The sequence below is a fragment of the Ensifer sp. ENS06 genome, assembly GCF_014852205.1.
Lineage (GTDB): Bacteria > Pseudomonadota > Alphaproteobacteria > Rhizobiales > Rhizobiaceae > Ensifer > Ensifer adhaerens.
Map to the genome: position 1 here is coordinate 228361 of NZ_JACVBC010000005.1, position 57671 is coordinate 286031.

51 protein-coding genes (1 of these 51 running past the window's edge) are annotated in these 57671 nt (G+C 57.1%); 15 read left to right on the forward strand and 36 right to left on the reverse strand.

What is annotated here, in order from left to right; genetic code table 11:
• Window positions 1-93: 93 nt before the first annotated feature.
• Window positions 94-876: a class I SAM-dependent methyltransferase gene (locus IB279_RS20175; RefSeq protein WP_192339640.1), complete on the forward strand. Its 783-nt coding sequence runs from the start codon at window positions 94-96 to the stop codon at window positions 874-876.
• A 199-nt stretch (window positions 877-1075) separates the two neighbouring features.
• The gene (locus tag IB279_RS20180) at window positions 1076-3010 is read left to right on the forward strand and encodes a M10 family metallopeptidase (protein ID WP_192339642.1); all 1935 of its coding nucleotides are present in this window, start codon (window positions 1076-1078) and stop codon (window positions 3008-3010) included.
• A 272-nt stretch (window positions 3011-3282) separates the two neighbouring features.
• Here the strand turns inward: IB279_RS20180 and IB279_RS20185 are convergent.
• The 17 genes from IB279_RS20185 to IB279_RS20265 all read right to left on the reverse strand — a co-directional run bounded on the left by IB279_RS20185 (window position 3283) and on the right by IB279_RS20265 (window position 26411).
• A protein-coding gene (locus tag IB279_RS20185; protein WP_156624148.1) for an IS3 family transposase occupies window positions 3283-4472 on the reverse strand; the annotation gives its coding sequence in 2 pieces (ribosomal slippage) (window positions 3283-4220 and window positions 4220-4472; 1191 coding nt in all).
• 576 nt (window positions 4473-5048) lie between these two features.
• On the reverse strand, window positions 5049-5921 hold the full coding sequence (rfbA, locus tag IB279_RS20190) for a glucose-1-phosphate thymidylyltransferase RfbA (RefSeq protein WP_192339644.1): 873 nt from the start codon (window positions 5919-5921) through the stop codon (window positions 5049-5051).
• 11 nt (window positions 5922-5932) lie between these two features.
• A complete protein-coding gene (rfbD, locus tag IB279_RS20195; RefSeq protein WP_192339646.1) occupies window positions 5933-6835 on the reverse strand; it encodes a dTDP-4-dehydrorhamnose reductase in 903 nt (300 codons plus the stop codon).
• Window positions 6832-7899 carry a dTDP-glucose 4,6-dehydratase gene (rfbB, locus tag IB279_RS20200; protein ID WP_192339648.1) on the reverse strand — a complete coding sequence of 356 codons (1068 nt, stop codon included), beginning with the start codon at window positions 7897-7899 and terminating at the stop codon, window positions 6832-6834. Before rfbB ends, rfbD begins: the two co-directional genes overlap by 4 nt.
• A gap of 104 nt (window positions 7900-8003) precedes the next feature.
• On the reverse strand, window positions 8004-8561 hold the full coding sequence (rfbC, locus tag IB279_RS20205) for a dTDP-4-dehydrorhamnose 3,5-epimerase (RefSeq protein ID WP_192339650.1): 558 nt from the start codon (window positions 8559-8561) through the stop codon (window positions 8004-8006).
• A gap of 159 nt (window positions 8562-8720) precedes the next feature.
• Window positions 8721-11744, reverse strand: coding sequence for a glycosyltransferase (locus tag IB279_RS20210; protein ID WP_192339652.1), 3024 nt, complete (start codon window positions 11742-11744; stop codon window positions 8721-8723).
• Between the two features lie 123 nt (window positions 11745-11867).
• Window positions 11868-13697: an HAD family hydrolase gene (locus tag IB279_RS20215; RefSeq protein WP_192339654.1), complete on the reverse strand. Its 1830-nt coding sequence runs from the start codon at window positions 13695-13697 to the stop codon at window positions 11868-11870.
• 47 nt (window positions 13698-13744) lie between these two features.
• Window positions 13745-14722: a GHMP kinase gene (locus tag IB279_RS20220; RefSeq protein WP_192339656.1), complete on the reverse strand. Its 978-nt coding sequence runs from the start codon at window positions 14720-14722 to the stop codon at window positions 13745-13747.
• Window positions 14719-16020 (reverse strand): HAD-IIIA family hydrolase, encoded by a 1302-nt coding sequence (locus tag IB279_RS20225; RefSeq protein WP_192339658.1) that lies wholly within the window; start codon window positions 16018-16020, stop codon window positions 14719-14721. Before IB279_RS20225 ends, IB279_RS20220 begins: the two co-directional genes overlap by 4 nt.
• Window positions 16017-16955 (reverse strand): NAD-dependent epimerase/dehydratase family protein, encoded by a 939-nt coding sequence (locus IB279_RS20230; protein WP_192339660.1) that lies wholly within the window; start codon window positions 16953-16955, stop codon window positions 16017-16019. Before IB279_RS20230 ends, IB279_RS20225 begins: the two co-directional genes overlap by 4 nt.
• A 49-nt stretch (window positions 16956-17004) precedes the next feature.
• A complete protein-coding gene (locus tag IB279_RS20235; protein ID WP_192339662.1) occupies window positions 17005-17622 on the reverse strand; it encodes an SIS domain-containing protein in 618 nt (205 codons plus the stop codon).
• Window positions 17623-17652: 30 nt separating this feature from the next.
• Complete coding sequence (locus IB279_RS20240) at window positions 17653-20775, reverse strand: glycosyltransferase (protein ID WP_192339664.1); 3123 nt, start codon at window positions 20773-20775, stop codon at window positions 17653-17655.
• 401 nt (window positions 20776-21176) lie between these two features.
• Window positions 21177-22505 (reverse strand): hypothetical protein, encoded by a 1329-nt coding sequence (locus IB279_RS20245; RefSeq protein ID WP_192339666.1) that lies wholly within the window; start codon window positions 22503-22505, stop codon window positions 21177-21179.
• Complete coding sequence (locus tag IB279_RS20250; protein WP_192339668.1) at window positions 22505-23593, reverse strand: hypothetical protein; 1089 nt, start codon at window positions 23591-23593, stop codon at window positions 22505-22507. Before IB279_RS20250 ends, IB279_RS20245 begins: the two co-directional genes overlap by 1 nt.
• 80 nt (window positions 23594-23673) lie before the next feature.
• Window positions 23674-24945, reverse strand: coding sequence for a hypothetical protein (locus IB279_RS20255; RefSeq protein ID WP_192339670.1), 1272 nt, complete (start codon window positions 24943-24945; stop codon window positions 23674-23676).
• Between the two features lie 12 nt (window positions 24946-24957).
• Window positions 24958-25611, reverse strand: a complete 654-nt coding sequence (locus tag IB279_RS20260) for an ABC transporter ATP-binding protein (protein WP_192339672.1) — start codon at window positions 25609-25611, stop codon at window positions 24958-24960.
• The gene (locus IB279_RS20265; protein WP_192339674.1) at window positions 25608-26411 is read right to left on the reverse strand and encodes an ABC transporter permease; all 804 of its coding nucleotides are present in this window, start codon (window positions 26409-26411) and stop codon (window positions 25608-25610) included. The genes IB279_RS20260 and IB279_RS20265 overlap by 4 nt, the downstream gene beginning before the upstream one ends.
• 712 nt (window positions 26412-27123) lie before the next feature.
• Here IB279_RS20265 and IB279_RS20270 point away from each other — a divergent pair.
• Window positions 27124-28464, forward strand: a complete 1341-nt coding sequence (locus IB279_RS20270; protein WP_192339676.1) for a trans-aconitate 2-methyltransferase — start codon at window positions 27124-27126, stop codon at window positions 28462-28464.
• 403 nt (window positions 28465-28867) lie between these two features.
• Here IB279_RS20270 and IB279_RS20275 read toward each other — a convergent pair whose 3' ends face one another.
• The 7 genes from IB279_RS20275 to IB279_RS20305 all read right to left on the reverse strand — a co-directional run bounded on the left by IB279_RS20275 (window position 28868) and on the right by IB279_RS20305 (window position 36498).
• The gene (locus IB279_RS20275; RefSeq protein ID WP_192339678.1) at window positions 28868-29869 is read right to left on the reverse strand and encodes a hypothetical protein; all 1002 of its coding nucleotides are present in this window, start codon (window positions 29867-29869) and stop codon (window positions 28868-28870) included.
• A 92-nt stretch (window positions 29870-29961) separates the two neighbouring features.
• Entirely contained in the window at window positions 29962-31893 is a 1932-nt protein-coding gene (locus IB279_RS20280; protein ID WP_192339680.1) for a glycosyltransferase, read from the reverse strand.
• Between the two features lie 149 nt (window positions 31894-32042).
• On the reverse strand, window positions 32043-32855 hold the full coding sequence (locus tag IB279_RS20285; RefSeq protein ID WP_246802051.1) for a sterol desaturase family protein: 813 nt from the start codon (window positions 32853-32855) through the stop codon (window positions 32043-32045).
• Between the two features lie 81 nt (window positions 32856-32936).
• Window positions 32937-33734: a 3-methyl-2-oxobutanoate hydroxymethyltransferase gene (locus IB279_RS20290; RefSeq protein WP_192339684.1), complete on the reverse strand. Its 798-nt coding sequence runs from the start codon at window positions 33732-33734 to the stop codon at window positions 32937-32939.
• Between the two features lie 48 nt (window positions 33735-33782).
• Window positions 33783-35009 (reverse strand): NAD(P)/FAD-dependent oxidoreductase, encoded by a 1227-nt coding sequence (locus IB279_RS20295; protein WP_192339686.1) that lies wholly within the window; start codon window positions 35007-35009, stop codon window positions 33783-33785.
• Between the two features lie 49 nt (window positions 35010-35058).
• Window positions 35059-35376: a MocE family 2Fe-2S type ferredoxin gene (locus tag IB279_RS20300; RefSeq protein ID WP_192339688.1), complete on the reverse strand. Its 318-nt coding sequence runs from the start codon at window positions 35374-35376 to the stop codon at window positions 35059-35061.
• A 30-nt stretch (window positions 35377-35406) separates the two neighbouring features.
• Window positions 35407-36498, reverse strand: a complete 1092-nt coding sequence (locus tag IB279_RS20305) for a fatty acid desaturase family protein (protein WP_192339690.1) — start codon at window positions 36496-36498, stop codon at window positions 35407-35409.
• A 164-nt stretch (window positions 36499-36662) separates the two neighbouring features.
• Between IB279_RS20305 and IB279_RS20310 the strand changes: the two genes are divergently transcribed.
• The gene (locus IB279_RS20310) at window positions 36663-37694 is read left to right on the forward strand and encodes a LacI family DNA-binding transcriptional regulator (protein WP_192339692.1); all 1032 of its coding nucleotides are present in this window, start codon (window positions 36663-36665) and stop codon (window positions 37692-37694) included.
• A gap of 29 nt (window positions 37695-37723) precedes the next feature.
• Here IB279_RS20310 and IB279_RS20315 read toward each other — a convergent pair whose 3' ends face one another.
• The gene (locus IB279_RS20315) at window positions 37724-38767 is read right to left on the reverse strand and encodes a capsular biosynthesis protein (protein ID WP_192339694.1); all 1044 of its coding nucleotides are present in this window, start codon (window positions 38765-38767) and stop codon (window positions 37724-37726) included.
• A gap of 324 nt (window positions 38768-39091) precedes the next feature.
• Here IB279_RS20315 and IB279_RS20320 point away from each other — a divergent pair, with 324 nt between their 5' ends.
• The 5 genes from IB279_RS20320 to IB279_RS37715 all read left to right on the forward strand — a co-directional run bounded on the left by IB279_RS20320 (window position 39092) and on the right by IB279_RS37715 (window position 44163).
• Window positions 39092-39904: a TIM barrel protein gene (locus tag IB279_RS20320; protein ID WP_192339696.1), complete on the forward strand. Its 813-nt coding sequence runs from the start codon at window positions 39092-39094 to the stop codon at window positions 39902-39904.
• 229 nt (window positions 39905-40133) lie between these two features.
• Complete coding sequence (locus IB279_RS20325) at window positions 40134-41063, forward strand: sugar ABC transporter substrate-binding protein (RefSeq protein WP_060521028.1); 930 nt, start codon at window positions 40134-40136, stop codon at window positions 41061-41063.
• A 165-nt stretch (window positions 41064-41228) separates the two neighbouring features.
• A complete protein-coding gene (locus tag IB279_RS20330) occupies window positions 41229-42770 on the forward strand; it encodes a sugar ABC transporter ATP-binding protein (protein ID WP_060610340.1) in 1542 nt (513 codons plus the stop codon).
• A gap of 31 nt (window positions 42771-42801) precedes the next feature.
• A complete protein-coding gene (locus IB279_RS20335) occupies window positions 42802-43827 on the forward strand; it encodes an ABC transporter permease (protein WP_034800589.1) in 1026 nt (341 codons plus the stop codon).
• A gap of 213 nt (window positions 43828-44040) precedes the next feature.
• Complete coding sequence (locus IB279_RS37715; RefSeq protein ID WP_255381084.1) at window positions 44041-44163, forward strand: hypothetical protein; 123 nt, start codon at window positions 44041-44043, stop codon at window positions 44161-44163.
• A gap of 118 nt (window positions 44164-44281) precedes the next feature.
• On the opposite strand, the gene IB279_RS20340 is transcribed toward IB279_RS37715, so the two are convergent.
• On the reverse strand, window positions 44282-45661 hold the full coding sequence (locus tag IB279_RS20340) for a sensor histidine kinase (protein WP_060610334.1): 1380 nt from the start codon (window positions 45659-45661) through the stop codon (window positions 44282-44284).
• Window positions 45658-46335 carry a response regulator transcription factor gene (locus tag IB279_RS20345; RefSeq protein ID WP_034800583.1) on the reverse strand — a complete coding sequence of 226 codons (678 nt, stop codon included), beginning with the start codon at window positions 46333-46335 and terminating at the stop codon, window positions 45658-45660. Before IB279_RS20345 ends, IB279_RS20340 begins: the two co-directional genes overlap by 4 nt.
• Window positions 46336-46412: 77 nt before the next feature.
• Between IB279_RS20345 and IB279_RS20350 the strand changes: the two genes are divergently transcribed.
• The gene (locus IB279_RS20350) at window positions 46413-47480 is read left to right on the forward strand and encodes an ABC transporter substrate-binding protein (RefSeq protein ID WP_192339698.1); all 1068 of its coding nucleotides are present in this window, start codon (window positions 46413-46415) and stop codon (window positions 47478-47480) included.
• 60 nt (window positions 47481-47540) lie between these two features.
• On the opposite strand, the gene IB279_RS20355 is transcribed toward IB279_RS20350, so the two are convergent.
• Window positions 47541-47990 carry a DUF1801 domain-containing protein gene (locus IB279_RS20355; protein WP_192339700.1) on the reverse strand — a complete coding sequence of 150 codons (450 nt, stop codon included), beginning with the start codon at window positions 47988-47990 and terminating at the stop codon, window positions 47541-47543.
• A gap of 476 nt (window positions 47991-48466) precedes the next feature.
• Between IB279_RS20355 and IB279_RS20360 the strand changes: the two genes are divergently transcribed.
• The 5 genes from IB279_RS20360 to IB279_RS20380 all read left to right on the forward strand — a co-directional run bounded on the left by IB279_RS20360 (window position 48467) and on the right by IB279_RS20380 (window position 52251).
• Complete coding sequence (locus tag IB279_RS20360) at window positions 48467-49411, forward strand: tripartite tricarboxylate transporter substrate binding protein (RefSeq protein ID WP_192339702.1); 945 nt, start codon at window positions 48467-48469, stop codon at window positions 49409-49411.
• Complete coding sequence (locus IB279_RS20365; protein ID WP_034800575.1) at window positions 49408-49899, forward strand: tripartite tricarboxylate transporter TctB family protein; 492 nt, start codon at window positions 49408-49410, stop codon at window positions 49897-49899. Before IB279_RS20360 ends, IB279_RS20365 begins: the two co-directional genes overlap by 4 nt.
• A gap of 14 nt (window positions 49900-49913) precedes the next feature.
• The gene (locus IB279_RS20370) at window positions 49914-51431 is read left to right on the forward strand and encodes a tripartite tricarboxylate transporter permease (RefSeq protein WP_060583819.1); all 1518 of its coding nucleotides are present in this window, start codon (window positions 49914-49916) and stop codon (window positions 51429-51431) included.
• 206 nt (window positions 51432-51637) lie between these two features.
• On the forward strand, window positions 51638-51805 hold the full coding sequence (locus tag IB279_RS20375) for a hypothetical protein (RefSeq protein WP_089045897.1): 168 nt from the start codon (window positions 51638-51640) through the stop codon (window positions 51803-51805).
• Between the two features lie 278 nt (window positions 51806-52083).
• The gene (locus IB279_RS20380) at window positions 52084-52251 is read left to right on the forward strand and encodes a hypothetical protein (RefSeq protein WP_089045876.1); all 168 of its coding nucleotides are present in this window, start codon (window positions 52084-52086) and stop codon (window positions 52249-52251) included.
• A gap of 185 nt (window positions 52252-52436) precedes the next feature.
• Here the strand turns inward: IB279_RS20380 and IB279_RS20385 are convergent, their stop codons facing one another.
• From IB279_RS20385 to IB279_RS20415, 8 genes are all read right to left on the reverse strand, one after another.
• On the reverse strand, window positions 52437-52883 hold the full coding sequence (locus tag IB279_RS20385) for a universal stress protein (protein WP_192339704.1): 447 nt from the start codon (window positions 52881-52883) through the stop codon (window positions 52437-52439).
• A gap of 101 nt (window positions 52884-52984) precedes the next feature.
• Window positions 52985-53260, reverse strand: a complete 276-nt coding sequence (locus tag IB279_RS20390) for a hypothetical protein (protein ID WP_060643727.1) — start codon at window positions 53258-53260, stop codon at window positions 52985-52987.
• A gap of 99 nt (window positions 53261-53359) precedes the next feature.
• Window positions 53360-54352, reverse strand: coding sequence for a P-type DNA transfer ATPase VirB11 (gene virB11 / locus IB279_RS20395; protein ID WP_060582405.1), 993 nt, complete (start codon window positions 54350-54352; stop codon window positions 53360-53362).
• Window positions 54353-54362: 10 nt separating this feature from the next.
• Window positions 54363-55535: a type IV secretion system protein VirB10 gene (virB10, locus tag IB279_RS20400; protein ID WP_090300422.1), complete on the reverse strand. Its 1173-nt coding sequence runs from the start codon at window positions 55533-55535 to the stop codon at window positions 54363-54365.
• A gap of 9 nt (window positions 55536-55544) precedes the next feature.
• On the reverse strand, window positions 55545-56399 hold the full coding sequence (virB9, locus tag IB279_RS20405) for a P-type conjugative transfer protein VirB9 (RefSeq protein WP_090300424.1): 855 nt from the start codon (window positions 56397-56399) through the stop codon (window positions 55545-55547).
• Window positions 56399-57070 (reverse strand): virB8 family protein, encoded by a 672-nt coding sequence (locus IB279_RS20410; RefSeq protein ID WP_060582390.1) that lies wholly within the window; start codon window positions 57068-57070, stop codon window positions 56399-56401. The genes virB9 and IB279_RS20410 overlap by 1 nt, the downstream gene beginning before the upstream one ends.
• A 4-nt stretch (window positions 57071-57074) precedes the next feature.
• Complete coding sequence (locus tag IB279_RS37280) at window positions 57075-57350, reverse strand: hypothetical protein (RefSeq protein WP_090300426.1); 276 nt, start codon at window positions 57348-57350, stop codon at window positions 57075-57077.
• A 38-nt stretch (window positions 57351-57388) separates the two neighbouring features.
• On the reverse strand, window positions 57389-57671 hold the final stretch of the coding sequence (locus IB279_RS20415; protein WP_090300428.1) for a type IV secretion system protein. Its footprint extends 653 nt past the window's final position; only the last 283 of its 936 coding nucleotides appear in the window; the start codon falls outside the window, past its right edge; it ends in the stop codon at window positions 57389-57391.

Consider the following 57671-nt stretch of genomic DNA (forward strand, 5'->3'; position numbering starts at 1 on the left):
TCGTACGCGCTTTTTAGGCTATCATTGGCGATATTGCTGATAGCCACGGCACCGGTATTCTGTTTTACTCAACCAATGGGGAGGAAGACCGAATTGACTGAACCAAACGAGCAGTATGATGAAGCCTACTTTCAGCGCGGATCTGAACGGGGTACTAAATACAAAGACTATCTTGCCCAGGCGGCTGGAAACAGGACTTACTATGAAATAGCGCAGACGATCAATGAAGTATTCCGTCCTAAGCGAGTTCTTGAAATTGGCTGCGCTATCGGCGCGGTTGTCAATCACATGCCGCTATTCGGGATTGAAGCTCACGGTATTGATGTATCTGATTGGGCGGTAGAGCATAGGCTGCACCCGAACATCATTAAAGCCAGCGCCGACGCATTGCCCTATGAAAGCAACTATTTCGACGTGGTTTATTCTATGCATGCCCTAGAGCATCTGCCACATGAGCTGAAAGACAAGGCATTCGCGGAAATAGGTAGGGTGTGCAAAGGTTTTCAGTTCCATATGATGCCAATCATCGGATCCGGCCCCTACGTTGGCGATCCCTTTGGGCACCTGGTCAACCTAAGGACCGATCCGACCCATAATCTCCTCTCGGATCGCACATGGTGGGCGAATCAGTTCGCGGCTACCGGCTGGACTGACACAAATGTGAAAATCGTCCTTGCCCACGATACGGACGGCTACGAACTCAGCGACTGTCAGCTCATCCTCTGCGAGGAAACGCCCGACACCGATTTCTATGTCCGTGTAGCGGAACTCAATCACGCCAAAGCTAAGCTGCTATCTCAGGCTTTAAACGGTTATCCTACTCAAGGATTGGATGTGCACGTCGGTAGACTGATATCACGGATGAGCAGTAAGTAGTGAGGCTTGGGGGCTTTTGTGCCCTTTTCTAACCCGTGATCTGACGGCTGATCGATGCTGGTTCTTCGGTGTCAGATTGCCATGTTGGACATGCTTACTGGCAAAAAATCGCTTGACAATTTGAGGTTGTGATCCCGTATATGCACACGGAAATATCGAAGACTCGCGGGGCGACCGCGGCACTGCCAAAGAGGGAAACATGCCATTAACACACTCGGTAGTCTTTTCTGGAGACGCCTATATACGGGGTATACTGGGCACCGAGCAGTGGGCAGTGCAGAGCCTAACGTTTAGCTTCCCGACAAGCGGTTCTTTCTACGAGGGCTTTTACGGAAGCGGCGAGCCCGTAAATGGCTTTGCCGCGCTCAATTCGGCACAGATGTCCGCAGCACGCGCAGCGTTCGCTGAGTTTTCATCGGTGGCAAATCTGACGTTTACCGAGATTGCCGAAAGCACGACCCAACACGCTGACCTTCGACTTGCCCAGTCTGGCCTTCCCGAGACCGCTTGGGCTTACTTTCCATCGGACTCGGCTGAAGCCGGCGATGCGTGGTTTAGCACGACATACGGCGACTACGTCGCTCCTGGCAAAGGCAACTATGCATATGTGACATTTTTGCACGAGCTTGGGCACGCGCTCGGCCTTGACCATGCACACGAGGGTGTGTTGATGCCCACCCAGCGTGATTCCATGGAGTACACCGTGATGAGCTACAGCTCGTATAGCGGCGCCTCCCCGTATGACGGATACACGAACGAGCCGTGGGGATTCGCGCAATCTCTGATGATGTACGATATCGCCGCGTTGCAGCATATGTATGGCGCTGACTATAGCACGCAGAGCGGCAATTCGGTCTATTCTTGGAGTGCGACCACCGGGGAAATGTTCATCAATGGCGTAGGCCAAGGCGCCCCAGGCGCTAACCGTGTTTTCCTGACCGTTTGGGACGGCGGAGGCACCGACACTTATGATTTCTCAAACTACGCCACGGGCGTGAACGTAGATCTACAACCTGGCGGATGGACGAGAACGTCCGATTCTCAGTTGGCTGACCTCCATTTTGACGTGTCTAAAAAGGCGGTCGGTAATATCGCCAATGCATTAGTGCACAACAACGATACGCGTTCGCTCATTGAGAATGCGATCGGTGGAGATGGGAACGATTCGTTCAGCGGCAACATTCTAGACAACATTCTTGTCGGTGGCCGCGGCCATGATTACCTCAGAGGCGGAGCAGGCTCCGACACCTTGTATGGCGGCGAAGGATGGGACAGTGCCGGTTTCGACTTCAGTCTATTGGACGCCAAATTCGCCTATCGAGGCGGCGCGATGGCAATTGAACACCAAAGCGCAATCGATCGCCTCTTTTCTATCGAGCAATTCGAGTTCTCGGACCGCATTGTTACCCAGGATGATGGTAACCCGCTCGTTGACGACTTGCGCTACTACAGCCGTTACAACGATGTCTATCGTGTAAACGTGGAGGCAGAGAACCACTATTCGGAGCACGGCTGGAAAGAAGGGCGTGACCCCAACGGCTTCTTTGACACATCCGAGTATCTTGAAACCTACACTGACGTTGCCGCCGCGCGCATAAACCCGCTTGAGCATTATGCGCTGTACGGCTGGAAGGAGGGGCGAGACCCTTCGAGCTTATTCGACACCACCGACTACTTGCTGCTAAATCCGGATGTCGCGGCAGCAGGGATAAATCCCCTCGCCCACTATCTTCAGTATGGCATTTTCGAAGGCCGTAGAATCGATGCAGGTACCGCGCTCATAGACGACATCTTCTATTTCAAGAACAATCGGGATGTGGCGGGCCGTGCCGACCCCGACCAGCATTTCCAACAGTACGGCTGGCGCGAAGGACGTGATCCAAATGCCTTCTTCGACACCTCCGACTACCTGACCACCTACAAGGATGTGGCTGCAGCGGGCATTAACCCGTTGGATCACTACAACCAGTATGGCTGGAAGGAAGGTCGAGATCCCTCGGCGATCTTCGATACAGTAGGATACCTTGAACTCAACCCAGATGTAGCCGCGGCCGGTGTGAACCCTCTAGAGCACTATCTGGGCTACGGCATGTACGAGGGGCGCAGCTACTTTAACGATGGCATGTTCGGGTAACTCGCCACAAGCAAGCTTCATCACCCATTGAACGGTGAAGATTCGCATGAAGGGGTTTCTGATGCGTGTTTCGGTAATTCACGGACAGGGCTTCAATTAACCCCCGGACAGCGATTCCGCTAGATCCCGGACGGTCTTCGGCAATTAAAACATCGACTTTTGCACGCGCCGTTTTGCCATTCTGGACCCCGATTTGATGATCGGATTACTACCGACGCACGAACAGGGGCCTTCGGTTCGTGCGGTATTCGAACTGACCTGCCACTGAACTTTCATCCAGCTGCGACTAAAGTCCCCGCGGTTCTGAATACGCCAAGTGGCGCGGTGGGAGCAACCGGCGGAAACGCGAAGCTTTCAACTTGCGCAGCGTTGGAGCCGGTTGCGGCGATGGACCCGGCATAGTCTGCCGGGGTCTGGTATCCGATCGATGAGTGCGGCCGGAAATGGTTATAATCCTCCGCCCACTCGGCAATGGAACTGCGGGCATGATCGAGGCCGAAGAACAGACTCTCGTTGAGCAGCTCGTCCCGCATGCGCCCGTTGAAACTCTCTACATAGCCATTCTGCATGGGCTTTCCCGGCGCAATGTAATGCCATTGGATCTTGTGATCCTTCGACCAGGCGAGGATGGCGTTCGAGGTGAACTCCGTGCCGTGGTCAGAAACGATCATGCCGGGTTTGCCACGGCGCTCGATGAGTGTCGTCAGTTCCCTCGCCACGCGACGCCCGGAGATCGAGGTGTCGGGGATGGCGGCCAGGCATTCGCGCGTCACATCGTCGACGACATTGAGAACACGGAAGCGCCTGCCACAGGCGAACTGGTCATGCACAAAGTCCAGAGACCAGCGAGCGTTGACTTTCGCCTCGACCAGGATCGGCGCACGCGTGCCGACGGCACGCCGCCGGGCTTTCCGCTTGCGAACGGAAAGTCCTTCCTCGCGATAGAGCCGGTAGATGCGATTGACCCCGGACGGTTCTCCGTCCCGCCGAAGCAGGACAAACAGCCGCCGATAGCCGAAACGCCGCCGCTCATTGGCGAGGTTGCGCAGCTTCGTCCGCAACTCCACCTCCGGGGGTCGGCACGACCGGTAGCGGATCATCTTGCGGTCGGCGGATATGATCTGGCAGGCCCGACGCTCCGACAGACCCATGACGGCCTTCAGATGCGTGACGGCTTCACGCTTGGCAGCGGGCCCTACCATTTTTTTTGGAGAAGCTCGCGAAGTGCGGCTGCATCCAGCATCTGTTCGGCCAGCAGCTTCTTCAGCCTCGCATTCTCGTCCTCAAGCGCCTTCAGCCGCTTCGCCTCGGAGACTTCCATGCCGCCATATTTGGCTTTCCAGTTATAAAACGTCGCTTCTGAAATCCCGTGCTTGCGGCAAAGATCAGCGGCCTTTGCGCCTGCCTCCTGCTCCTTCAGCACCGCAATAATCTGCTCTTCCGTAAATCTCTGCTTCTTCATTCGTCCGTCCTCTATGGGCCGGACTTTAATCCATTCTGGAGGGAATTCTCAGTGGCAGGTCAGAACGACTGAAGATCAGCAAAACGACCCTTTCGACCTACCTGCTGCGCACGAGGCCGGCGCTCGATCGGGAGATGGCCGTGAGCGGTGACAAGTGCCTAACCATCCGGCTTGCAATCGCTAAACTGCGCTTCCCCGACTCTTGGCATCGAGAACATCGGCTTCGCCGCCCATCGCGGCCTTGACCGCGGACAGCTTCACGCCCTGGCACAAGGCGAGTGGCTCTATGCCCATGAGCACCTGATCCTGACCGGGCAAACGGCAAACGGGAACCGGCAAAACCTTGGCAGCCACCGAAATCGTCGGCGCCTCGTTTCGATCCGTGGACACGACGTCAACCGCACGCTCTGCCGAAAGGGTTGGTCGTCGATTGGCGGCGTTATAGCTGACTGGACTGTAAAGCGAGAGGCTTAGGCTTCAAGAATGGCTATTCGCCGCAAGAAGCCGCAGCTAGCGTGCTAGGCGCTCCCAGCGCGATAGGCACGTGGTAACGCCTCTGGTGACTCAGGTGTGCTCTCACATGCCTGTAAGTACCTTTTCCCTAAGGTATTTGCCGTAGCCGCTTTTACCGTAACCTTCAGCGAGTCTGGCGAGGCAGTCACGATCGATGAAGCCCATGTGAAATGCGATTTCCTCCGGGCAAGAGATCTTGAAGCCTTGGCGTCGTTCAAGCGTCGCGACGAACTCGGATGCATCGAGCAGGCTATCAGGCGTGCCTGTGTCAAACCAGGCATAGCCCCGGCCCATCTTCTCAATGTGTAGGTCGCCGCGTTCAAGATAGGCGCGGTTGATGTCGGTGATTTCCAGCTCTCCACGCGGCGACGGTTTCAGGTTGGCGGCGATTTCTACAACATCCTTGTCGTAGAAATAGAGGCCAGTGACAGCCCAACTGGACCGTGGTGACGTCGGTTTTTCCTCGATCGACACCGCCCTCTTGGCGCTGTCGAACTCGACGACTCCGTAACGCTCCGGATCATTGACATGATAGGCAAAGACAGTTGCGCCCTTGGGACGGCGTATGGCATTTGTCAGAAGATCAGTAATGCCGTGGCCGTAGAAGATATTGTCGCCAAGGACTAGGCATGACGGGCTGTCGCCGACGAAACTGGCGCTGATGATATAGGCCTGGGCGAGGCCGTCGGGCGATGGCTGGACGGCGTAATTCAATTTGATACCCCATTGCGAACCATCACCCAGGAGCCGCTCGAATTGCGGCATGTCGGCGGGCGTAGAGATGATCAAGATCTCGCGGATACCAGCTAGCATTAGAGTAGACAGCGGGTAAAAAATCATCGGCTTGTCGTAAATCGGCATGAGTTGCTTCGAGACCACCTTGGTCATTGGGTGAAGTCGCGTGCCGCTGCCGCCGGCAAGAATAATGCCCTTCATTCGTGTCGCCCCTACTTCGTTCGAGCCAATCGCTCGACGGTGCTTGCTGTGGACTGTTTCCAGTCGGGAAGTATTACGCCATGGCGGGCCTCAAGAAGTCCGCAGTCGAGCCTAGAATTGGCGGGCCGCTTGGCCGGTGTCGGATAGGCGCTCGAAGGTATCCGGCCGACCTCTGCCGACGGACTGCCGGCCTTTCTCGATTGCACATATATTTCTGTGGCGAAATCCGCCCAACTTGCCTCACCCTTTCCGGTCATGTGGAAGATGCCCCGCAGAGCCGGATCGTTATTCGACAGAAGATTGGCCGCGACTATGATAACTGTGTCCGCAATATCGAGCGCCGAGGTCGGGTTACCGACTTGGTCGTCGACGACGTTGAGGCAATCGTGAGTTTCGGCGAGCTTTAGCATCGTTTTAAGGAAATTCCTGCCGAACGGGCTATAGACCCACGCCGTGCGCAGGATTGCATGGTTCGGCGTTGCCGCAGCGACGGCCAGTTCGCCGGCAAGCTTGGAACGTCCGTAGGCACTGATCGGCGCGACGCGATCGCTTTCCAGATAGGGCGATAACTTGCTGCCGTCGAAGACGTAGTCGGTCGAGAGGTGAATGACCGGAACCCCAAGTTCTGCGGCCGTCTCGGCGATTTTACCAGCGGCGATTCCGTTAACGACCGTCGCGGTTTCCTCGTCGTTTTCGGCATGGTCAACAGCCGTGTAGGCCGCAGCCGAGACGATCACATCTGGCCTCGCATGAGACAGGACCGCATTGATCCTTTCCGGATCGGAAAGATCGAGCTCCGGTCTGCCGAGCGCGATCACTTCGAAAGTCCCTTCATGTTCCGCGCGTTCAGCCAAGGAAAGGACGACCTGCCCCTCACGGCCAGTCACTACCATGCGCTTGCGGCTCCGGGTCATACCGCCGCCTTCCGATCGGCATCAAACAGGCCGAGACGACCGCCCTCATACCCCTTCCGCAGCGGGGCCCACCACCACTCGTTATCAAGGTACCAGCGGACTGTTTTCTCGATGCCGGTATCGAAATTCTCCTGCGCTTTCCAGCCGAGTTCGTTCTCGAGTTTGGTCGCATCAATCGCATAGCGGGCATCGTGTCCCGGACGATCGGTCACATAAGTGATCAGGCGAGAATGGGGCTCGGCCTGCGGGAGCATCCCGTCCATCAGTTCGCAAATCCGGGTAACCACCTCGATGTTGCGTCGCTCGTTGCGACCACCGACATTGTAGGTATCACCAATCCGGCCCCGTTCGGCTATAACGTCGAGTGCTCGAGCATGATCTTCAACATACAGCCAGTCGCGGACGTTTGCGCCGTTGCCATAGACGGGCAATGGCTTGCGGTCGAGCGCGTTCAAGATCATCAAGGGGATTAGCTTCTCCGGGAAGTGGTAAGGTCCGTAATTGTTGGAGCAGTTCGATACGATGACTGGCAGGCCATAGGTGCGCGCCCAGGCCTTCGCCAGATGATCGGATGCCGCCTTCGAAGCCGAATAAGGTGAGCTCGGATCGTAGGGCGTCTCCTCAGTGAACAACCCGTCGTTGCCGAGCGAACCATACACCTCGTCGGTCGAGACATGCAGGAAGCGGAAAGCCTGCTGCTCAGCCGCGTTGAGCGTCAACCAGTAATGGCGGGCGCATTCCAGCATGTTAAAAGTGCCGATTACATTGGTATCGACGAAGTCCTTGGCGCCGGTGATCGAGCGATCCACATGACTTTCTGCCGCCAGATGCATGATCCGGTTAGGCCTAAAACTAACCAAGGCCTCGGAGATCGCGGCGCGGTCGCAGATATCGGACTTCAGAAACCGGTAGCCCGCACTATTACTCACCGCCTTTACCGAAGTTTCGGTGCCGGCATAAGTCAGTTTGTCGATATTGAGCACATCATAGCCCTTGTTCAGAACAAGATGTCTCACGACAGCGGAGCCAATAAACCCTGCACCACCTGTTACAACGACGCGCATCTGAAAAAGTCTCCGTTATCATTTGCGGAACGGGCCGCAACGGGAAGATCTACGAAAGCGACAGACAAGTCAGCTTCCAAGAAATTGGCCAATTGCAAGAATATTCAGTAATTGAAAAAGCTGCCGAGGTCGTCTAGTTTCGGCTGGCTTTCATCTTTTGCGGACAAACGCGCTTGGTCCGCCGTAACTGGCCAGTCAATGCCCAACGCAGAATCACTCCAGAGCAAACCACGATCATGCTCGGCGCTGTAGTAGTTTGTAACCTTGTAGCTGATCACCGTGTCCGGCAGCAAGGTACAGAAACCATGCGCGAATCCGGGCGGCACCCACAACTGTTTACCGTTGTCCGATGTTAGCTCCACAGCGACATGCTTGCCATAAGTTGGTGAGCCATTGCGGATATCGACGGCAACATCAAGCAACGCACCTGCGACACAGCGCACGAGCTTGCCTTGCGCCATAGGCTCCAGTTGAAAATGCAATCCCCGCACCGTGCCCGCTTGGGCAGAAAGCGACTGGTTATCCTGCACAAAATCGAACGCTCCGACATGCAGGGCAAAGAGGTCCTGTCGGAACGTCTCCACGAAGTAGCCGCGAGAATCACCGAATTTTTTCGGCTCAATCAAAATGACTTCTGGAATGTCCAGTTTTTCAAACTGCATTGTGCCCTCATTCGGTAGCTTTGCGCGTCTGATTAGCGGGTAGGCAATCGACTGTAAAGGATTCGATAATTGAATTCTTTCGTTTTACGTGTATTGACGTGGCTACCGCAACTTGCAGCCACCTCAACGAGAGGCCGCCTCGCCCCTTCGTCTATCAATTCAAGCGAGATTTGCTGCTTGTTTTATTTGTATTGCGTAATTCTGGACCATATCGTTGAAGCCTGGCTGGGCATCAAGGACATGTTTTGAGTTCTGCGCCATTTCGCTTCTACGTATCGGGTCGCTTGCTAGGTTTTGAATTTTTGCGGCGAGGTCCTTGATGTCGGCGGGGTCGTAGAAGAGGGCGTTAACGTCGCGCGCGACGAGTTCTGGTATCCCGAAGACTGGCGTTGTTATGATCGGCAGTTGGCATGCCATTGCCTCAACGAGGACACGAGGGGCGCTTTCGATGCGCGACGTGCAGACGAAGATGTCGCTAGCGCTGTAATAGAGGAAGGGATCCTCGATTTCGTCAGTGATGACGACACGGTCTTGCAGCGCCTGTGATAATGCGCTGACTGCGGTCTTGAGCTTCACGTGGTAGGCGTGTTCCGCAAGGCGGCCCGCGATGAAGATGCGCAGCTTAGTCTGGATGTTTTCATCGATCAGAGCGAATGCCTTGACGAGATCTTCCTGCCCTTTGCGCTCGCACACGGTGCCCACGACGCTGACGACGATGTCGTCCTTTTCGACGCCGAGCCTGCTGCGTGCCTCGACGCGGCCGTATCGCGTGATTTCCGCTGCGAGCCTTTCGGGCGGGATGCCGTGGCGGATGATCTTGAAGTTGCCTCTCGTATCAAGCTCACGCCATGCGCGACGAGTCGCCTCGGCGACATAGAGTACCCTGTATGCATCTGCGAAAGAACGATAAGCGAAAGGTCTTATACTCGCGGGCAGGTAGTTAAAGTAAGTGGGCCAAGGCTCGCTTTCGTGCTGGCACCAGAGGCTTCCAATACCTGCGGCACGGGCGCCCTGTACGGCCCAGAAGGTCCGCAGGGTATTGGCGACGACGACATCGGCCTCAAGCCCCTCGAACAGCATGGCCATGCCCCCGATCCATGCTGTGAAGGTTTCTCCGTCGGTGACGCCTGCCATGGCGTGACGCGTGACGATGACACGGATGCCGGCATTTTCGTAGACGGCGCGCAACGGCCCTTCTTCGGGAGAGACGATGGTGATGTCCATGCCCCCCGTCGCCTTGAGCCCCTGCATCAGGTCGCAGAAGGTAATCGGCGCGCCTTCGTAGTTCAGATTGTGGCTGACTGCAACAACACGTACGGACCTAAGGCGTGTCGTGGCCGGGCGCGCTGCGGACGGCTCGAAGTCCTCATTCTCCAGCGACAGGTTCGGATTATACCAGCGGTCGTTCCAGTCGCCCCATAGACGGCGCAGGTTGACGCGCTCCTTCGGGTTGTCGTTGAAGCCGCGAGTCTTGCCTTCGTAATGATAGAGCTCGGCGGTGGAGCAGTAGATGCAGCTCCTGCCGGCTGACACAACACGGTAACAATAATCGACGTCGTTGTAGGCGACGGCAAAGTTAACCTCGTCGAAACCGCCGAGGGACTGGAACAGCGCGCGCGAGGTGAGAAGGCAGGCCGCCGTCACCCCGGAATATTCGCGGCTTGTGCGGATGAAGCCCATCGTTCCCCAGTCATAGGGCGGCTTGTTGCGGAAGGCGTGGCCGACGAGCCCTTCGTGATATCCGTGGACGATGCCCGCATGCTGGATGGTGCCATCCTCGAAGTAGAGGCGTGCGCCAACGGCGCCAACAGCGTCGATCCGGGCATACCCCATCATCTGACTCAGCCATTGCGGTGATATGACGGAGGTATCGTTGTTCAGGAAAAGAACGTAGTCCGCCTGGGTGTGACGGACGGCCTGATTGTTGACATAAGCATAGCTGAAGCCACTATCGGGATTGGCGATCTTGACGACGCGGATGCGCGGCATGCCTTCGAGGCCCGCCAGATAATCGAGTGTTTCCGGTTCGTCGCTCTCGTTATCGACGACGAGTATATCGTAGTTGCGATAGGTCGTTTTTTCCAGGGATTCAAGGCATGCCTTCAGGAAATGGACCTTGTTGCGCAGGGGAATGATGAGCGTGACCGAAGGGCCGTCATCGACGAATCGCAGTTCGAACATGCCAACCTTAGCCGCAGCAGCCCAATCCGGATGAACGACCTCGGCTGGCAGACCACGCCGCTCGACGGCTTCCCTGACGGCGCGCCGCCCCAGTTCAAGGCTTGCGGGCTTTGTATCGGCGGAACTAGCGGTCGAGCCTGGGGCTGCGCGCCAATGGTAGAGCACCTTGGGAATGTGTCCGACGTGGCGGGCGCACTCGCTGGCACGCAGTGCGAAATCATAGTCCTGCGCCCCGTCAAAATCCTTGCGGAAACCGCCAAGTCTCTCGAACAATTCCTTGCGGACCGAGAATATGTGGGACATGTACATGTAAGACAGAAGCAGCACCGGCGCCCAATCCGGCTTGAACTGCGGAGAATAACGGCGCCCTTCCATGTCGATCTTGTCATCATCGCTGTAGACCATATCCGCATCCGGATGGTCTGCATAATAGATCGCCAGTTCGGCAGCGCAGTCCGGCGTAATCAGATCATCATGATCGAGGAAGGCTACCACCGGCCCCGACGCAAGCGTAACGCCGGCATTGGTCGCTTCGCTGATGCCGCCATTGGCCTGCAAACGGATGACCCGGATACGTTCATCGAGCGCCCCAAGCTCATCGAGCAAGCTGCCGACATGACCAGAAGAGCTAGCATCATCAACAAGGCACAGCTCCCAATCGTCATAGACCTGAGCCAAAACCGACGATACGAGCAAACGCAGAAGCGCAGCATCCGTATTATAAACCGGCGTCACAAAGCTGATGCGCGGAAGTCGACCGAAACGCGCAGACAGTAGTTCTTCAAGATCTAAACGAGATCCAGACGTCATACCGTTCAAATCACACCAAATAGAATAAGCATTTCTTTTGGGTGACCAAATTTCTCCATGGGTTCGCAACGCCTGATAGAAAAACCGGACGAAACCTGTCCGAGTTTCGGTTCTTCTTTTGACTCTCGCAATTTTCATCGCGTGCTTAAGTCTTGATTTGAGAAGCCGAATCTCTCTCAAGAGGAACTTCAACGCCACCCTCATTGCATATCTTGCTGTAAACAGAGCCTTCCGATTGAAGCCCTAGTTCATAGCACTATCAGTCACGAATCTTGCTTATTATCCCTAGACGGGGTGACGCGTGCCGATGCATCACTAAGAAGAAATTTCCACCTTTACGTGACCGCCTCCTTGGGCCTCACGACCGAATGGCAACGTGAACCTACCTTTTTCACCTTCTTCAAAACCCGCATTGGAAAACAATGTTCGACAAGGCATATTCGACTGCGTCTCCACAATCTGTGCGCCAATGGCAATATTGGGCGATCCCTCGCGCATAAGAGCGCAAATCTTTGCGAGTGCCGCCAACTCGACTTCCATCCCGAGCACTCTGCAACTCATAACATATTGTTTAACATCGTTTCCGGCAATGAATACAATGCCCACAGTTCCGTATTCCGTATACTTGTCCCTCACCGAAAACGTAAATACCTTACCACCGTCATCAAGATGAGTTGAAAAATCCAGATGACTCCACCGTTGCCCGTTCGTGTTAAACTGGTTTGTTTTATTAACCAACTCAAAAACACGACTGAAAAGAGGGTGATCAAGACTGGATATCTCTTTCAGTGATATCGTCGCGCCCAAGTCTCGCAAAAACTCTTCGCGAGTAAGCGACGCGCGGTTCTCTTCGCGTTTCATTTGCTGACGCAGCATACCCTCGCGCCGAAGCGACTCGTCCGTCCGCCTTGCCAGCTGCATTTCCGGCGACCAAAGCAACAACCGCCTGACCACGAATGGATCAGATCCTATAGCCCGAATGCCGGGCAACATCGCTTCGACCGACTCACGCTCAACCGGGTTATCATCGACAAATACTACGCTAGAAGGCGTGAGAGACAAGCTTTCAATGATTTTCTTGACATTTCCGGCCTTAGGTTCCCAATTTACCTGAGGACTTATAAAATCCTCGAAACGAATGAACGATGGATCTATGACATCTCGCCAGCGAGACTTGACATAGTTCTCGTCATTCTTGGAGGCGATGCTCACCATAATACCCCTTCTTTTGAGGTGGTGTATCGTCTCCCATATTCCCATTGGCCATCCATCGTTATAGGGCCACCTTGCACCGGGCTGATAGTGATCGCCCAGAATTCCGCGCCAAAGGGTGTTGTCGAGATCAAATATGACAAGTTTAACCATGTCGATTTGATGGACGGTTCGGTAAATTGCCTCCATCTGGCGGAACACCGCATTAAAAAAGTGTGCGGAATGATTTTCATACGTCGATCCGAGATCTGGAATCGGGTCGATACGACCTCTCTCCGGCGCAGTCCAATAAGGAGCGGCTTCTAAGTCGCTCCAATAGGGGTACTGAGCGGATCCATGCGTGTAGAAGTAAATGGTGTCATCAAGGAAGTAGCGCTTTCCCATGGAACTCGCGATCATCTCAATGTCTGCCAGGAAGGTGTTTGGATACTTCTTTATGGCTGCTGCTAAATATGAATTCAATTCTCTTACAATGTATACAATATCGAGTGGAGTATCTTCTTCTGAAAGACTGGGCGAAGCATGTCCCTGTGGTACGACAAAATTCGAAACAAGCGTTAGGAGGCTGCCGTCCTCTCCATAAACCAATGCGCTTTGAAGAAGGAGGTCGATGTTCCGCTTACCAAGCTCGAGGAAGTCGATGGAATCCGTTCCGCTCAATTTTTCGTCAACGATAACGATAGCATCTGTCAGGACCGTTCTCAGCGGGATCTGTACGTATTGAAAGTCATAATCAGCGATCTCCTGCCGCGTCTTGGGAGGCAGCTTCATCGCATTGTTGAAGAGAACAAAATCACACGTCTTGCAGAACTGACTTTCCCGCAGGCGTTCTGCGTATGTTTCGGAAAGACATGATCCGATCAAAAGGATCTTTTCGAATTTAACTTCCTGCCTGGAAAGCTTAGAGGGAAATAGAAACTCAGCCGTATCCATAGCATTCCTCAGATATTGAGAGTTGCATCTGCTTTCGTAGTCTTGAGCTACGCATCGCTATATACAATTGTAGCTCCCGCGTTATCCATTCGAACCTCATGGAGGTCAAATTCGGCGAGTGCCTCGATCACATCTTGTCGCTTCTTTTGGGGACAATAGACCAGCAGAAATCCCGAGCCACCTGCACCAAGAAGTTTTCCCCCCGTAGCTCCGGCTGCAAGCGCCCGATCGTAGCACCCATCTACGAGAGGGTTGGAAACCCCAGGTGCAAGCTTGCGTTTCCTCATCCAACCTTCGTTCAGGTACTCTCCCAGGACATCAACGCTTTGGCAGATGTCGCGCCTGAGGCTATGGGCTTGGCCAGCCATGAAACGGAGATTTTTGATAATATCAACATTCTCAACCGAGTTCTTGCTTTGCTCTGAAAGAATTGCACTCGCTGACCGAGTTCCGCCGAGATAAAACATCATCAGCGAGCTTTCTAGTTGGCGCTTTTGTTCATAACTTAACGGCACCGGCTCGAAAGCAACACTTTCGTCTTCGAAAAATTGGATGAAATTGATACCACCCAATGCGCAACCATACTGATCCTGCTTACCAATAGGCTCATTCAGCTTGTTGATCTCGATTTCGCAGGCCATCTCCGCGAGTGTGGCCTTGGATACGAACTGACCCTTATAAGCATAACAAAGGTTGAGAATCCCCACGGTAAAGGCACTCGACGACCCCATGCCGGTCCCCGCTGGCACGTCTGCGCTGGAATTGAAATCAACACGTCTGATATCCAGATCAGAGAAGACCTGTTTGATGATCCGGTGTTCTATGTCGCCCAAAGTGCGAGGTGCCTCAAGCTTTGAATACTTCAGTATATAGCCGTCCTTCTCAAAGTAGCTGTGCATAGCCAGATATATGTACTTCTGGATCGACATGCTTAAAACTGCCCCGCCGTGTTGGCGGTAGAAGTTCGGAAGATCAGTTCCTCCCCCGGCGAAGCTTACACGCAAGGGTGTACGCGAAATGATCATTTCGAAGGTCCTACGATGTAATTTATTGCGGCGGAAATATCGGATGCAATGAAGTCCGGCTTGATGTGCGGAAAGGCGGGCCTGTCGTTGCCACTATGGCCAGTTTGCACGAGCACTCCGCGTCCGCCGACAGCCTTCATGCTGGCGATATCGCAATACCGATCTCCAACGATCCATGAGTTTCGCAAGTCGACCCCGTGATCAACAGATGCATCCTGAAGCATTCCAGGCTTAGGTTTCCTGCAAGAACACTCGATTTTAAGGGCTTGAACCTCTCCGGGCCATCCCTTCTCAGGATGATGCGGGCAGACATAGTACGCATCAATAAATGCCCCCGCAGCCTCTGCAAGCAAGCAGTCGAGTTCCGCATGAACCGCCTCCAGATCCGACCAGTCCATCTGTCCCTTCGCGATTGCAGGCTGATTCGTCACGCAGATTACGGGGATACCGGAACGGTTCGCAAACCTTATAGCGGAGGCAGCGCCATCAATGAGCCGAAGCTCTGAAGCATCGAAGATACCATTCTTCTCTACATTGATAACGCCGTCGCGGTCCAAGAAGATGCACTGCTTCGGCGATTTTTTATTGAGGCTTGCCAGTCGTCCTTCTGCAAGGTGCGCTTCCGCCCGTTGCAAGCGATCGGGTGTACCCACATCCTTGGCGTACTCGCAGCTTCGGTAGGCGTAAAGGCGCTCTTCACGACAAAGCGTTTCAAATATATCCTTTCCCCAGTCGGAAGCCTGTTGATCGGGAATGTATTTGAGGACGTTGGGATAGAGGACGTAAATCGCAGCACTTACCAGGTTCGGCAGCCTGGCATTCTCTGCGTGCGGTTTGGGATAGAATGCGGTAATTTTTCCGGTGAAGTCGACCGACAAAAGATCACTGTCATGTGGATGGTCGTTGGGATGTACAAAGAGAGTTCCTGCCCCACCGCGGCGAAGCGCCGCGGCGACCATCGACGCAAAATCGATATCAAAAAGTATGTCGCCGTATATGACGAGAAAAGGTTCGGTCAACCGATCAGCGATCTGCCGGAAGCACCCCGCGGTACCGAGAGGGTGCAACTCGTGGACGTGCTCAATATTTACGCCGAATTTAGACCCATCTCCGAAGTGCTCTTCGATGACGTGTCCGAGATGACCGTTGAGAAATATGAAGTCCGTCAAGCCTGAAGCTTTGACATTCTCGACGATGTGTTGGAGCAGCGGCTTTCCGAGGACTGGAACCATTGGCTTAGGTATGCCGTTAAGCCCAAGACGGGTGCCTTTACCCCCCGCCAGGATGACGGTTTTCATACTTGCTCACTCCAAGCGGCTGCGGCGGCAACTCTTATTGCTTCGTCCGACGTCATGGACGGCGACCAACCAAGTTGTCTAATAGAACTTGTATCATATTCGAACTCGGGGACGTCGCCGATCCAGCCACGGTCGCCGCCTGCATACACTATTTCGGCCGGAGCAGGACCTTCCTCGATAACGATACGGGCGATGTCCGCAACTCGTGTGCGTGTATCAGCGCCAATATTGAATATGTTAACCTTCTCGGAAGCTTTGGTCCAGACGAGCATAATTCCCTGAACGAGATCTTCGACGTTCAGATAGGGTTTTATCTGCTGGCCATTACCAAGCACGTGCAGCGACCCAGGGGTCTTCCTCAGCTTTTGCACGAAATCGTAGACTGCGCCGTGAGTTGATCTCGGCCCCACAACGTTTGGAAACCGCGTGATCCAACTTTGAATGGAATAGTTTTCGGCAAACGACGTTATGAATGCCTCGGAGGCCAGCTTTCCAGCGCCATAATGCGATATGGGTATTAGCGGGCCATAGGATTCGTTAATTCTTCCCGTGGTTTCACCGTAAATGGCCGAAGTTGAAGCGAACACGATTTGCTTGACGCCATTTTTTCTCATGGCTTCAAGGACGCGGAACGTAGTCATGAAAGTACGGTCGAGATCAATCGACGGCGATTCATGGGACCGCGCGATATCGGAATTGGCGGCCATATGAAACACGCATTCAAATTCGCCAGTCGCGAACACTTCATCCATCCGGGGGGCCAAGATGTCGCCCTCGACGAACCGAAACTTGGGATTGGAGAGATTCTGTTCGATATTGCGAACACGTCCTAGCGATAGATCATCGTAGGCTGTTACCGAATGTCCGTCCTTCAGAAGTCTGTCGCAAACGAAACTGCCAATAAAACCGGCGCCTCCCGTTACTAAGGTTCTCAATGCGCACTCCATCAAATTGCCAAATGGTTTTCGCGAAATCGTTCACGACTCAGCCGTCTCTGCCGCTCGCAATATACTGAGCTAAAATATGCATCAATGCCTGATGGCAATCCTCCACGACGCCGTAGTTCTGTACGTCGGCATGCAGCGGGATATCGGATATCTGTCTGAGTTTACCACCTTCGAAACCCGTGAGTCCGATAACAATCAAGCCAAGGGCCTTTGCTTGCTCGGCGGCGTTTACAATATTCTGGCTGTTTCCGGAGGACGAAATTGCGATGAGGACATCGCCTTCCTTGCCAAAGAATCCGACTTGTGTCGAGAATACCTTCTCAAAACCAAAGTCGTTCGCGATAGCGGAGTACAAAGCAACGTTTGAACTCAGGGAATGCGTGGCAATCGTCTTGTGCTTGAGTGTCGCGGTTCCTTTTGTTAGGTCACAGCACAAATGGTCCGCAATCGCAGCCGACCCGCCGTTACCAGCTACGTAGATGTGCCCACTCATCTCGGTTGCCTTGAGAATTGCTTCACAAGCGGCAGCCATCTGCAGAGGATCAACTCCGTTCAATGTGTCCCTGAGCGCGGCGGCGTAATCGCTCAGATAGTTCCCAATCGAACTTGTGTTGAACTTCTTGTTCTTGTGTCTGGGATCGATGACATTGCTCATTTGCCGATTACCTGTCGAATTGGTTTCAATTCAAGCGAGATTTGCTGCTTGTTTTATTTGTATTGCGTAATTCTGGACCATATCGTTGAAGCCTGGCTGGGCATCAAGGACATGTTTTGAGTTCTGCGCCATTTCGCTTCTACGTATCGGGTCGCTTGCTAGGTTTTGAATTTTTGCGGCGAGGTCCTTGATGTCGGCGGGGTCGTAGAAGAGGGCGTTAACGTCGCGCGCGACGAGTTCTGGTATCCCGAAGACTGGCGTTGTTATGATCGGCAGTTGGCATGCCATTGCCTCAACGAGGACACGAGGGGCGCTTTCGATGCGCGACGTGCAGACGAAGATGTCGCTAGCGCTGTAATAGAGGAAGGGATCCTCGATTTCGTCAGTGATGACGACACGGTCTTGCAGCGCCTGTGATAATGCGCTGACTGCGGTCTTGAGCTTCACGTGGTAGGCGTGTTCCGCAAGGCGGCCCGCGATGAAGATGCGCAGCTTAGTCTGGATGTTTTCATCGATCAGAGCGAATGCCTTGACGAGATCTTCCTGCCCTTTGCGCTCGCACACGGTGCCCACGACGCTGACGACGATGTCGTCCTTTTCGACGCCGAGCCTGCTGCGTGCCTCGACGCGGCCGTATCGCGTGATTTCCGCTGCGAGCCTTTCGGGCGGGATGCCGTGGCGGATGATCTTGAAGTTGCCTCTCGTATCAAGCTCACGCCATGCGCGACGAGTCGCCTCGGCGACATAGAGTACCCTGTATGCATCTGCGAAAGAACGATAAGCGAAAGGTCTTATACTCGCGGGCAGGTAGTTAAAGTAAGTGGGCCAAGGCTCGCTTTCGTGCTGGCACCAGAGGCTTCCAATACCTGCGGCACGGGCGCCCTGTACGGCCCAGAAGGTCCGCAGGGTATTGGCGACGACGACATCGGCCTCAAGCCCCTCGAACAGCATGGCCATGCCCCCGATCCATGCTGTGAAGGTTTCTCCGTCGGTGACGCCTGCCATGGCGTGACGCGTGACGATGACACGGATGCCGGCATTTTCGTAGACGGCGCGCAACGGCCCTTCTTCGGGAGAGACGATGGTGATGTCCATGCCCCCCGTCGCCTTGAGCCCCTGCATCAGGTCGCAGAAGGTAATCGGCGCGCCTTCGTAGTTCAGATTGTGGCTGACTGCAACAACACGTACGGACCTAAGGCGTGTCGTGGCCGGGCGCGCTGCGGACGGCTCGAAGTCCTCATTCTCCAGCGACAGGTTCGGATTATACCAGCGGTCGTTCCAGTCGCCCCATAGACGGCGCAGGTTGACGCGCTCCTTCGGGTTGTCGTTGAAGCCGCGAGTCTTGCCTTCGTAATGATAGAGCTCGGCGGTGGAGCAGTAGATGCAGCTCCTGCCGGCTGACACAACACGGTAACAATAATCGACGTCGTTGTAGGCGACGGCAAAGTTAACCTCGTCGAAACCGCCGAGGGACTGGAACAGCGCGCGCGAGGTGAGAAGGCAGGCCGCCGTCACCCCGGAATATTCGCGGCTTGTGCGGATGAAGCCCATCGTTCCCCAGTCATAGGGCGGCTTGTTGCGGAAGGCGTGGCCGACGAGCCCTTCGTGATATCCGTGGACGATGCCCGCATGCTGGATGGTGCCATCCTCGAAGTAGAGGCGTGCGCCAACGGCGCCAACAGCGTCGATCCGGGCATACCCCATCATCTGACTCAGCCATTGCGGTGATATGACGGAGGTATCGTTGTTCAGGAAAAGAACGTAGTCCGCCTGGGTGTGACGGACGGCCTGATTGTTGACATAAGCATAGCTGAAGCCACTATCGGGATTGGCGATCTTGACGACGCGGATGCGCGGCATGCCTTCGAGGCCCGCCAGATAATCGAGTGTTTCCGGTTCGTCGCTCTCGTTATCGACGACGAGTATATCGTAGTTGCGATAGGTCGTTTTTTCCAGGGATTCAAGGCATGCCTTCAGGAAATGGACCTTGTTGCGCAGGGGAATGATGAGCGTGACCGAAGGGCCGTCATCGACGAATCGCAGTTCGAACATGCCAACCTTAGCCGCAGCAGCCCAATCCGGATGAACGACCTCGGCTGGCAGACCACGCCGCTCGACGGCTTCCCTGACGGCGCGCCGCCCCAGTTCAAGGCTTGCGGGCTTTGTATCGGCGGAACTAGCGGTCGAGCCTGGGGCTGCGCGCCAATGGTAGAGCACCTTGGGAATGTGTCCGACGTGGCGGGCGCACTCGCTGGCACGCAGTGCGAAATCATAGTCCTGCGCCCCGTCAAAATCCTTGCGGAAACCGCCAAGTCTCTCGAACAATTCCTTGCGGACCGAGAATATGTGGGACATGTACATGTAAGACAGAAGCAGCACCGGCGCCCAATCCGGCTTGAACTGCGGAGAATAACGGCGCCCTTCCATGTCGATCTTGTCATCATCGCTGTAGACCATATCCGCATCCGGATGGTCTGCATAATAGATCGCCAGTTCGGCAGCGCAGTCCGGCGTAATCAGATCATCATGATCGAGGAAGGCTACCACCGGCCCCGACGCAAGCGTAACGCCGGCATTGGTCGCTTCGCTGATGCCGCCATTGGCCTGCAAACGGATGACCCGGATACGTTCATCGAGCGCCCCAAGCTCATCGAGCAAGCTGCCGACATGACCAGAAGAGCTAGCATCATCAACAAGGCACAGCTCCCAATCGTCATAGACCTGAGCCAAAACCGACGATACGAGCAAACGCAGAAGCGCAGCATCCGTATTATAAACCGGCGTCACAAAGCTGATGCGCGGAAGTCGACCGAAACGCGCAGACAGTAGTTCTTCAAGATCTAAACGAGATCCAGACGTCATACCGTTCAAATCACACCAAACGGAATAGGGATCCTGCTTAGTTTCGGGCCCATATCGAGGGGGTTGCGGCAGTCGTCCCTCGTCCCTACCCCACGTAACGTAATGCACAAACGGATTGACGCCAGAACTTCTGACATCTTCGTTCTGCTCAAGATACCACGCGCTATCGAACGTCGGACTGGGGTTGCGACCTTCTTTCCATCCCCACTCCATATAATGTTCAAACGGGTTCACACCTAATGCGCTGACGTCTTGATAGGTATTGTTATAGTAATCCTTATCGAAAGCCACGCTTAGTGCCTGCTCAACCGCTACGGATATACCGGAAACAGGACCTTTAATACCACTTTTTGCAGCCACTCGAGATTCGACTAATTTCGAGAATATTTTCTTGCTAAATCGCATGATTTTCAATTCAGCCTGTTAAAAAAGGAGATTTTTGTCTGGGGAGATTCGGCCAAGAGCTATAAATACCGTGGGAGTTCGATGCAAGCGCATTCTCCAAACTCGACAGGAAAGAACAAGTCGGTTTTGACCCGTGGTCAGTAGGCGAGCGACGGCTGGATGCCGTCGTGGTAACACGCATTGGCACAGCGGTAGCCTCTGAATAAGATACCTTTTGAGACGCTGGCACGGCGATCGTCGGTTATCGTTGCAGCGCTCGGCAACACTTCCGGGAAAGCGCGCCATAATTATTGACTGCTGTCCATGACCCCAGCCGCGATAAGCGACAATATAGACCACCCTACGAAACAGGCCAGCAACACCAGAAATGCGTTAACAAAAGGCTGAGGATACGTCGCCTTATCAGGCGGTATTGGTGGCACTATGGTCACAACGTATCGCTGCTGCCGCTCAAGTCGCTGGCGGGCCTCCTGATAGCTTGCCTGAGACAGCGAGTACACCTGCTCGGCAAACATGGTCCGTAACTGTAGTAGTTCGTACTGCTTAAGCTGCTGCGCGATTGTATGGTCAGACTTGCCACTCGCAAGAGAGGCCTTTACTTCAGCGATCTGCCGCTCGATCACGTCAATTTGCGTTTGTATATAGCGATCCCCGGGCCGCTCAGAGGCCCCCCCCAACTTTGCGGAAGACAGCGAGCTTTCGAGCTTAATCTTCTGGATAGTTAAAGCACCGACAACAGACGTGAGCTGCTTCGCCGTTTCGACCGGGTTTAATGTATTGTTTTCCTTTTGAAACTCCAGCAGAGCCGTACGGGCGTCCGCGAGGCGTGAGGCACTCGCATCGACTTCATTTTCCGAACGCTTTAGAGCATCTCGTCTACTTCTTTCCGACAGATCGTTGATCAAGCGCTCGCTTAATCCCACGATGTCATTTGAAAGCTTTACCGATTCTTCGGACGAAAATGCCCTGACTTTCAGAGTGAGAATATTGGATTGGGTATCAACGGAAGCCGTAACCATCCCCTTCCAATACACCCATAAACTATCGATATCATCGACATCGCCCAGTCTAGTGAACCAGTCCACAGTTGGTTTATCGAACGCAGCCCGCATTTGCGGCCCCCCGCCCAAATCAGCGACTATCGTCCGACTTTTGAGATAGTCCAGAATAATTAATACGTCCTGTCCAGTGCTTCCTCCTGAACTAATCCCGAGCGAACTAAGAAGAGAGGATGCCGTCGTGGACTTCGCACCGAGCGACGACGTATCGCCTCGCGTGTCAACTGGAGCCTGGACGGTAAGCTTAGTCTCAGTCAAATATATATCGGCTGCGAATATGGAATAATAAAGAAACACCAATAACGCCGGAAGAAACACAAAGAACGAGAACGACCAAAAAAGCAATGCTTTCGCACTAAATCCATCGTCTTCTAGAACGGTTACAGCAATCCTATCTTTAACAAACTGCCTGATTGGCTCGACCCAGGAGCGCTTCCTCGCCCGATCGTTTTGTTCCAAGCCACTACGATCGCCGAACACAACCATGTTACCTGCCAAACTCCCGTTGTTGGCAGAATTGATCGCACCTTCGGGGGCCTTGTTCCCATCCCCGTTCATCAAAGCTCACCGGAAGGTTGAGAAAGCGTCAGCAAATTGTCTAATGGCTCAGAAACAACTTTCTCCACCGCTTTTTTCACGAAAGAGTACAAAGCGATATCCTCATCTAACAGGTCGCATACCGTGCCGATTTCCATCAGCTCCCTCGCAAGCTCCGGCATTCCAGACAGATTTACCAATTCGGCATCCCTTACACCGTCCACCCCTATCAGCCCGGCAAGTGATTCCGTAAAACCGTCGAAATACTCCCGTATGCCAACAAGACTGAACTGAGATAAGTGATCCAGGGCAACACTCACGTTTCGACGCTGTAATTGATCGTCTGGGGCTGCGCCATAAGCATACGTCATCGGCGACCGCAAAAGTCGCTGTTGCTCCCTGGACATGTTGCGAAGTGGTCGGATGATTGTCTTACGGTCTTGGAAATCCATTCCACGCAGCAGAGACAGTACTGGTTGGTGGCGCTCCAAGATCGAACTCGTGAGCGAGGTTGATGGGACCTGGTCCAAATGCTTGAGAAACAGGAAACGCTCAGCAAGCTCCTCAAATGGATCACGTAAGAGGGCGGCGGTGACAAATTGCGACGCCTGTGCAGGCCCAGCCGCACGCATCCAGTTTAGCGCCCCAGAAACAAACGCCGATTTTACGATATCCTGCGTCAGAATTGAGTAGGCCGTTTCCAACGAATAACGCTCAACCATGGGATATTGCAGCCCAAAATTAGCGGCCAAGGTTCTCACAAAATTTATCTGCGGAAAGACACTGCTATCGATCAGGAGGAGGCGCTTCTGAACCATGGTTTCGGGTTCGAGACGGCAGTATATTATGACCCCAGTTGTCGTTTCGAAAATTTTCAACGACCGGACTTCCGCAATGTCAGGGATCATATTCTCGTCTATTGCAAAACCTACCTGACCTGTAGCGTGAAACCCGAGATCAACCACATCAGGCCGATACCAGTTGGGTTCAAAGTTAATGTCCGGACGTCCTGAAATTTTAATACAAAACAACGGGATGTCCGCCGGATTGTCCAGGGCAACCCAACCTCCAATCGCATTCTGCGAATCGACATCGATATGAAACTGCATGGTTTTCCAACAAGCACGGTTGAATATGATGACCCGACGCAATGTCTTTCTGGAGGCCATCAGCTACAAGTTTTCAGCGCCTAAGCCATATGGTTCCGTGCCAAATTGGCCAAACCGTAGATGGCGCACCAAGCTAAGAAGGCACCGACCAGCATCATCGACGTTACCAATCCGCGAGAAGGATAGTTTGATTCTTCTGACAACGCTGGCGCTACAAACGGCACAAGATAGGTCGCTTGCCGTTCACTCACCATGCGCGCTTTCTCATAGGCGGCTGAGGCAGATGCGTATTCAGATTGAGCGATTTTTAGATCCAACTCCTTCTTACTAAGCTCAACGGCATTATCGGCCAAGCTTTGCTCCGCTACAGAATGTAACGCGACAGCTCCTCCACCAGCGACTAGCGTCTCGTAATTCCTTAACTGCTCAGAAATCGCGGCAATTCGCGCTCTCACTGCGGCAATCTGTGGGGCGTCCTGCTTCACGGTCTTGAGCAGAGCCGATTCCTCTTGCTGGGCCGCCGATAGATCTAGTCGAATGGATGTCAAAAGTTTCGCATACACTTCATTGCTGGACTCGATATCAAGTACGCCCGTCTTGGTGCGCGCATCGCGCAATTCAGATGTTGCTTTTTCAAGCCGCCCCTCAGCCGCCTTCATAGTCGCTAGCGTCTGACCGACCGCATCCGCTTGGCTACGGTGACCTAACCCGTTTACCGTCTCCTCGGCGATTTTCACTATTAGATTCGCGATTCGTTGGCTGTCATCAGGGGAAAACGTCCATATTCGAATTGTTATGAGTCCCGATACTTTCTCAACACTTACGCTGATTTGCCTTTTCCAGTGTTTCACCAGTTCATCAACTTTGATATCGGGATCTATCTCCGCAAATACGTCGCCCATTCCCGGGCTAAAAACCTTGCGAAGGTCAATGTGCTGCTGGAGCGCATCGACCATTGCACGACTTTTTACGTATTGCGAAACAATCTCGGCGTCGGCCGCAGATCCGCCACCAAACAAGCTTGAGAATGCAGATAGCTTTTCTAGGTTCGTTGTGTCAGCGGCTTTCACAACCAAGCGTGCCTCCGCTTCGTACTGATCGAGTGCGAAGAAAGCGAGGTATGTCGCTGAGACGACGTTTGGAAGTACAAACACCATAACGAAAAGTGCTATTATAACTTTTTTAAAGGCGCGGTCACTTTTTCGCGCTCGGAAGCCGCCGCCGCCTGCGGTTATGGGCCTGACGACGCGAGCGGCTCTCGAAGCGCTTCTCAACTCTTTAGAAATCGATTGTGCGACCGCAATCGATTTTTCATAGGCTGGCATTGCTTCGGCTTTGATAGACTCGGGCATAGGATATAGCTGCTACAGATTCAGTTTCTTATACAACGCGATAGCGCTGTCCAAATCGGAGAACTCATGCATCACTCCGTGCGCGAGCACGATGGCACGCGTGCAATAATCACGAATCGTCTCCATAGAATGCGAAACCATTATGACATCCGACTTCGCTCGTCTTTTCGCAAGCTCAATCCTGCATCGTTCCTGAAACCGGGCGTCACCAACTGCGGTTACTTCATCAATCAGATAACACTCAAAGTCGATCGCCATTGATAGACCAAAAGCTAAGCGCTGAGTCATGCCAGATGAATATGTCCTGAAAGGCTCGTCAATGTAAATTCCTAGCTCCGCAAAGTCCTCGACAAACTCCGTCGCGCGGCGCGGGTTCTGCCCGTACATTCTTGCTATAAACTGCACATTTTCCCGCCCAGAAAGATGGGGATGCATTCCTCCCGCAAAGCCTAGAGGCCAAGAAACGCGCGCTGCGCGCCTTACTGTACCCGAATTCGGCAGCTCGGTACCCGCCAGAATTCGCATAGTCGTCGACTTTCCGGCGCCGTTAATTCCAAGTATTCCATAAGAAATTCCAGCTCGAAAGTTGAATGTGACATGGTCAAGAATGATCCTTGAACCTCCTCGGACCGGATAAAACTTGAAAACATTGTCTAGTTTGATCATGACGAAAGAAGTTTCCCGCGAGCGAAACGTTCACCAACCAGGCCCAACAATAGCAAACATGTGGCAAACCAGAAAACATAGGCCTTTGAAAGTTCGTCGTCTCCATACCCCTCATAGAACGCAGAACGTAGCCATTCGACACAATGAAACATTGGATTATACCATATTACGTCGCGAACCCCCTGCGGCATTGCAGACGGGAGAAAGAACGCGCCCGACAAGACATATGATATAACAATTGCACCAATGAATACTGCTATCCAGGCTCGCGTTAACGTAACCATTACTGCATTTAAGATGCCCATTGAAATGGCGAGATAAATGGTCATCAATATTGCGCAAGCCCACGTCGCTAGGTTGTTTGGGATTATATCGACATCAGCGAAATACACTCCAATGTAGAATATCAATATAACTGAAAATGCAGTGACGAACTCGATTATAGCTTTTGCTATTAGAAGATCTAATATCTTTACAACTGGAAAATTCAATAGAGACTTATTTGGCTCAATGGCGACCATCATCATTCTCGCCGGATACAAGCACAGAATGTATGGGAGCACGCCAGTTGATACGAATACCGACTGGCTCGTCCCAATCGGTATCACCTTGCTCGTTAAACTGGCGCTAACAACGATCACAACCATGTGAGTGAGTGGCCAAGCCACAGCGACAAGATAACTCAGGTGAGACCTGCCAAAACGTGTTCGCATATCTCGAAGAATGAGCGCTAGAACAACGTCAATCCTCTGATTTACGTATCGCATCAGTACCGGAGTTGGTCGCATTTCTGCCTTCATAGCAGGTTCGTCCAATTTGGGATCTCGGTGGATAACCGTTCCGCAAAGAGATTCAAATTTATGGTGCGATCCTGCTTTTCATAGGGTCTCAAGTTAAAAATCCGCATCGGTTTCGCAAAATCGGGTTGCTCGCTTTGTCGATGTTCTTTGTGGCAACCATACGGCTACTCCCCGTCTGGTAGAGCGACGGGATATAGAGCGCCGCAATCGTCCTCGCGGCCGCAGGTTAGGTTGCTTGATTTCACGGTAAGTCCGACAGCTGTCAAGTTCCGATGGCAATTTCTTCTGCCTCACACTTGACGGACCGCCAATCGGCGCAAGCTTTTAGCCACTCCCATCTCAGAAGCGGAGGGGGGGTACGCTTCGCACGGAAACGCACCATGCCTCCTACTGGCTTGGTTTATTCGAGATAGTGACCTTCTAGCCTCTCCCCCACTGTTGGCCTATCGTAAGGTACCAATCGTGCAAACTAAGGCGTGCGGCGTTCTGATGCGCATCTGGCCACGCCCTAAAAAGCTGCGCTTTTGCAGCCATTGCTCTCCTTATTCTTCGCCGCGCTGTCCGACAAATTTTCACAAAACCTTTGGACCAAGGCACCCAACGAGGCGCTAAGCTCTGCCGCCTCAGTTGCCGACGATCATAACGTTCTGTTTGTTTACTTTGTATAGTTATGGCATAAAGGCGAATACAATGGGAGAATATGGGAATTTCAATGAACTATCAGAGCCTTAATGGTCCATCGGCCTCCGATTCTATAGGTAAATTGGCTGCTATCCGCCTTCCCGAGTTGAGAGGAAAATCTTTCCTAGATCTCGGATGTAACGAAGGTTTTTTTTGTGGAGCTGCAAGATTTTCTGGTGCGTCTCGAGTGGTCGGCGTCGACTATGAACCGGACGCAATTGAAAAGGCGACCTCTCACTTTCCCGATGTCGAGTTTATCAGGTCTGGATGGGATGAGTATCTGGATACTTCCGAAGAGAAGTTTGATGTGATACTTTTCGCGTCAGCGATTCACTACGCTGAAGATCAGGAAAAGATTCTAGAAAAGGCGATCGGTCTTCTCACAGAAGATGGCGTACTTATACTTGAATGTGGCATCGGTGCGACCGACGACCCGACCGTTTCATTTATCACTCACGAACGTTGGGACGGTCCAAAGAAGTACTTCACAAAGGGCCATTTGCGCTCCACCGTACGGAAGCTCAATTTTGAGCTATTTTACGATGGAGACTCCGTTAAACAGATGGGAGACGCAATCGACCGTAGAGTGTTTCACATCCGTCGGCGAAGACAATCAATCATCTTCAATTTTGATCCTCCTGGAAACGGGAAGAGCGGAATGGGATCACTCTTGGTCGCGGCAGGAGTTTACAAGCGACTAGACGATTTGGCTTCTGATACAATCAAGGCTCAGCCAAACAGTGCTTTTGTTGTTGGCGCCGAGCAAGATATTGCGAAATTTTGGGCGCGCCTTGTCGACCTGTCGATGCATGATTGGGCTGCAAATAGAATTTTTGAGTTTGTAACATCGTCAACGGCCGAGCTCACATACGTAGAAGGTTGGGTTCCGGATCAAGTCATTGAACAACTCGACCATTTGTTCGCGGGCACCAATTTTATCACATTCAGAATGAGCCGAAGGGATGGTTATATTCCGCCAACGGGTCGCAATCCGGTTGCGGCCACCCACTCAAACGACGAAACGTGGTTCACGACGCCGATTGCGGACGCATGTGTCGATTACGTACACGGCGTGAGGGCGGATAATACCTTCATTATGACAGCGGTGGGATGGCATGACATCGCAGTTCCGCACGACCAATACTGTTTGATCGTTGGCGGGAATAGATTCTCCGGCGAGCTGCTGCATCGGCCGAACCGCGGCGATTTGGGACCGAATAGGATACCGTTTGTTGTATCGTTTAAGATGCCTATAGAATTGCAGCAGTCGCGAGCGGTCGAGGCTGGCGCTAGAATGTACGCAGTAGGTGCTCATCGCGAGCTATTCGAACTTCCTGCAAAACAAGCGCTTCGCGACGTTCGGATTGCCTGAACTCTGGAACACAATTGAGTTGAGTGCCCCTGCTTGGTGACGTTAAAATTGCTCCCATCCCACGTGTTAGCGGCAGAACCAGCAAAATGGCATCATCGGCAGAACGAGAAAGGCGGCCCCCCGTTCAAGGGGGCCGCTCTTTTCGTCGATAAGAACTGCAGCTTCTTCAAGACTTATGCGTTAATTGTCGCACAATTCGACGTGTCACGCCCTCCAAGCACTTCAAACGCCAAGGTAGTTGCCAGAGATGTAAAGATGTAGTGGAGTTCGGAACCAGTAATGCTGGGGTAATGTGCCACTATCTCCGGAGAAGCAATCTTGAAACCCGTTGACCTATTTGGCACCGCCACAATGGCGAATTTCTCGCACAAACAGCCGCTATCGTGGCGTGAAGCTCATACTTCTATCGGCTCAAAAGGTCCCTGAACCCTATTTCCGCCGAATCGGACATTTTCGAAACAGCCGTACGAGTCGCAGCTGCCGCCCTACGGCGTCGGTCAAGATCATCAACAAGTTGGACGATTATCTCACTCCAACGGGCGCGATCATAGGCGAGGCGCACTTCTGGACCACCTGACGGTTCGCCATAAGCCGCACCGGCGGAGAACACACCGGCGGCCTTGTATCTTGCAACGTCAATACGTTTCGTCGGTGCGCGACTGTCGTTCACATGCGAGGGCGCCAATGGTACGAGCATGATGTCGATACACCGAGCGCTCGCGTCAGCCAAATATGCCCTCCATGACATCGGCTTGCGGATTTCTACACGATCGGCTCCCTGCCAGATTGCGCTTGCACGTCGATCTGCAAACACTTCGAACCGGGCCTGCGGTCGTTCACGCAAAACCTCCGTGATAATTGGTCGGAGAAATCGATGCTCCTCCAAGTGCACACCTGTTGCGTGATAGGCAATCAGAACTTCACCGTTCCGCTCACCACAGACATCGACATCGTCGGCAGCGTTCATCCAAAAAGCCTTTAACGGTGCAGGGGGTAAGACCACTGCCTTCGCCCCCGCCAACCGTGAGGCAAGGTGCGGTGTCGAGGCCCAGACGATATCCAGGTGCCGGCTCAGGTGGCGAAGCGGCCAAAGCGCTAGATACCAGAGGGATAGGCGATAGGAAAGATTTGCGTCTTTGCCCGTTACAACCGCAGGGATGTCGTCGTCGAGGAACAGGCCTACGCCTGAAAGATGTCCCACATTTCGTTCGATCCAGCGCAAAACGGATGGAGACGCATAACGGCATAGAATAACGAAGGCCCCATCGGCATCCAGAACCCGTGTTTCACTGCCGCGGATATCTGCAACCTCATACGGCGGCATGTCGGGTGCCCCGAGGCGAGCTGCAAGATAATAGTCAAAGGTCGGGTTCGGTATTCGACCGAAAACGATAATCCGCTTCACCGGCCTCCGCGGGCCCCCGCTTGCCCCCTGCCGAAGGCGCGGCTGTGGTAATTGCTGCTCGATCCAACAGGCCAACCATTCGCGCACGCTCGTCAAACGCTCGACCTCGGCGCCAGATTCCTCGGATAGGCCTCGAGAACGAAGTCTTCGGCGATGAGCGAAAGGTTTGGATTATAATGTGGATCGGCATTCAAAGCGTCGCTCCAGCGTTCATGCATGGTTCGTTCCTCCCGTGCGAAACGCTCAAGTTTCTGTGGCGTGTCATCGGCCCCACGCGAAACGCTCTCTCTATGCAACATCGCTGCGGCCGGCGTCCAGACGATTCGGAACCCCGCTCCTCGAACTTTCAGGCAATAGTCCACATCATTATAGGCGACAGTCAGGTTTTGTTCGTCCATGCCGCCAAGCCGGTTCCAGAGCTCCTTGCGCGTCATCAGACAGGCTGCGGTCACCGCCGACATGTCGCGGCGTTGACTGAGTAGCCCCTTGTCGCCCCGCCCCTTCGGATCAAGAAAATGAAAGCTGTGCCGAGCGACCGTACCTGCGCCGAGCGTGACCCCGCCGTGTTGAACGAAGCCATCCGGGAATAACAGTAAGTTGCCGGCAGCTCCAACCGTCGGATCATCGAGCTCCCCCGCCAACTGCTCCAACCAGTGGCGGTCGATGGGTTCCACGTCATTGTTTAAAAGAAGGATGAGGTCGTGCCGTGCGGCATCAACGCCAATATTGCATGCCCGAGAAAAGTTAAAGTCGCCCGGAAGCGGTATCCGGCGGATGAAACCGGACTGCTCGTAGCGCGTAAACAGTTCCAGCGTAGCCGGCTCGACACTTCCGTTGTCGATCACGAGCACATCTAGGTCAGCTGGCGCCGTGCGCTCAAAGAGCCCCTTTAGGCACGCGTCGAGCAAATCGGCTCTGTCGCGCGTCGGTATAATCACGCTGACTGACGGACCCACCCGTATCGGCTGAACGGTCTTTGAGATATCACCGCTACGACGGCACGACAGTCCTCGGTGCAGCAGAATCTCGGGCAGATGCAGTATCTGCCCCGACTTTGCCCGCGCGACGGCAGGGGCAATCAGAGCAGCCGGCGCATGTTCCAGGTCAATACCTTCAGGTATGTCGGAAAGGCGAAAAAGCGCCCCTTCGAGCGGCAGCCATCCGGAAACAGCTAGCGGCTCGTTCCAAGCCGGCTTGAAAAAGGGAGCGAAGCGCCTTCCGCGGCCGTCGATATGGTCCTCGTCGCAATAGACGACCGCGACATCGGTTGAGAGGGCAAAAGGCCGGGCCAGCCTCTCCAGGGCATTCGCTGTAACGTGCATGCCCGCTGGCAGCCGAAGCCAGAGGAGATCGTCGAGATTTTTGCCAGCCTCCGCCATCTTGATCGCGTCCCTCGCCGGCAACTCGTGAAAATCGCGCCAGCTCTGTGCCGCAAGCGACGCCCGGGTTTCGGCGACAGCAGCATTGTCCCCGCCCTCTATCGAAACGAGGATGTGCGGCCTTCGCGGCCAGTTGCGCGGATCGTCCCGGTTCGCGTGCTGCGCCGCCAGCGTCTGGGCCTCGACCCAGTCTTGGTAGTCAGGGGCGGAAAGCGCATCGCATTGCCGGACGAAGCAAAACTCTGCCCCTTTCCTGTTCCCTGCGAGAAAGAGCGAGACGATGTGCAGAAGTGCCAGTGTCCGCCGCAAGGCGATGAGAACTGCGACCTCGATCAACGACATCCGCCGCATCGTAATCTGCGGCTCAATCCCTGCCTTGTTTGCGGTTGCGTCATCGACGAGCAAGGTCATCGCCTGCAAGTGCACCGGCATCCAGCCATAGAAGCGCCCACGGCCTCGCCCGTCGATGAGGAAAGAGCGGAACACCGTGTTGGGCGTCCGGTCTTGGCGCCTCAGCGCAATCCGCGGCCGCCGCCCGAGGCGATGGTTGGGGTCGCGCACCAGCAATGTCACCGGCCGGTCAGCGTAATGCCCCGCACCATGCTTCATCGCAACGCTGAATTCATCCTGCGATGGCTCGGCCATCTACTCCCATCCATCAGCCGCCTGGAGCGGCTTCATATCTCAATCGAGCCATTCACTTCGCAAAAAAGTCGATCAAAAACAACAAAATCGGCAGCCGAACCAGTTTAGGTCAAGGCCTTTTGAAAGCGATCCGCAGAAACAAGAACACTTCAGTCGGCCCTCGACCCTTCAGCCACGCCCGTTACACCTGCCGCCTTTCGCAGCTTCAGCGCTGGTGCATCCCCTTCAAACGCCTCCACCCGTCGATCATAGTTCGGCGCGACGGTCCCCATCACGCGATCCCAAAACGAGAAATAGTTCGCGTAGTTGTATTTGAATTCGGCGTGGTGCTGGTCGTGGTAGGTGGTGCAAAGCATCGGCGAAGGATACCGCGCCGTGCGTGACGCGAAATATTCGAAGCCGGCGTGGCCGAAGGTGCCGTTGATCTGATCGAACAGGCGGTGGGCCAGGAGGATGATCGGCGGGAACGGCACGAGGAATGTGATCACGGCGTAATAGCCCTGGCTCATAGCGGTATCGACCAAGCCGATCGAATCGTTGCTCCAGGCCGTCGGCGCGACGCTGCGGTGATGCAGCAGGTGGTATTTATAGAGGAGCTTGGTGTGCAGCAGCCGGTGGGCGAAATAGAACCAGGCGTCGAAGAGCACCATGCAGAACACGAAGAGCGGAACGGCCGTCCACCAGCTGAACTCCCAGGGCGAGAACAGGGTCCATCCCTTGTACTGGACGAAAAGGCCTATCGCGACTGACGTGCAGGTGACGAGGATCGAGGCCATGCTCTGGCGGATCTCGATCGCCTTGCGCTTCTCGCCGCGCCGCCCCTTCTGGATGCGGCGCTCGGGATTGCGGTCGTTGAGCCAGGTGATGCCGTAACCCAGGATGAAGTACAGCGCCACCGTCGCTGCATAAATCGCAGCCAGCAAGCCGACAAAGGTGAGACTGTCCTGAAGAAGGGCGCTCAAATCGTGATCCGTCGCGGAAAGAAAAGTTGAATTGGCGCGTGGAATATACCAAGCCCCCTCTTCCGCGCAAGCCATACGGCTTTAGCCGCGCTCGAGTTCGGCCAGAAACGCGCGCAATTCCGCGCCGTCAATGCCGGCGAGGTGTCCCTCTTGCGGGTAGCTGCCCGAGCGCACATCCTCGGCAAACTCCGAGAACGCGGTGATCCGTTCGCGCTGAAGCCGGTCATATTCGGCGGCAAAGTTGCGGTATGTCTTGGCGTGACGTGGCACGTGGCCGCGATTGCTGCCGAGCACGTCGGCGGCAAATAGATATTGGGCGTCGCAGCCGGAACCCGCTCCCATCGAAAGCATCAGCATCGAAGTTCTGGCACTGATCGCCCCTGCAACATCTCCAGGAACGACCTCGATTTCCGCCGCGAAGGCTCCGGCCTCTTCAAGCGCCTTGACCTGCCGCCAGATCTCGAGGGCACTCGCCGCGGTCTTTCCGACGGCGCGAAAGCCGCCGGTCCAGGTGGCCTTGGACGGGATGAGACCCACATGACCGCAGACAGGAATGCCCTCCTCGCGCATCCGCCGGACGGTGGAAAGTCCCGCGGCACAATAGACCGCATCACCGCCGGCCTTCAGCGCCTTGAAGGCCGCGCGCATGTACTCCTCCGCCGTGACGTAGTCGCCATACTCGAGGCCCGGAAAGGCAAAGCAGGTGGGCGCCACCTCGCGAAACTCCGGTCCTAAGAGCGTCGGGGGAACCGAAACGAGGTCGATGCCGGCGGCTTCTGCCGCTTCGGCTTCATCCAGCGTTTCAACGCGCAGCATGGTGAGCTGGCGCTCGCCTTTCATCGACAAGAGATCGGCAACGGTCGGACGGTGGCTTTTCATGAGACGGCTCCGGAAATCATGGAAACAGGACGAGATTTGCCGCTCGCGCTAGGCAGCGAGGAGTGCTTTGAGCTTGGTATCGCGCGAGATGAGCGCCTCCGGATCCGGCCGTTTTCGGGCTGCAATCAGCATTTCTGCAAGCCGAATGTCGCGCGCGACCGCATTGCCCGGTCCGATGCCGGAGGCCGCAAGCAGCCGACCGGTATCGTCGAGATGGAAAAGAATGAAGGCATCGTCGGTAAGTTCGCGCCGCACGGTCGTTGCAGCACCCTCGGCAAGCCCCGCGATCTGCAGCGTCAGTTCATACTGGTCGGACCAGAACCACGGCACGCTGGTGATCGCCTCGCGACCGCCGAGCAGATTGCCGGCAACGAGCGTTCCCTGATCCTGCGCATTGCGCCACGCCTCAAGACGTATCCGACGATCACCATAGTGACAGAGCGGGAACGAACAGCAATCGCCGGCGGCATAGATATCCGGGTCGCTGGTTTGAAGCGTTGCGTCGACCGCGATGCCGTTCTCGATTGAAAGGCCGGCGACGGCTGCAAGGTCCGTGTTCGGGACCGCGCCGATGCCAACGACGACGAGATCGGCCTCAATTGTCTCGCCGCCGGCGAGAACGACCCGCGCACGGTCCTCGTCCGCGTCGATACGTTCGATCTTCGCGTCGCATCGTATGTCGACGCCTTCGGCACGATGCCGCGCGGAAACAATTGCAGCGATCTCCTCCGGCACGCCGCGCGAAAGGATGCGCGGCAACCCTTCGATAAGCGATACGGCAGCACCGAGCCAGCGCGCCGTAGCGGCGAGCTCCAGACCGATGAAGCCACCGCCGATGATCGCAAGCTTGCGACCGGGCGAAAGTTCGCGGCGGATCTCTTCAGAATCGGCATGGGTTCTTAGCGTGCGGATGCGGCGTGACGCCTCATCTAAACCGGCGATGGTTCGCGCTCGCGCACCGGTCGTCAACAACAGCCGGTCATAGGCGATGCAGCTTCCGTCGGCGAGCATCACGCGCTTTTCGGCGCGATCGATGGCCATGACCGGGATATCCGTCAGCACTTCGATCCCTGCTGCCGCGTAGCGCTCGGCATCAGCGACATATTTCGGCGCGACCTCTGCCTTGAGCCCTTCCTTCGAAAGAGGCGGCCGCTCATAGGGAAGATGCGGTTCCGCGCCGATCAGTCTGATCTTACCGTCGTATTGCTTTTCCCTGAGGGCAAAGGCGGCCCTTGCGCCACATTCGCCGGCGCCCACGATGACGATGGAACCCATCTCAACCTCCCTGCCCGCCGCGGCGAGCCCAATCCTATCGAGAGCGGCTTCAGCCGAGCGCGATGAACACGCTTCCGGCCTCGACCTTCACCGGATAGGTCTTCAGGTTGACGCAAACGGGCGCGCCCTTGGCCTGGCCGGTCTTGTAGTTGAAGCGGCCGTTGTGCTTCGGACATTCGATGATGTCGTCCATCACGAGGCCATCGGCGAGATGAATATGCTCGTGGGTGCAGAGCCCGTCGGTGGCAAAATACTCGTCGTCCGGGCTGCGGTAGACAGCAAAGGTGCGTCCGTCGTGATCGAAACGGATCACATCTTCTCCGTCGATTTCGTCCGCTGCGCAGACTTCAACCCAGTTTCCGCTCATTATTTCCTCCCATTTCCTGGCATCGGTTGGTTATTCGGCTGCGTGCACGATCGCATCGCTGTGAAATTCTTCCCGGTAGGGCTTTGCCGTCGCCGGCAGCTCGCGCTTCAGGAAGTAATCTTCGTTCCGCAACTGCCGCAGAAAGGCCGGGATCATTTCTCGGTAGCCGTCCAGCATCGACGGGTTCGGCTCCGGCAGATCATGCTTGATCATGGCGTGCAGCTTCGGCAGCGCGTGATAAGGCACCATCGGGAACATGTGGTGTTCCACATGGTAGTTCATGTTCCAATAGACGAAGCGGCTCACCGGGTTCATGTAGACTGTGCGGCTGTTCAGCCGATGGTCGGTCACGTTGTCGGCAAGACCGCCATGCTGCAGCAACCCAGTCAGCACATGGTGCCAGGCGCCATAGAGCCTCGGCAGACCGATCAGCATCAGCGGCAGGATCGAGCCGAGATAGACGCAGGCGGCAATGGTGGCCGCATAGATCGCAAACCATATGCGTGCGACCAGGATCGCCTTCGGCTGCTCCATTTTAGGGATGAAAGTCGCTTCCTCGGCGCTGATGATGCCGAAAGTGTTACGCACCATGTCGATCATCGCGTGCCAAACGTCGAGCACGCCGAAGAAATTGAGGACGAGGCGCAGCAGATCCGGCGGCCGCATGACCGCGATTTCGGGATCCCGGCCGACGATCACCGTATCCGTATGGTGGCGCGTGTGGCTCCAGCGCCAGGTGACCGGATTGCGCATGATCATGAAGCAAGCGATCTGGTAGACGGCATCGTTCATCCACATCGTCTTGAACGCCGTGCCATGGCCGCATTCATGCCAGCGGCTATCGGAGGCGGAACCGTAGAGAACGCCATAGGCAAGGAAGAACGGAACGGCCCACCACGTGCCCCAGAAGGTGATGCCGAGTGCACCGAACAGAACGAGACAACCGAGCCAGATCGCAGTGTCGCGGATGGCCGGCCCATCCTCGCGCTTCATCAGTTCCTTCATCTGCTTGCGCGGAATGTCGGTGTGATACCACTCTGCGGCCGAGAGACCGCTGGCGACCGCCGCCTGGGCATCCCGGCCAAGCAGGCTATAGTCTCGCTTCGTCGGCATCATCGTCATTTGCGCTCCTCCCCGCGGTCCGACCCGATCTGGCCGGCGACGTCTCATGTCGTGCAATGACGATAGGTTGACTTTTGCTAGGCCTCAATGCAGCAATGATATATTCTCTCAAATGATGTCATAACCCGCATTTCACGCGTGATACAAACCTATCAGGAGCCACGATGAGCAACCGTCCGACCATTGCCGACCTTGCGCGTACTGCCGGCGTCAGCGTCGCCACCGTCGACCGCGTACTCAACGGGCGCCATCCCGTGCGCGAGGAAACCGCGCGCCGGGTCTATGAGGCTGCTAAATCAATCGGCTATCACGCCGTGGGCTTGATCCGGCAGCGCGTCTTTGAAGACCTGCCGCAATACAGGCTTGGCTTTGTGCTGCAAAAGCCGGAGCAGGCCTTCTATCAAACCGTTGCGAAGGAAATCGAAATCGCGGCACTGTCGCTCTCGCATGCCCGCGTCTTCGCCCAGATCGATTTCGTGGCAAACTCCACCCCATCGGCCATCACGGAAAAGCTCCGGGCCGCTGCGGCGCGGAACCAGGCCATTGCGCTTGTCGCTCCCGATTACCCGGCCGTGACCACCGCAATTGAGGAACTTAAGGAGCGCGGCATCCCGGTCTTCTCCCTGCTTTCGGATTTTGCCGCCGGCGTTCGCGAGGGCTACGTCGGCCTCAACAATCACAAGGTCGGCCGCACAGCCGCGTGGATGATCACAAAGGCGGCCAAGCGCCCCGGCAAGGTCGCGGCCTTCGTCGGCAGCCACCGCTTTCTCGGCCACGAGCTTCGGGAGATTGGCTTTCGTTCCTATTTTCGCGAGCACGCACCCGATTTCGAAGTGCTGGATACGATGGTCAACCTCGACACCGCCGAGATCACCCATGAAGCGACACTCAATCTGCTGCAGCGTCACCCGGACCTGATCGGCTTCTATGTCTGCGGCGGCGGCATGGAAGGAGCGATCTCGGCGATCCGCGAGGAGAAGCTTGAGGGAAAACTGATCGCGGTCGTAAACGAGCTGACGCCGGATTCCCGTGCGGCCCTTGGCGATGATGTCGTGACCCTGGCGATATCGACCCCGACGGCCGCCCTCGCGCGTGAAACGATCAACCTGATGATCCAGGCGATCGACAAAGGCCCGACCGGGGCGCCGGGGCAAACCTTCCTTCCGTTCGACCTCTTCACGCCTGAGAATGTATAGGTATTGAATGGTTGCGCGAGTGATAGACTTTACGCGTTCCCCCGCGCGTCGCGAATTTCCCTCACCAAGTGGTCGATAGCGGTCAACGCGTCCAATTGCTTCCATGTCAGGGGGTGACGATAGACTGGGTAGAGACTTAATGCTGCAAAGGTGAGTTGGTCGAGCGTCGGGCGTGTAGCAGACCTGCGGTGGAGCGCGGTCTGCGAAGACATGCCGCCCCGGTCTTCAGTGAGGCCCCAACCTGCATAAAATGGTGTTGCATAACACCGAACGGGCAGCACACGCAGAAGAGCGTCGAATCCCATTTGGCTGGACACCGTCCAGACCTCATCGACGATATCAAGGATCGAGGCCGCCGAAACTTTGTCTGCCATCAAGATGACGCCGGGCGTCTTGGCAGCCCGCTCTGTCATGTAACCTTTTCGATGACCGGCAAGCACATCAGGATGAGTGCGAACAACACATTGAGCGCCGCTATCGAGGGCGTCGTCTAGCATGCGATTGAAAGACGCTTGCGATCCAAGCGCCTTTGCGACGGAAACGTCCCCGTATACTTGGTCAACCAGCAATATCCTGCGCCGAGTCGTGCGTTCGATGCGCGGAGCACAATGTGGCAGATTGTTGTATTTGGAGAGCTTGTTGCTAACCAACGCTTCGCGGATGGTGGCCCCCTTGTCAGGAGGCGCCGTACGACCCGCTTCAGCGATCAGCAACTCTAAACGCGACGCACGCCCTGCATCGACAGGTAGCGCCTTGTCGTCAATAACGATTGAAATAGGGATACTGCCTTCTTTTCCCAAACCCACGGAACGAAGAAAACCATCCTCAAGGTGCCAGTGCGGCAGCCTTCTTAGGCGCGCGATGCGGTCGGCGGCAATCGCGGGCAATCGGCCGCCCCAGGAGACGATCCCATCGAGCGAAGGAGACAGGGTTGACTGAAGGGGCGCATTGCCGAAGTAGTGCCGAAGCCACGGGAATGCTTGATGCACAAAAAAAGTCGCCCCGATCTTGGCGCCCCAGTTCGGTTGCCATGCGCGTCTTGCTTCCAGAGATACCTCGTCCTGCACGTTCATTCCGTTGTCTCAATCTACCGAAGTCCTCGACCAACCGTTCCGCCAGAAATCATCTCGCCTTCACAAATGCAATTGCCAACTTCGATCGGCCCCGCTTGTTGCCCCCAAACGCCACCACACTTTCGGGCTGCAACTATGCGAATTCAATGTCATTGATGATGTATTTCCATCATTGACGAAAGACAATCTTGCAGCAATGCAAGACCTTTGACCACTCTGGTCTTTGACGGCGCTCCAACAGTTGGTGAATTGTCCGCAAGGCAATAAATGGAATGAACGTTCTATTTATAGCCTTTGGCCCACCCCACTGGAGGAGACATTCCCGTGACCGCCCTGCCCTTCGCCCTCAATCACATGACGACGCCGAATCTACCGCTTCGCGACTTTTTCGAACTCGCCAGATCCCTCGGCATTTCATCCGTCGAAATCCGCAACGATCTCGCCGGCAACGCAATCCTCGACGGCACGCCCGCAAACGACGTCGCCGCCCTCGCCAGCCGTCACGACATCACGATCATCTCGATCAATGCCCTTCAACGTTTCAACGAATGGAACGAGGCCCGTCAGGCCGAAGCCGAAGAACTGATCGCCTATGCGCGCGACTGCGGCGCCAAGGCCCTTGTCCTAGTTCCCGTAAACGACGGCACGGGCCAGGCCGATGGCGAGCGCCAGGCAAATCTTCGCGAGGCTCTTTCCGCACTGAAACCGATGCTCGAAACGGCCGGAATCATCGGCCTCGTCGAACCGCTCGGCTTCGAGATCTGCTCGTTGCGCTCGAAGACGGAGGCTGTTGAGGCCATCAAGGCCGTCGACGGTGAGAAGATCTTCCGACTGGTGCACGACACGTTCCACCACCACCTCGCCGGCGAACCTGCAATCTATCCTGAGATGACCGGCCTCATCCACATTTCCGGGGTCGCGGATGAACGTGTCGCGGTGGCGGATCTGCGTGATTCGCACCGCGTTCTCGTCGATCGGAGCGACCTGCTCGACAATGTCGGACAGATTCGGCGCATGCGCGCGGCGGGTTATGGGGGGCCGCTTTCCTTTGAGCCATTCGCCGCCGAAGTCCACGGATTGGCGGATCCCGCCGCCGCGGTGGGACAGAGCGTGGATTACATCCGAAGCCATATCTAAGCTCCCCCGGCGCGAGGCCGGCAAATCAACAGTGGGCGCCGCATCAGGCCTTGACGGCGCCCGTATAAAATGGAATACATATTCCGTAATCGCAATTTACTGGTTCGTTTATTCCGTTTTACTCGAAAGCGCAGCGGGAGTGCCGCTTTTGAAATGAATGAGCGCAATCCGGCATTGCGTCCCCGGCAGGAGAAGGTGTCGCCGGGCACCATTGTGGAGGAGAAAGACAATGAAGAAATTTGTGCTCAGCACAGCGCTGGCGATGATGATGTCGACGGCAGCCCATGCCGAGACCATCGGCGTATCCATGGCCCTTTTCGACGACAACTTCCTGACGGTCTTGCGCAACGGCATGTCCGACTACGCCAAGACGCTCGATGGCGTCGAACTGCAGATCGAAGACGCGCAGAACGACGTCTCCAAGCAGCAGAGCCAGATCCAGAACTTCATCGCCGCCGGCGTGACCGCGATCATCGTCAACCCGGTCGATACGGATGCGACGGCTGCCATGTCGAAGATCGCAGCGGATGCCGGCATCCCGCTCGTCTACGTCAACCGCGAACCGGTCAACGTTGACACGCTGCCGGAAAAGCAGGCTTTCGTGGCATCGAACGAGCAGGAGTCCGGCACGCTGCAGACGCAGGAAATCTGCAAGATGCTTGGCGGCAAGGGCAAGGCCGTCGTGATGATGGGCGAACTGTCCAACCAGGCCGCCCGCATGCGCACCAAGGACATCCACGACGTACTTGCCACCGACCAGTGCAAGGGCATTGAGATCGTCGAGGAGCAGACCGCCAACTGGTCGCGTACGCAGGGCTCGGACCTGTTGACGAACTGGCTTTCGGCCGGTCTTGAGTTTGACGCCGTCATCTCCAACAACGACGAAATGGCGATCGGCGCGATCCAGGCGCTGAAGGCCGCGGGTCGTTCGATGGACAGCGTCGTCATCGGCGGCATCGACGCTACGCAGGATGCGCTCGCTGCGATGGCTGCCGGCGACCTTGACGTCACGGTGTTCCAGAACGCCGCCGGCCAGGGCAAGGGCTCGGTCGACGCCGCACTGAAGCTCGCAAAGGGCGAGCCGGTGGACAAGAAGGTCTACATTCCCTTCGAACTCGTCACCAAGGACAACCTCGACAAGTACCAGGCGAAGAACTGATCGCCACAGTCGGGAGCGCGGGCAAACCCGCGCTCCCCCTTTAAAATGCAGGTCCGTCCGCAAATGCCTGCGTCCAATGGATGCCGCATGCGGTAAGATGGGCTGGTCACCCGCCAGCGACGAGGACTTTCCGCGACAGCCGGAAACGACGGGGAGGCAAGGAACATGACGCTCAGTCCGACAACGATGGCAGCCGTGCGCGCCAGCGGCGCGGTACCCAAAGCCGAATATCTTCTTTCTGCGGAAGGGATCCGCAAGGAATTCCCTGGTGTCGTCGCGCTCGACGATGTCGAGTTCAAGCTTAAGCGCGGCACGGTCCATGCGCTGATGGGCGAAAACGGCGCCGGCAAATCGACGCTGATGAAGATCCTCGCCGGCATCTACACGCCCGACAAAGGTGACGTGAAGCTTAAAGGTGCCGAAATCCGGCTGAAGTCGCCGCTCGACGCCCTCGAAAACGGCATCGCCATGATCCATCAGGAGCTGAACCTGATGCCGTTCATGACGGTCGCGGAAAACATCTGGATCCGCCGGGAACCGAAGAACCGCTTTGGCTTTGTCGATCACGGCGAGATGAAGCGCATCACCGCCCGCCTGTTCGATCGCCTGAAGATCAAGATCGATCCTGAAATCGAAGTGCGTCACCTGTCAGTGGCCAACCGCCAAATGGTCGAGATCGCCAAGGCGGTCTCCTACGAATCCGACGTGTTGATCATGGACGAGCCGACGTCTGCGCTGACCGAGCGCGAGGTCGCCCACCTCTTCGAAATCATTCGGGACCTGCGCGAACAGGGCATCGGCATCGTCTACATCACCCACAAGATGAACGAGCTATTCGAGATCGCCGACGAGTTCTCGGTGTTTCGCGACGGCAAGTTCATCGGCACGCACGCGTCGAGCGACGTTACCCGCGACGACATCATCCGCATGATGGTTGGTCGCGAGATCACCCAGATGTTTCCGAAGGAGGAAGTGCCGATCGGCGACGTTGTCCTGTCGGTCAAGAACCTCGCGCTTGACGGCGTCTTCCGCGACGTCTCCTTCGACGTGCGCGCCGGCGAAATCCTCGGCATTGCCGGTCTCGTCGGCTCCGGGCGCTCGAACGTCGCCGAAACCCTCTTCGGCGTCACGCCTGCAAGCTCCGGCGCGATTTCGATCGACGGAAAGACCCTTTCGATCGACAGTCCGAACACGGCGATCCGCAACCGCATGGCGTTTCTGACCGAAGACCGCAAGGACACCGGCTGTCTCCTGATCCTCGATATTCTCGAAAACATGCAGATCGCCGTGCTTCAGGACCGCTTCGTCAAGGGCGGCTTCGTTACCGAAAAACAGGTCACTGCGGCCTGCGAAGAGATGAGCCGGAAGCTGCGTGTCAAGACGCCGAACCTGCAGGAGCGCATCGAGAACCTCTCGGGCGGCAACCAGCAGAAGGTGTTGATCGGCCGCTGGCTGCTCACAAATCCGCGCATCCTGATCCTCGACGAGCCGACACGCGGCATTGATGTCGGCGCCAAGGCGGAAATACACCGTCTGGTCACCGAACTCGCGCGCAACGGCGTCGCCGTCATCATGATCTCTTCGGAGATGCCCGAGGTCCTCGGTATGAGCGACCGCATCATGGTCATGCACGAGGGCCGCGTCACCGGCTTCCTCGACAGGGCTGAAGCAACCCAGATCAAGGTCATGGAGCTCGCCGCGAGCTGAGCGGGAAACGACCCCAAAGGGAGGACTGAAAATGGATACCAATGTCGCCGCACAGGGCGCGAGCGCACCGCTCTCAGGGACAAGGCGCCGCTTGCCGCCTGAATTCAACATCTTCCTGGTCTTGATCGGCATCGCGCTGGTCTATGAGATCCTCGGCTGGATTTTCGTCGGCCAGAGCTTCCTCATGAACCCGCAGCGCCTGACGATCATGATCCTGCAGGTGTCCGTGATCGGCATCATCGCCGTCGGCGTGACCCAGGTCATCATCACCGGCGGCATCGACCTGTCCTCTGGCTCCGTCGTCGGCATGACGGCGATGATCTCGGCAAGCGTCGCCCAGGCCTCCACCTGGCCGCGCGCGCTCTATCCATCCTTGACCGACATGCCGGCAATCGTTCCGATCGGGCTTGGCATCGGCATCGGGCTACTTGCCGGCTTTATCAACGGTCAGCTGATCGCCCGCACCAAAATCCCGCCCTTCATCGCCACACTCGGCATGATGGTTTCGGCACGCGGCATTTCCAAGTGGTACACCAAGGGCCAGCCGGTCTCGGGCCTCACCGATCAGTTCAACTTCATCGGAACCGGCATCTGGCCCGTCATCGTCTTCCTGGTCGTCGCGCTCATCTTCCACATCGCGCTGCGCTACACCCGCTACGGCAAGTTCACCTATGCGATCGGCGCCAATGTGCAGGCAGCCCGTGTCTCCGGCATCAATGTCGAGGCGCACCTGATCAAGGTCTATGCCATCGCCGGCATGCTGGCCGGGCTGGCTGGTGTCGTCACCGCCGCCCGTGCCCAGACCGCACAGGCCGGCATGGGCGTTATGTACGAACTGGACGCGATCGCCGCGACCGTTATCGGCGGAACCTCGCTAACGGGTGGCGTCGGCCGGGTCACCGGCACGGTCATCGGCACCATCATTCTTGGCGTCATGACCTCAGGCTTCACCTTCCTTCGGGTCGACGCCTACTACCAGGAAATCGTCAAGGGCCTGATCATCGTCGCGGCTGTCGTCATCGACGTCTATCGACAGAAGAACCGCAAGAAGGCCTGAGTCCTATAAGCAATACTCTCCTCCCAGTGAAGCCAACTGGCCGGGATGACGAAAGTCATCCCGGCATTTTATTTTGTTCAGAAGGCTATATCGCCAGTCTCAAGCCGTTTTCCACATATGCTTGGCGCGCAGGGCTGCCCCGGCGCACGCGCTCTGGCAAGATCCTTGGCGATGCACTATAAGACAGGCGTTCAAAACTATTGGAGACTTCCCATGTTGTCGCAGCGCAAGCTTGCGAGCCAGTTTCAGCCGCGTTTCGTTCTTCAGCTTTGGAACGCGATGCTGCGGGTACAGACCCGCGAGACAGCTTCCTTCTTCGGCCACCGCGGCCGCTAAGCAAGACCCCAAAAAACCTGAATTGCCCCAGCCCTGTGAACGTGTCGGCTGACCGCTCGCAGATGGCTTTCGCTTAACCGGCCCGCATTTGGCGGCGCCGGGTTGAGCCTATTCGTGCTTAGCCCGCTGGAAAGCGGATGGTCACCTTGAGGCCGCGGCCGTCAGCCCCCTCGCTGAGGCTGGTCGTCGCGCCGTAAAGCTCGGCAATTTCTTCGACGATCGGCAGCCCGAGCCCGGAGCCCGGAGCATCACTGCCGCCGCGCTCGAAACGCCTGAGCACCGTCTCGTGCAATTCCGGCCGAATGCCGGGTCCGTTATCCTCCACCTCCAGCGACACCGAAACCTCCCGCGCAAAGACACGGCTCGTCACTTCCGCACCGCGGCCGGCATAAAGCAGCGCGTTGCCGATCAGGTTCTTGAGGAGTTCACCGATGAGCAACGGCTCGGCGCGGATGAAAGCCTCACCCTCACCGTCAAAGCCGAGATCGATATCCGCGTCGCCGGCCGCCGGCACATGCTCTGCCGTTATCTCCCGCACCAGTTCGACCAAATCGATGCGCTCGAGCGAACCGGTTTCGTCCTTGCCGGCAGCGTCGATCTTCGCCATCAGCAGCAACTGCCCCAGAATGCGCTCGGCATTGGCGACCGCCTCGTCGGCCTTTTTCACAGCACTTCTCGTCTCCTCGATCGAGCCGGCGCGTTGCGCCAGGGCGAGCTGCGTGCGGATGATTGCGAGGGGCGTGCGCAGCTGGTGGCTTGCATTGCCGGTAAAATTGCGAAGCGCATCGAGCGCCGACTGCAAGCGCCCCATGAAGGAATTGACCGTATCGACGAGGCCCTGGACCTCGTTCGGAACCCGCTCGCCGATCGGATGCAGATCGTCCGGACTGCGCTCCGAGATCGCGTCACCCAGCCTGTAGAGCGGGCGCAAGGAAAACGTGACAGCGATCCAGACGATCACGGCAGCGCCGGCAATCATCATGCCGAGGCGGAGCGCCGAGCGCACCAGGATCGTCTGCGCCAGATGTCGGCGCGCGATCGTCGTTTCGGCAACCGTGACCACGAAGGGCACGGAATTGATGCCGGTTGACGCGGAGCGGCGAAGGGCGGCGATGCGGATCGGTTCGCCGCGGAAGATCGAATCCGCAAAGGTGGTCGATGCGCCCGGCTCCTCCGCCAGCGACGGCAGCGTCTGGTAACCGGTGATGAACTGGCCGGGCGGCCCGTCGACCCGGTAGAACACCCGGTCCTGCGCGGCCGACGTCAGCATTTCCAGCGCAACATAGGGGATGTCGACTTCGAGCGATCCGTCTTCCGCCACGACCACGCGCTCGGCGATTGCCAGCGCCGAGCCGGCAAGCACACGGTCGGAAACGACGTTGGCGGTCGTGACCGCCTCGCGATAGGTATCCATCAGTGCAATGACCCCGATCACCACCGTCGAGATCAAAAGCCAGCCAAGCAGGCGCCGGCGGAGGGAATAGACCGTCGTCCTCATTCCGGCCCGGCCGCCTTGTCGAGATAGTAGCCGATGCCGCGAGCGGTGCGCACGGTCAGCCCATGCGGTGCGAGCCGCTTGCGCAGCCGGCTGACATATTGCTCGATCGCGTTGGAGCTCAAGTCGTCGTCGAACCCTGTCAGCGACTGCATGATCGCATCCTTGGCGACCACCTTGCCGGCACGCATGAACAGAAGCTCAAGAAGTCCGAGCTCGCGCGCCGGGATCTCGATCGGCGCGCCGCCGGACGAGAAGCTGCGGGTGTTGAGATCGAGCGACACATTGCCGTAACTGACTGTCGAGGCCCTGAGGCCCGCCTGACGGCGCAAGAGCACGCGCACGCGCGCTTCGAGCTCGCCGACGTCGAAAGGTTTGATCATGTAGTCGTCGGCGCCGAGGTCGAGCCCCTTGATCCGCTCTTCGGGCGCGCCCCTTGCCGTCAGGATCAAGACCGCGGCGCGGTTCTGGCGAGCACGCATCGCCCTCAGCACATCGAGGCCATCCATTTCCGGCAGATTGAGATCGAGAATGACAAGATCGAACGTTTCGGTGGCGGCCACCGCATGCGCCGACGCACCGTCACTGACGACGTCAACGGCATAGCCGCTGCCGCGCAAGATCGCCGATAGGCCCTCGGCCAGGTCCTGGTTGTCCTCAACAAGCAAGATACGCAATTATCATCACTCCCCCGACCACCTTATCCGCCGATGCCTTGCTTGTGAACGGTGCGACACTGAGGCATTGTGGATTCATGCCGTTCTTGATTTCTTTTCTTTTTTTCGCCCTTTGTCCCCAGCTGCTCCTTGCGGCTCCCATCATATTCCCAGCTCTTTCCGGCAAAGCGGACGTGCGCACGCTGGTCGTCTATTCATCGCTCGACGAGCCGCTCGCAAAGCCGATGATCATCGGTTTCCAGCGGGCCAATCCGGACGTTGCCGTGCGCTATGAGGACATGCTGACAGGAGAAATCTACGACCGCATCATCAAGGAGACCGACGCCGGAATGAAGACGGCGGACTTCGCCTTTTCTTCCGCCATGGACCTGCAAGTCAAGCTCAGCAACGACGGTTACGCCCAGCGCAGCGACCTGCCGATGAGCGACCGCTGGCCGGCCTGGGCCAACTGGCGCAACACGGCTTATGCGCTGACCTTCGAGCCTGCCGTCTTCGTCTATCACAAGCCGAGCTTCACCAAGGAGAAACCGCCGTCGACGCGCGCGGAATTTGTCGATTACCTGAAGCGCCAGGGCGCGGCCGTCTTCGGCAGGATCGGAACCTATGACATCGAGCGGTCCGGCGTCGGCTTCCTCTTCATGTCACGCGACCAGGAACAGTTCGGCGATATATGGGATGTCATCCAGGCCATGGGTGCGGCCGGCGTCAAGCTCTACTCGACCAGCGAAGCAATCCTCGAGCGTGTCGCCGACGGCCGCTTCGTGCTCGGCTACAACATCCTCGGCTCTTACGCCGCCGACTGGGCGGCACGGCATCCGGATGTCGGCATCGTTCTGCCGAAGGACTACACCGTGGTGATGTCGCGCATCGGCCTCGTCCCGCAAGCTGCCGCCTCCCCCGACCTCGGCCGGCGCTACCTTGAATTCTTCATGTCGAAGGAAGGCCAGACGATCATGGCGCGGGAGTTGCAGATCCCGGCCGTCAGCCCAGAGGTCGCCGGCGAAAACACCGCCAACACCATGCAGGAGATGCTTGGCGGCCAGTTGCGCCCGGTCCCGGTGAGCCCGGGCCTGATGGTCTATCTAGATCAGGTGAAGCGCTCACGGCTGATTGCGAAATGGAACGAAGTTTTAAGGCTCCATTGACGGCAGTGGACCGGGAGCGCGGCGCTCCCGGTCAGGCTGGAAACGCTCCAGGCTCCGGCCCTAAGCCTTCTTCCGCGAGCGCCCGGAGCGTAGGGCCTGCGCGGAAAGGTTCAGTTCGACGGCGGCCAAAACCAATGCCTTCAACGCCTCTTCGTCGATCGCCTCGCCCTCATGGATATCGATGGCGCGTCGGGTATTGCCGTCCAGGCTGGAGTTGAAAAGTCCGGCCGGATCCTCGAGCGCCGCCCCCTTGGCAAAGGTCATTTTCACAACCGCTTTATAGGTCTCGCCGGTACAGATGATGCCGGCATGTTCCCAGACCGGGACGCCCCGCCATTTCCATTCCTCGACGACGTCAGGATCCGCTTCCTTGATCAGCTTGCGTATCTGCGCGAGCGTCGCACCGCGCCAGTCGCCAAGCTCCGCGATCCTCGCGTCGATCTGCCCGGAGGCAGAAGTGGCGTCTTCCGCCGCATCGTTGATTTTGGCCTTGGTCGTCGCTTTCGCCATCGAATTTACTCTCCAATCATCCTTGCCCGGAACTCGCCTTCAGGCGGGGCCGGCGCAAACCTGTCTTCGCCTTGTCGGCGTTGCTTCCTCATACCTAGGCTCGATACCTAGGCTCGGGCCGGCTGGCGGCAATATCCCAGTTGCGATTCGTGGTTCCGTCGCGAAATCCGGTCGGGAATTTCCTCAATTTGAACGCCGGGGACCGGCAACATCGCCTGTCAGCGCATGCGAGAACCTAAAATTCCGTAAACGGTGCGACAGGATTTTCGCATTCGGGGCTTGATGTCAGCTAAATGTCAGCTTTCTATGGTGCCTTAAGGTCACTGGCACCCGTGGAGGCGGGCCGCCGGTTGCGTACTGGGAGGAAGCCACCAATCCGGTCAAGCGATAAGGGTCGTAAAGAGCCCGTCGCCGTCTTCCCGTTCGCACACAGCAACAACGTGCGCGGTGAAAACGCGCCTCACGGAGGACTGACCTTGAAACATATTTTCCTCGCAACGATTCTCGCCGGTGCCATGTCGCTCCCGGCAGTTGCCGCTGACTACACGATCATCGCTCCGGCAAACCCGGGCGGCGGCTGGGACCAGACGGCCCGCTCGCTGCAGACGGTCATGCAGCAGGAAGGCATCTCCGGCAACGTTCAGGTTCAGAACGTCCCGGGCGCTGGCGGCACCATCGGTCTCGCCCAGTTCGCAAGCCAGCAGAAGGGCAACCCGAACGCCCTGATCGTCGGCGGCTACGTCATGGTCGGTGCAATCCTCACCAACAAGTCCCCGGTCACCCTTAAGGACGTTACGCCAATCGCGCGCCTGACCGGCGAATACGAAGCTGTCGTCGTTCCGGCCTCGTCCGAGATCAAGACCATGGGCGACCTCGTCGAAGCCCTGAAGAAAGATCCGGGCGCCGTGTCCTGGGCTGGCGGCTCGGCCGGCGGTACCGACCACATCGCTGTTGGCCTGATCGCCAAGGCGGCCGGCGTCGACCCGACCAAGATCAACTACATCGCCTATTCCGGTGGCGGTGAAGCACTTGCCGCTATCCTCGGCAGCCAGGTTACGGCCGGTGTCTCGGGCTACGGCGAATTCGAATCGCAGGTCAAGGCCGGCACGCTTCGCCTGCTCGCCGTATCTAGCGCCGAGCGCCTTGCCGGCGTCGATGCTCCGACGCTGAAGGAATCTGGTCTCGACGTGACTGTCGAAAACTGGCGCATGATCGCTGCTGCTCCGGGCCTCTCGGACGAGCAGAAGGCTGCCGTAACCGCCGATATCGAGAAGCTTGCGAAGTCCGCTGGCTGGCAGGAAGTCCTGAAGACCAAGGGCTGGCAGGACAGCTATCTCGCCGGCGATGCGTTCAAAGCCCAGCTCGACAAGGACGTTGCGGCGACCGAGGGCGTTCTCAAGGACATTGGACTGGTGAAATGATCAAGGGGCATCACCCTTCAACTGCAACGCGTCGCCCGGATCGGGCGGCGCTTTTCATCGCGGTGGTTCTCGCCGCTATCGCTGGACTCATTTTCTGGGATGTGTCGCGCCTGACGGGCGCTGCCGGCTACTCCCAGGTCGGGCCGACGACGGTCCCCTATGCGATCGCCTGCTGTCTTTTCGGCCTTGCGATCTGGACCGCGATCGAAGCGTTTCGCGGCGATTTTCCAGAGCGTGAGCACCAGGAAGTCGCTCCGGTTATCTGGATCGTCGGTGGTCTTGCCGCCCAGATGCTGCTGTTGAACATTGCAGGCTTCTCGATCGCCACCGGCATTCTGTTCGCGTTGACCGCACGCGGTTTCGGCAAGCGCAAGCTTTGGTTCTCGCTCCCCGTCGGCATTGCGATCTGCTTTGTCGTGTGGGTGATCTTCGCCAAGCTGCTGCTCCTGTCGCTGCCCGCGGGGCCGCTTGAACGCCTGTTCTTCTAAGAGGGCCGACGACCATGGCTACTTTTGAATTCCTGATGCAGGGATTGCTGGTTGCTGCGCAGCCAATGAACCTGCTCTACGCGCTGATCGGCGTAACGCTCGGCACGGCGGTCGGCGTCCTGCCCGGCATCGGCCCGGCACTGACCGTGGCGCTCCTGCTGCCGGTCACCTACCGTCTCGATCCCGGCGGCTCGCTGATCATGTTTGCCGGCATCTATTACGGCGGCATGTATGGCGGCTCGACCACGTCGATCCTGCTCAACACGCCCGGTGAAAGCGCCTCGATCGTGACTGCGCTCGAAGGCAACAAGATGGCGAGGGCGGGTCGCGGCGGGCCCGCACTGGCAACGGCCGCGATCGGCTCCTTCGTCGCCGGCCTGATCGCCACGCTTGCTCTTGCCTTCATCGCGCCTTACATCGTCAAGCTGGCCCTGGTTTTCGGTCCGCGCGAATATTTCGCGCTGATGGTTCTCGCCTTTGTCACCGTTTCCTCCGCCTTCGGCGACAGCACCCTTCGCGGTCTGACATCGCTGTTTGTCGGCCTGGCGCTTTCAGTCATCGGCATCGACCAACTGACCGGCCAGGCACGTCTTTCCTTTGGCGTTCCCGAATTGCTTGACGGCATCGAAGTCACGACGCTCGCCGTTGCCATGTTCGCCATCGGCGAGACGCTCTACATCGCTGCACAGGGCGACAAGGGGCCCGACAAGGTCGAGGCCGTCCGTGGCTCTGTATGGATGAATGCGGCCGACTGGGCACGCTCCTGGAAGGCGTGGCTGCGCGGTACCCTCATCGGCTTCCCGATCGGCGCCATGCCGGCTGGCGGCGCTGAGATCGGCACCTTCCTGTCCTACGCCACCGAAAAGCGTCTGACGAAGCATCCGGAAGAATTCGGCAATGGCGCGATCGAAGGCGTCGCCGGTCCGGAAGCGGCCAACAACGCCTCGGCCGCTGGCACGCTCGTGCCGCTCCTGACGCTTGGCCTGCCGACCACGGCAACCGCGGCGATCATGCTTGCCGGCTTCCAGCAGTATGGCCTCCAGCCCGGACCGCTGCTGTTTGCGACCAATCCGCAGCTCGTCTGGGGCCTGATCGCCAGCCTTCTGATCGCCAACTTCATGTTGCTGGTTCTGAACCTGCCGCTCATCGGTCTTTGGGTGAAGCTGCTGACAGTTCCGAAGCCTTGGCTCTATGCCGGCATCCTGCTGTTTGCCACGCTCGGCACGATCGGGGCCAACCCGTCGGTCTACGAGCTCGGCATGTTGCTCGCCTTCGGCCTGCTCGGTTACGCGATGCGCATCTTCGGATATCCGATCGCGCCTGTCGTCGTCGGCCTGATCCTGGGCCCGCTCGCCGAACAGCAGCTGCGCCGCGCGCTCGCGATCAGCCAGGGGGACTACTCGGTCCTGTTCACCTCGCCGATTGCCGCAGGCCTCCTGATCATCGCAGCTGCAGCGCTGATCGTACCGCTCATCCTTCGGGCCCGTGGCCGCGGCGAAGTCCTTTCGCAGCTCGCCGCCAACGAAGACTAAGCCCCAATAACAATCGGGTCCGGAAACCCTTTCGGACCCGATCGACATAGCGCCTCCTCCCAAGGCCTATCCGAAGGCCCGGCCGGTTTGAAAACCGACCGGGCCTGCTTCCTTTGCATGGCTGGCCTGTCCGATTGTGCATTGCAATAAGACCGACCAAACCCCATCTTTTGCTCATCAAAGAGAAAACGAAAGCGAGCAAGAAGATGGCTACCACAACTTACCACAAGGGTTTCATCGGTCGTGCATTCGCAGTTCTCGGCGCTGCTAGCGCTGCCGCCGCCGCTGTCGAAGGTCACCGCCGCCCGAAGGCAAGCGACCTGCGTACGCTGGGCATCGATCCGGCGAACTTCCCGGACACGCGCCGCGGCTAACATATTCCAGCGCCCCGAGGGGCGCCTTATCCTCCCAAGGATATAACGGCTCGGGGTCGAGAGACCACCGAGCCGTTTTATTTTCCGGCAGCCGGCATCTTCAGCCCCCGGCACTTCATAGACCCGGCTCAAGAGGGCAGACGGTCCGACGCCCACTCGTCCCAAGTTGAAGCAGCGTGCTTTCGTTGCATGGCTGGGGTGCTTCATTGTGCATTGCAAAAAGACCGACCAGACCTCATCTTTATTTCATCGAAGAGAAAACGAAAGCGAGCAAGAAGATGACTACCACAACCTATCACAAGGGTTTCATCGGTCGTGCATTCGCAGTTCTCGGCGCTGCTAGCGCTGCCGCCGCCGCTGTCGAAGGTCACCGCCGCCCGAAGGCAAGCGACCTGCACACGCTGGGCATTGATCCGGCGAACTTCCCCGACACGCGCCGCGGCTAACAAATTCCAGCGCCCACGAGGGCGCCTTATCCTTCCAAGGATGATGAAGAACGGCTCGGGGTCGAGAGACCACCGGGCCGTTGCCATTATGGAAAAGCGCGTCCCTCCTCGTCGGGGTTCGTCGAACGCCGTCAACGCGTTGGCGGCGTATGTAGGACATCAACGAGGCGTCGCGCGACGTCGCCTCACTTCTTCGCGCGATAGATCAATACCGGTATCGTGGAGTGAGCCAGCACCTTGGCAGCTACGTTGCCGAGCATCAGGCTTCCGACTCCACTGCGACCATGGGACGCCATGATGATGAGATCGGCATCTTTGTATATCGCCTGGTCGCAGATCGCGCGGTAGACCTCGTGGCTGCGGACCTGCTCCGTCTGGCACTCCACGCCTTCCGCCGCAGCCTTGCGCGCTAAAGCCGCGAGCATTTCCGCGGCATGTTTGCTGGCCAGCGCCTCGTATTCGGTGCGCGTGCTCGACAACTGCTCGGGATCGACCGAATAGAGGTGGAATGGTTCGGTAACGGCAAGGATGTTCACTCGTGCGCCGCCGTCCTTTGCAAAGGTTATGCCTGCATCGACAGCGATTGTTGCTAAGGGCGAGCCGTCGGTGGCTATAAGAATATTGCGAAACATGGGATCCTCCTCTTCCAAGCTCCAGAGGAAGCTTAGTGCGTGGAGAGGCCTATTCCTTTGATCCCGATCAACGTTCCGGATTTCAGCAGGGAGGCGAATACTTAGCGACCTTTGTCGAAGCGGAAAAAATGTCGCAGTCGCCGCCGCAGGATGACGGACCAAGGCACCTCGGCATTGATCGCCTGGTAGCCAGCTTGTGTCAGCGAGAATTCAACGCGACCGTCATCTACCTCTCTTCGCGTGATGTATTGCATGTTCAGGGCGCGAAAGACCGCCGGGTGCAGTTCCGGTGGCCAGTAGATTTCATCTCCCGGCACCCGATAGGCGCCCGCGTTATAGAGCTCCTCAAGCACGTTCCTTAAATCACTGGCCAGCATTCGATGTTTATCCCGCGCAGCGTGTGGTGTGGCAATGTGCGACACGACGAACTAACGAAATAGGTCGTCGCTCCAGCACCGTTCCTAAACATCTATTCGTCAATGGGCCCTGAAATAGACTTCCGTTACGCGAAACTGCCCATCGATGCGCTTGCATTGTACGATGACGTCAATGGCGATTTTCAAGAGTTCGCGAATGTCGGTGCGCTGCAGGTATTGTCCGCCCTCCGATTCCTTTACCAGAAGGGTCAACTGTTCAAACGCCAGTTTCGCGGAGTCAGCGTGCACCGTTGTGATTGAGCCGGGATGCCCAGAGTTCACGTTGCGGATGAAGTAGAAAGCCGTCCCATCGCGCAGTTCCTGCAATAGGATTCGATCGGGCCGCATGCGCAGACAGGATTCCAGGAGCTCCTTCACGCCGACTTTGGCGAGCCCCTGACCTCCCTTGGAATAGAATAACCGCGCGTGGTTCGGCTGATGAATCACGAGTTCCGGCGTGTCTTCGATAGAGATGACCCGCTCATCATCCGGAATATGACGAATGAGTGCCTTGGAGAGCGTTGTCTTCCCCGACCCCGTCGCTCCTGAGATGACGATATTCTTCCGGGCCAGCACCGCCTGGCGAAGGAACTCGGCCCACGCGCCCGTCTGATGCAGATCGATGAGTTTCCGGTCCGTCGCACCGGCCATGTGACTGCCGGGCGCCATGTCAGTGAACAAGCCACCCTTCTCAAGGTCGCCAAGACTTAATGCGGCCGACGAGGGCTTTCGGATGGTGATGCTGACCGTGTTCCGAGTGGTCGCAGGCGGGATGACGATCTGGATTCGCTCATTCCCCGGCAGTGTTGCCGACAGGATCGGCCGCGTTTCATCGATGGATTGATGGGAAAGACTAGCCACGGCCCTGGCAAGGCGCATCAGCTTTTCAAAGGATAGCTCCGGCAGATTATGGGTCCGCCATCCACCAGAGCCTTCTGTCAGCACCTGGCCTGGCCTATTGACGATCACTTCGTAGAGCGAGGGGTCGTCAAGGTACGGCATGAACGGAGACAGCAGTTCACGAACGACCGTCGCATCAGGACCTTCGGTCATCGCCCGCACCCTACTTCGTCACGCGCGCCGACCGCGGGCGGACATCTCCCAGCAACGCGCGGTCAAGGATTTTGTTTTTCGGCCCGATCACGCGCAATCCGTAAACACCGGAAAAATCGAGATCACGCGCGACGAAGATCGAGACGAGCTCGCCTTGGTTCTTATTGAGCGTTGGCGGAATGTTGATCGATTGCTCGACGGCGATGGCTGCCGCCTGCTGGCCTGCGTTTGTGGTGGTCTCAGCGTCGACGTCGCTGTTACGCAGGCGACTGTTGGCGTAGCTCGTGGCATCGCCGACGATGGACAGGAGAAGCGCACTCCCGAACCGCTCCCACCAGTGAGTGTCGACATAGCCATTCACGCCCGCCCGGCCGAGCACATCCGTTGCCGGCGAAGCCAAGGTGACGATGACGCCGTTCGGGGTCTTCGCGCGGTTCCAGAGCACGAATAGGCGCTTCTGTCCTCGCTGGAGGCCGCCCCGATATTCGCCAACAACTTGCGTACCTTTCTCCATCAGGACAACCCGGCCATTGTCCGATAGAACATCTCGGTTGATTACGCAGCTGGTGAAGCCGGGTTGATCGGATGCCATGGCAGTTTCCAATACGCACGGAATTGACGATCCCATTGCAACTACGAAGTTCCGATTGCCGAGCGTGCCGGCGCGCGAGCCCTCAAGCCTGGTCGGCCGTAGCAGCCCGTTGAACCGCTGCTCGTCGGCGTTGGCCGAGTTCTGACCCATCATGCTTCCATCAAGCGGCACGAAATGGCTGTCCGCGGGCACCGCCGGATCCGCGGTCTCATGGTGCGACGTTGAGTTCTTCTGTCCACCGCTGAAGGCCATGACCGGCGCCCGGCGCGCCGAGTCGAGCAGGGGATCTTCGGCCTGCACCTCCTCTGCCGCGCGCGGGGTCGGCAGCTTCACTTCCGGCACGGCTTGGACCGGCTCCATCTTCTCCTTGACGGGCTCGAAATTCGCCGTTTGCCGGATGACAACCCGCTCGGGTCTGGTTCTGTCCGTCGGAGTGTGCTCGCCGCTCATCGACCACAGGGCGAAAGCGACAAAGGTAACAACAGCCAGCGCAACCGCGCCGCGCTTCAAGAAAGGATTGCTGTCGATCCTCCCCCCGGGAACCGTTTCGCCGCGCTCCCCCGGTATCCGGTTTTCATCTTCCTCAAGCATGACTGTCTCCTATTGCGCCGCGCCGGCTTCAGTCCGAACGACCCGCTCGACCGACGGCGAGGTCGTGTTGGTGTCCGGATTGATACCGACGCGGTCATAGGCCTCGTTGAAGACGCAGAGCACGTCCCGTCCCCTCCGCAGGATGAACTTCCGGCCAATCGCGTGGGCCAGGACAAGATTGCCGTCTACGGATTTCGGCACCAGGCTTTCACTACCGTCTGAGTTCTCGATGTAGATCGCGGGTATTTCCTGATTGCCGACGAAGGCAAATGTCGTAACCTTGCCATTGTCGTAGACCGAGTGCGGCTCCAGCGCCTGGGAGCCCTGCGCCGAATAACGCCAATTCCGAGCACCATAGCCCTCATGAATGGCCAGGGCATTGTCGGCCTCCTTCGACTGAGCAGCGATCTCTCGCGCCGCCGCAGCTTGGCGGCGCCGCTGCGCTTCATCGGCCGGGTAGCGGTACTTGACGTAGAAGTAGGTGTTATGACCCACCTCCACTTTTCCGTCCCGCACCATCAGTTCCATTTGGTAGCTTCGGGTCGAGCCGTCGCGCCGAGTGGAGACGACAGAGAGATTGGTGACCGGCTGATTTTCCCGCGGTTTGAGAAACAGGATGTTTCCTGCCGGCGCCACCTCCCAAGCTACACTGTTGCCCAGCGCAACATGGGCGATCTCCTCGTCGGCCGCGAACTCCACCTGCACCGAAGAACGCAAGGAGCCTATGATGCGAGTGATGTTGTAGGGCTGGTAATCGACAAAGCGGACACGACTGTCCTGCGCCGCGCCGCGCGGAATATCGAGTGCAGATGCCGTGCTGGCGGACGTCGTAAGGAGGAGAGTAGCAATGAAAATAGGCCGCATCAGTTGATGGCCTCCGGATCGGCTCGGTATTCGCTGACGGCAAAACCGAGAGGATTCACCAGCCGATCCGTCGACGACATCGGCGCGTTTGCATAGGAGAACGTCAGCGTCGCAACCCAATGGGTTGTCCGGACTTCTTCCCCGCGGGTGATGGTGCGCATGTAGCGGACGGAGACGACATGCGAATTGATCAGCGAGATCGATGCGATGCTGATGCGTGCGGTGGCGCCGCGCCCATAGGTGTTCTGCGGCGACGCCGGATTGCTGCCGCGATAGAGGGCCGAGAACCGAGCCTGCTCCGGCTGCGTCGAAAGAAGAGCGACTGTGCGGAAGTTGTCCTCTGCCTCGCTCCAGACGTAGCTTTCGCGAGCGCGGACGTATTTCGCGGCGAAGTATTTCGTCACGGCCTCGTCATAGGTGCCGGCCGTCGACGTCAGCGCCGAGACGACATCAACGATGCCTGTCGAATTGTCGACACGCACGACAAACGGCTCGACCGACTTCAACGGCGTGAGGCCGGCAACGGCAAGGATCGAAGCGCCGGCGAGAATGCTTGCCGCGACGGCAATGGACCAGGCAACGCGTGAAGAGCGCTCGACCTGGATCATGCGTTCCTGGTCGAAGCGCCGCGCCTTGTCAAAGTATGTCTTGAGTTCGTCGCCGGAGACCATCGCGTCAGCCCCCGCCTGGACGATAGGAGGCGTCGACGTCGAACTGGGCAAAGGCGAAAGATTCCCTACCCTCTTCGACATACGCGGTGGCGACGGACTGAGAGGTCGCCGGTCCCGCATAGGACTGTTTCTGTTTGACGTTGCTATTGTCTTCCCACTGCCACATCGAGCGATTGAGGGGGCGGCGCGAATAGCCATCGCAATTTGGGAGCGGATACGTCAGCTTTGCGCAGCCGCTTAAGGCAGCCGCCATGCAGAGCAGCGGAAATGTTCTGATCATTCCTGAAGAGCCCTTTTTTCTTGTTCGTGCGAAAAGCGTCACGAGCCCGAGCCTTTCGAGCTGAAGGTTCGACCAATGGCCCGGACACCGCGTCCGGCCGCACGGGCGGTATGGGACGCCGCCCAGGCGAGCGTGCTTTCGTGGGCGTCGCGTGCAGCGCCGTAGCCGTAGGTCAACGACGCGCCGCCGGCGGCAAGCGCCGAAGCAATGTTCGGAAGCTGATAGAAGACATAGAGGGCAGCGAGGCAGATGGCGCAGAGCGCGGTTGGACGCATCAGCACGTCGGAATATCCTTGAATTGCCGTGAAGGTCGTATCGATG

Coding starts and splice junctions, on each gene's coding strand:
- IB279_RS20180 (WP_192339642.1), top strand. CDS start 1,076: ATGCCATTAACACACTCGGTAGTCTTTTCTGGAGACGCCTATATACGG.
- rfbA (WP_192339644.1), bottom strand. CDS start 5,921: ATGAAGGGCATTATTCTTGCCGGCGGCAGCGGCACGCGACTTCACCCA.
- rfbD (WP_192339646.1), bottom strand. CDS start 6,835: ATGACCCGGAGCCGCAAGCGCATGGTAGTGACTGGCCGTGAGGGGCAG.
- rfbB (WP_192339648.1), bottom strand. CDS start 7,899: ATGCGCGTCGTTGTAACAGGTGGTGCAGGGTTTATTGGCTCCGCTGTC.
- rfbC (WP_192339650.1), bottom strand. CDS start 8,561: ATGCAGTTTGAAAAACTGGACATTCCAGAAGTCATTTTGATTGAGCCG.
- IB279_RS20215 (WP_192339654.1), bottom strand. CDS start 13,697: ATGGATACGGCTGAGTTTCTATTTCCCTCTAAGCTTTCCAGGCAGGAA.
- IB279_RS20220 (WP_192339656.1), bottom strand. CDS start 14,722: ATGATCATTTCGCGTACACCCTTGCGTGTAAGCTTCGCCGGGGGAGGA.
- IB279_RS20225 (WP_192339658.1), bottom strand. CDS start 16,020: ATGAAAACCGTCATCCTGGCGGGGGGTAAAGGCACCCGTCTTGGGCTT.
- IB279_RS20235 (WP_192339662.1), bottom strand. CDS start 17,622: ATGAGCAATGTCATCGATCCCAGACACAAGAACAAGAAGTTCAACACA.
- IB279_RS20245 (WP_192339666.1), bottom strand. CDS start 22,505: ATGAACGGGGATGGGAACAAGGCCCCCGAAGGTGCGATCAATTCTGCC.
- IB279_RS20250 (WP_192339668.1), bottom strand. CDS start 23,593: ATGCAGTTTCATATCGATGTCGATTCGCAGAATGCGATTGGAGGTTGG.
- IB279_RS20255 (WP_192339670.1), bottom strand. CDS start 24,945: ATGCCCGAGTCTATCAAAGCCGAAGCAATGCCAGCCTATGAAAAATCG.
- IB279_RS20260 (WP_192339672.1), bottom strand. CDS start 25,611: ATGATCAAACTAGACAATGTTTTCAAGTTTTATCCGGTCCGAGGAGGT.
- IB279_RS20265 (WP_192339674.1), bottom strand. CDS start 26,411: ATGAAGGCAGAAATGCGACCAACTCCGGTACTGATGCGATACGTAAAT.
- IB279_RS20270 (WP_192339676.1), top strand. CDS start 27,124: ATGAACTATCAGAGCCTTAATGGTCCATCGGCCTCCGATTCTATAGGT.
- IB279_RS20280 (WP_192339680.1), bottom strand. CDS start 31,893: ATGGCCGAGCCATCGCAGGATGAATTCAGCGTTGCGATGAAGCATGGT.
- IB279_RS20290 (WP_192339684.1), bottom strand. CDS start 33,734: ATGAAAAGCCACCGTCCGACCGTTGCCGATCTCTTGTCGATGAAAGGC.
- IB279_RS20295 (WP_192339686.1), bottom strand. CDS start 35,009: ATGGGTTCCATCGTCATCGTGGGCGCCGGCGAATGTGGCGCAAGGGCC.
- IB279_RS20300 (WP_192339688.1), bottom strand. CDS start 35,376: ATGAGCGGAAACTGGGTTGAAGTCTGCGCAGCGGACGAAATCGACGGA.
- IB279_RS20305 (WP_192339690.1), bottom strand. CDS start 36,498: ATGACGATGATGCCGACGAAGCGAGACTATAGCCTGCTTGGCCGGGAT.
- IB279_RS20310 (WP_192339692.1), top strand. CDS start 36,663: ATGAGCAACCGTCCGACCATTGCCGACCTTGCGCGTACTGCCGGCGTC.
- IB279_RS20315 (WP_192339694.1), bottom strand. CDS start 38,767: ATGAACGTGCAGGACGAGGTATCTCTGGAAGCAAGACGCGCATGGCAA.
- IB279_RS20325 (WP_060521028.1), top strand. CDS start 40,134: ATGAAGAAATTTGTGCTCAGCACAGCGCTGGCGATGATGATGTCGACG.
- IB279_RS20330 (WP_060610340.1), top strand. CDS start 41,229: ATGACGCTCAGTCCGACAACGATGGCAGCCGTGCGCGCCAGCGGCGCG.
- IB279_RS20335 (WP_034800589.1), top strand. CDS start 42,802: ATGGATACCAATGTCGCCGCACAGGGCGCGAGCGCACCGCTCTCAGGG.
- IB279_RS37715 (WP_255381084.1), top strand. CDS start 44,041: ATGTTGTCGCAGCGCAAGCTTGCGAGCCAGTTTCAGCCGCGTTTCGTT.
- IB279_RS20340 (WP_060610334.1), bottom strand. CDS start 45,661: ATGAGGACGACGGTCTATTCCCTCCGCCGGCGCCTGCTTGGCTGGCTT.
- IB279_RS20350 (WP_192339698.1), top strand. CDS start 46,413: ATGCCGTTCTTGATTTCTTTTCTTTTTTTCGCCCTTTGTCCCCAGCTG.
- IB279_RS20355 (WP_192339700.1), bottom strand. CDS start 47,990: ATGGCGAAAGCGACGACCAAGGCCAAAATCAACGATGCGGCGGAAGAC.
- IB279_RS20365 (WP_034800575.1), top strand. CDS start 49,408: ATGATCAAGGGGCATCACCCTTCAACTGCAACGCGTCGCCCGGATCGG.
- IB279_RS20370 (WP_060583819.1), top strand. CDS start 49,914: ATGGCTACTTTTGAATTCCTGATGCAGGGATTGCTGGTTGCTGCGCAG.
- IB279_RS20375 (WP_089045897.1), top strand. CDS start 51,638: ATGGCTACCACAACTTACCACAAGGGTTTCATCGGTCGTGCATTCGCA.
- IB279_RS20380 (WP_089045876.1), top strand. CDS start 52,084: ATGACTACCACAACCTATCACAAGGGTTTCATCGGTCGTGCATTCGCA.
- IB279_RS20385 (WP_192339704.1), bottom strand. CDS start 52,883: ATGTTTCGCAATATTCTTATAGCCACCGACGGCTCGCCCTTAGCAACA.
- IB279_RS20390 (WP_060643727.1), bottom strand. CDS start 53,260: ATGCTGGCCAGTGATTTAAGGAACGTGCTTGAGGAGCTCTATAACGCG.
- virB11 (WP_060582405.1), bottom strand. CDS start 54,352: ATGACCGAAGGTCCTGATGCGACGGTCGTTCGTGAACTGCTGTCTCCG.
- virB10 (WP_090300422.1), bottom strand. CDS start 55,535: ATGCTTGAGGAAGATGAAAACCGGATACCGGGGGAGCGCGGCGAAACG.
- virB9 (WP_090300424.1), bottom strand. CDS start 56,399: ATGCGGCCTATTTTCATTGCTACTCTCCTCCTTACGACGTCCGCCAGC.
- IB279_RS20410 (WP_060582390.1), bottom strand. CDS start 57,070: ATGGTCTCCGGCGACGAACTCAAGACATACTTTGACAAGGCGCGGCGC.
- IB279_RS37280 (WP_090300426.1), bottom strand. CDS start 57,350: ATGATCAGAACATTTCCGCTGCTCTGCATGGCGGCTGCCTTAAGCGGC.